Origin of the sequence: Frondihabitans sucicola (genome assembly GCF_030296615.1) — a bacterium.
Lineage (GTDB): Bacteria > Actinomycetota > Actinomycetes > Actinomycetales > Microbacteriaceae > Frondihabitans > Frondihabitans sucicola.
In genome coordinates, this window is sequence record NZ_AP027732.1 from 3,630,272 (window position 1) to 3,687,942 (window position 57,671).

At 68.9% G+C, this 57,671-nt stretch carries 46 protein-coding genes, 1 tRNA gene, 1 other RNA gene and 5 pseudogenes (1 of these 53 cut by a window edge); 14 read left to right on the forward strand and 39 right to left on the reverse strand.

Annotated elements, in window-relative coordinates:
- Nucleotides 1-140 precede the first annotated feature (140 nt).
- From QUE79_RS18635 to QUE79_RS18660, 6 genes and pseudogenes are all read right to left on the reverse strand, one after another.
- Nucleotides 141-1,195, reverse strand: a pseudogene (locus tag QUE79_RS18635) (aspartate-semialdehyde dehydrogenase).
- Nucleotides 1,196-1,246: 51 nt separating this feature from the next.
- Nucleotides 1,247-2,511: pseudogene (locus QUE79_RS18640) on the reverse strand (aspartate kinase).
- A gap of 155 nt (nucleotides 2,512-2,666) precedes the next feature.
- On the reverse strand, nucleotides 2,667-2,978 hold the full coding sequence (locus QUE79_RS18645) for a hypothetical protein (protein ID WP_286344368.1): 312 nt from the start codon (nucleotides 2,976-2,978) through the stop codon (nucleotides 2,667-2,669).
- Between the two features lie 8 nt (nucleotides 2,979-2,986).
- Entirely contained in the window at nucleotides 2,987-3,631 is a 645-nt protein-coding gene (locus tag QUE79_RS18650; protein ID WP_286344369.1) for a hypothetical protein, read from the reverse strand.
- Nucleotides 3,632-3,778: 147 nt separating this feature from the next.
- Nucleotides 3,779-4,377, reverse strand: a pseudogene (gene recR / locus QUE79_RS18655) (recombination mediator RecR).
- A 2-nt stretch (nucleotides 4,378-4,379) separates the two neighbouring features.
- Nucleotides 4,380-6,854, reverse strand: a complete 2,475-nt coding sequence (locus QUE79_RS18660; protein ID WP_286344370.1) for a DNA polymerase III subunit gamma and tau — start codon at nucleotides 6,852-6,854, stop codon at nucleotides 4,380-4,382.
- Between the two features lie 200 nt (nucleotides 6,855-7,054).
- Here QUE79_RS18660 and QUE79_RS18665 point away from each other — a divergent pair, with 200 nt between their 5' ends.
- Entirely contained in the window at nucleotides 7,055-7,711 is a 657-nt protein-coding gene (locus QUE79_RS18665; protein WP_286344371.1) for a SipW-dependent-type signal peptide-containing protein, read from the forward strand.
- Nucleotides 7,712-7,883: 172 nt separating this feature from the next.
- On the opposite strand, the gene QUE79_RS18670 is transcribed toward QUE79_RS18665, so the two are convergent.
- Entirely contained in the window at nucleotides 7,884-8,312 is a 429-nt protein-coding gene (locus tag QUE79_RS18670; protein WP_286344372.1) for a hypothetical protein, read from the reverse strand.
- 372 nt (nucleotides 8,313-8,684) lie between these two features.
- On the opposite strand from QUE79_RS18670, the gene QUE79_RS18675 reads away from it, so the two are divergent.
- Nucleotides 8,685-9,125, forward strand: coding sequence for a hypothetical protein (locus QUE79_RS18675; protein WP_286344373.1), 441 nt, complete (start codon nucleotides 8,685-8,687; stop codon nucleotides 9,123-9,125).
- A 532-nt stretch (nucleotides 9,126-9,657) separates the two neighbouring features.
- Here the strand turns inward: QUE79_RS18675 and QUE79_RS18680 are convergent.
- From QUE79_RS18680 to ffs, 5 genes are all read right to left on the reverse strand, one after another.
- Nucleotides 9,658-11,439 (reverse strand): hypothetical protein, encoded by a 1,782-nt coding sequence (locus QUE79_RS18680; RefSeq protein WP_286344374.1) that lies wholly within the window; start codon nucleotides 11,437-11,439, stop codon nucleotides 9,658-9,660.
- Entirely contained in the window at nucleotides 11,436-15,020 is a 3,585-nt protein-coding gene (locus tag QUE79_RS18685) for a beta strand repeat-containing protein (RefSeq protein ID WP_286346770.1), read from the reverse strand. Before QUE79_RS18685 ends, QUE79_RS18680 begins: the two co-directional genes overlap by 4 nt.
- Before the next feature lie 1,652 nt (nucleotides 15,021-16,672).
- A complete protein-coding gene (locus QUE79_RS18690; protein ID WP_286344375.1) occupies nucleotides 16,673-18,679 on the reverse strand; it encodes a choice-of-anchor G family protein in 2,007 nt (668 codons plus the stop codon).
- 217 nt (nucleotides 18,680-18,896) lie between these two features.
- Nucleotides 18,897-19,046 (reverse strand): hypothetical protein, encoded by a 150-nt coding sequence (locus tag QUE79_RS18695; RefSeq protein ID WP_286344376.1) that lies wholly within the window; start codon nucleotides 19,044-19,046, stop codon nucleotides 18,897-18,899.
- A 626-nt stretch (nucleotides 19,047-19,672) separates the two neighbouring features.
- An RNA gene (ffs, locus tag QUE79_RS18700) (signal recognition particle sRNA small type) lies at nucleotides 19,673-19,769 on the reverse strand.
- Nucleotides 19,770-19,843: 74 nt separating this feature from the next.
- Between ffs and QUE79_RS18705 the strand changes: the two genes are divergently transcribed.
- The gene (locus tag QUE79_RS18705; protein ID WP_286344377.1) at nucleotides 19,844-20,521 is read left to right on the forward strand and encodes an SDR family oxidoreductase; all 678 of its coding nucleotides are present in this window, start codon (nucleotides 19,844-19,846) and stop codon (nucleotides 20,519-20,521) included.
- 251 nt (nucleotides 20,522-20,772) lie between these two features.
- On the opposite strand, the gene QUE79_RS18710 is transcribed toward QUE79_RS18705, so the two are convergent.
- On the reverse strand, nucleotides 20,773-21,966 hold the full coding sequence (locus QUE79_RS18710) for an acetate/propionate family kinase (protein ID WP_286344378.1): 1,194 nt from the start codon (nucleotides 21,964-21,966) through the stop codon (nucleotides 20,773-20,775).
- On the reverse strand, nucleotides 21,963-24,137 hold the full coding sequence (gene pta / locus QUE79_RS18715) for a phosphate acetyltransferase (protein ID WP_286344379.1): 2,175 nt from the start codon (nucleotides 24,135-24,137) through the stop codon (nucleotides 21,963-21,965). Before pta ends, QUE79_RS18710 begins: the two co-directional genes overlap by 4 nt.
- Nucleotides 24,138-24,264: 127 nt before the next feature.
- On the opposite strand from pta, the gene QUE79_RS18720 reads away from it, so the two are divergent.
- The 4 genes from QUE79_RS18720 (at nucleotide 24,265) to QUE79_RS18735 (ending at nucleotide 25,993) form a co-directional block, all read left to right on the forward strand.
- Nucleotides 24,265-24,349 (forward strand) — tRNA-Ser (locus tag QUE79_RS18720).
- 425 nt (nucleotides 24,350-24,774) lie between these two features.
- Nucleotides 24,775-25,167 carry an RNA-binding S4 domain-containing protein gene (locus tag QUE79_RS18725; protein WP_286344380.1) on the forward strand — a complete coding sequence of 131 codons (393 nt, stop codon included), beginning with the start codon at nucleotides 24,775-24,777 and terminating at the stop codon, nucleotides 25,165-25,167.
- 242 nt (nucleotides 25,168-25,409) lie between these two features.
- Complete coding sequence (locus QUE79_RS18730; RefSeq protein ID WP_286344381.1) at nucleotides 25,410-25,718, forward strand: hypothetical protein; 309 nt, start codon at nucleotides 25,410-25,412, stop codon at nucleotides 25,716-25,718.
- On the forward strand, nucleotides 25,643-25,993 hold the full coding sequence (locus QUE79_RS18735) for a hypothetical protein (RefSeq protein ID WP_286344382.1): 351 nt from the start codon (nucleotides 25,643-25,645) through the stop codon (nucleotides 25,991-25,993). The genes QUE79_RS18730 and QUE79_RS18735 overlap by 76 nt, the downstream gene beginning before the upstream one ends.
- Before the next feature lie 22 nt (nucleotides 25,994-26,015).
- Here QUE79_RS18735 and QUE79_RS18740 read toward each other — a convergent pair whose 3' ends face one another.
- The 3 genes from QUE79_RS18740 to QUE79_RS18750 are packed head-to-tail and all read right to left on the reverse strand — an operon-like array spanning nucleotide 26,016 to nucleotide 29,948.
- The gene (locus QUE79_RS18740; protein WP_286344383.1) at nucleotides 26,016-27,980 is read right to left on the reverse strand and encodes a helicase HerA-like domain-containing protein; all 1,965 of its coding nucleotides are present in this window, start codon (nucleotides 27,978-27,980) and stop codon (nucleotides 26,016-26,018) included.
- Nucleotides 27,981-27,989: 9 nt separating this feature from the next.
- The gene (locus QUE79_RS18745) at nucleotides 27,990-28,679 is read right to left on the reverse strand and encodes a phosphatase PAP2 family protein (protein WP_286344384.1); all 690 of its coding nucleotides are present in this window, start codon (nucleotides 28,677-28,679) and stop codon (nucleotides 27,990-27,992) included.
- A 39-nt stretch (nucleotides 28,680-28,718) separates the two neighbouring features.
- The gene (locus tag QUE79_RS18750) at nucleotides 28,719-29,948 is read right to left on the reverse strand and encodes a multidrug effflux MFS transporter (RefSeq protein WP_286344385.1); all 1,230 of its coding nucleotides are present in this window, start codon (nucleotides 29,946-29,948) and stop codon (nucleotides 28,719-28,721) included.
- 240 nt (nucleotides 29,949-30,188) lie between these two features.
- On the opposite strand from QUE79_RS18750, the gene QUE79_RS18755 reads away from it, so the two are divergent.
- Nucleotides 30,189-30,755 (forward strand): TetR/AcrR family transcriptional regulator, encoded by a 567-nt coding sequence (locus QUE79_RS18755; RefSeq protein ID WP_286344386.1) that lies wholly within the window; start codon nucleotides 30,189-30,191, stop codon nucleotides 30,753-30,755.
- A gap of 45 nt (nucleotides 30,756-30,800) precedes the next feature.
- Here the strand turns inward: QUE79_RS18755 and QUE79_RS26355 are convergent, their stop codons facing one another.
- The 8 genes from QUE79_RS26355 to QUE79_RS18795 form a co-directional block, all read right to left on the reverse strand.
- Entirely contained in the window at nucleotides 30,801-31,331 is a 531-nt protein-coding gene (locus QUE79_RS26355; protein ID WP_491018482.1) for an LCP family protein, read from the reverse strand.
- Entirely contained in the window at nucleotides 31,295-31,831 is a 537-nt protein-coding gene (locus QUE79_RS26360; RefSeq protein WP_286344388.1) for an LCP family protein, read from the reverse strand. The genes QUE79_RS26355 and QUE79_RS26360 overlap by 37 nt, the downstream gene beginning before the upstream one ends.
- Nucleotides 31,831-32,493, reverse strand: coding sequence for a sugar transferase (locus QUE79_RS18770; protein WP_286344389.1), 663 nt, complete (start codon nucleotides 32,491-32,493; stop codon nucleotides 31,831-31,833). The genes QUE79_RS26360 and QUE79_RS18770 overlap by 1 nt, the downstream gene beginning before the upstream one ends.
- 145 nt (nucleotides 32,494-32,638) lie before the next feature.
- Nucleotides 32,639-33,796, reverse strand: coding sequence for a cystathionine gamma-synthase (locus tag QUE79_RS18775; RefSeq protein WP_286344390.1), 1,158 nt, complete (start codon nucleotides 33,794-33,796; stop codon nucleotides 32,639-32,641).
- A gap of 28 nt (nucleotides 33,797-33,824) precedes the next feature.
- Nucleotides 33,825-35,189, reverse strand: coding sequence for a cystathionine beta-synthase (locus QUE79_RS18780; protein WP_286344391.1), 1,365 nt, complete (start codon nucleotides 35,187-35,189; stop codon nucleotides 33,825-33,827).
- Nucleotides 35,190-35,220: 31 nt separating this feature from the next.
- On the reverse strand, nucleotides 35,221-36,672 hold the full coding sequence (locus tag QUE79_RS18785; RefSeq protein WP_286344392.1) for a mechanosensitive ion channel domain-containing protein: 1,452 nt from the start codon (nucleotides 36,670-36,672) through the stop codon (nucleotides 35,221-35,223).
- Nucleotides 36,669-38,837 carry an adenylate/guanylate cyclase domain-containing protein gene (locus QUE79_RS18790; protein WP_286344393.1) on the reverse strand — a complete coding sequence of 723 codons (2,169 nt, stop codon included), beginning with the start codon at nucleotides 38,835-38,837 and terminating at the stop codon, nucleotides 36,669-36,671. Before QUE79_RS18790 ends, QUE79_RS18785 begins: the two co-directional genes overlap by 4 nt.
- Before the next feature lie 126 nt (nucleotides 38,838-38,963).
- Nucleotides 38,964-40,838, reverse strand: a complete 1,875-nt coding sequence (locus QUE79_RS18795) for an ABC transporter ATP-binding protein (RefSeq protein ID WP_286346771.1) — start codon at nucleotides 40,836-40,838, stop codon at nucleotides 38,964-38,966.
- A 244-nt stretch (nucleotides 40,839-41,082) separates the two neighbouring features.
- Between QUE79_RS18795 and QUE79_RS18800 the strand changes: the two genes are divergently transcribed.
- Nucleotides 41,083-41,715: a hypothetical protein gene (locus tag QUE79_RS18800; RefSeq protein ID WP_286344394.1), complete on the forward strand. Its 633-nt coding sequence runs from the start codon at nucleotides 41,083-41,085 to the stop codon at nucleotides 41,713-41,715.
- Nucleotides 41,716-42,347: 632 nt separating this feature from the next.
- Complete coding sequence (locus QUE79_RS18805; RefSeq protein WP_286346772.1) at nucleotides 42,348-42,587, forward strand: helix-turn-helix domain-containing protein; 240 nt, start codon at nucleotides 42,348-42,350, stop codon at nucleotides 42,585-42,587.
- 77 nt (nucleotides 42,588-42,664) lie between these two features.
- On the opposite strand, the gene rplL is transcribed toward QUE79_RS18805, so the two are convergent.
- From rplL to QUE79_RS18825, 4 genes are all read right to left on the reverse strand, one after another.
- Nucleotides 42,665-43,048, reverse strand: coding sequence for a 50S ribosomal protein L7/L12 (gene rplL / locus QUE79_RS18810; protein WP_286344395.1), 384 nt, complete (start codon nucleotides 43,046-43,048; stop codon nucleotides 42,665-42,667).
- A gap of 58 nt (nucleotides 43,049-43,106) precedes the next feature.
- Entirely contained in the window at nucleotides 43,107-43,622 is a 516-nt protein-coding gene (gene rplJ / locus QUE79_RS18815) for a 50S ribosomal protein L10 (protein ID WP_286344396.1), read from the reverse strand.
- Between the two features lie 319 nt (nucleotides 43,623-43,941).
- Complete coding sequence (locus QUE79_RS18820; RefSeq protein ID WP_286344397.1) at nucleotides 43,942-45,501, reverse strand: sensor histidine kinase; 1,560 nt, start codon at nucleotides 45,499-45,501, stop codon at nucleotides 43,942-43,944.
- The gene (locus QUE79_RS18825) at nucleotides 45,498-46,259 is read right to left on the reverse strand and encodes a response regulator transcription factor (protein ID WP_286346773.1); all 762 of its coding nucleotides are present in this window, start codon (nucleotides 46,257-46,259) and stop codon (nucleotides 45,498-45,500) included. Before QUE79_RS18825 ends, QUE79_RS18820 begins: the two co-directional genes overlap by 4 nt.
- Nucleotides 46,260-46,443: 184 nt before the next feature.
- On the opposite strand from QUE79_RS18825, the gene QUE79_RS18830 reads away from it, so the two are divergent.
- The 3 genes and pseudogenes from QUE79_RS18830 to QUE79_RS25865 all read left to right on the forward strand — a co-directional run bounded on the left by QUE79_RS18830 (nucleotide 46,444) and on the right by QUE79_RS25865 (nucleotide 48,686).
- Nucleotides 46,444-47,979 carry an ABC transporter permease gene (locus tag QUE79_RS18830; RefSeq protein WP_286344398.1) on the forward strand — a complete coding sequence of 512 codons (1,536 nt, stop codon included), beginning with the start codon at nucleotides 46,444-46,446 and terminating at the stop codon, nucleotides 47,977-47,979.
- Nucleotides 47,980-48,114: 135 nt separating this feature from the next.
- Nucleotides 48,115-48,464: pseudogene (locus QUE79_RS25860) on the forward strand (ABC transporter ATP-binding protein); the annotation flags it as partial.
- A 93-nt stretch (nucleotides 48,465-48,557) separates the two neighbouring features.
- Nucleotides 48,558-48,686, forward strand: a complete 129-nt coding sequence (locus tag QUE79_RS25865) for a hypothetical protein (protein WP_350271750.1) — start codon at nucleotides 48,558-48,560, stop codon at nucleotides 48,684-48,686.
- Nucleotides 48,687-48,752: 66 nt separating this feature from the next.
- On the opposite strand, the gene QUE79_RS18840 is transcribed toward QUE79_RS25865, so the two are convergent.
- From QUE79_RS18840 to QUE79_RS18885, 10 genes and pseudogenes are all read right to left on the reverse strand, one after another.
- Entirely contained in the window at nucleotides 48,753-49,244 is a 492-nt protein-coding gene (locus QUE79_RS18840; RefSeq protein ID WP_286344399.1) for a TolB family protein, read from the reverse strand.
- Nucleotides 49,245-49,255: 11 nt separating this feature from the next.
- The gene (locus QUE79_RS18845) at nucleotides 49,256-49,660 is read right to left on the reverse strand and encodes a TolB-like translocation protein (RefSeq protein ID WP_286344400.1); all 405 of its coding nucleotides are present in this window, start codon (nucleotides 49,658-49,660) and stop codon (nucleotides 49,256-49,258) included.
- Nucleotides 49,661-49,662: 2 nt separating this feature from the next.
- The gene (locus QUE79_RS18850; RefSeq protein WP_286344401.1) at nucleotides 49,663-50,454 is read right to left on the reverse strand and encodes a substrate-binding domain-containing protein; all 792 of its coding nucleotides are present in this window, start codon (nucleotides 50,452-50,454) and stop codon (nucleotides 49,663-49,665) included.
- A complete protein-coding gene (locus QUE79_RS25870; RefSeq protein ID WP_350271588.1) occupies nucleotides 50,403-50,705 on the reverse strand; it encodes a LacI family DNA-binding transcriptional regulator in 303 nt (100 codons plus the stop codon). Before QUE79_RS25870 ends, QUE79_RS18850 begins: the two co-directional genes overlap by 52 nt.
- 51 nt (nucleotides 50,706-50,756) lie before the next feature.
- Nucleotides 50,757-51,854: a Gfo/Idh/MocA family protein gene (locus QUE79_RS18855; RefSeq protein ID WP_286344402.1), complete on the reverse strand. Its 1,098-nt coding sequence runs from the start codon at nucleotides 51,852-51,854 to the stop codon at nucleotides 50,757-50,759.
- Nucleotides 51,839-52,550 (reverse strand): annotated as a pseudogene (locus tag QUE79_RS18860) (ThuA domain-containing protein). The gene QUE79_RS18855 and the pseudogene QUE79_RS18860 overlap by 16 nt, the downstream one beginning before the upstream one ends.
- Nucleotides 52,537-53,433 carry a carbohydrate ABC transporter permease gene (locus tag QUE79_RS18865; RefSeq protein WP_286344403.1) on the reverse strand — a complete coding sequence of 299 codons (897 nt, stop codon included), beginning with the start codon at nucleotides 53,431-53,433 and terminating at the stop codon, nucleotides 52,537-52,539. Before QUE79_RS18865 ends, QUE79_RS18860 begins: the two are co-directional and overlap by 14 nt.
- The gene (locus tag QUE79_RS18870) at nucleotides 53,430-54,398 is read right to left on the reverse strand and encodes a carbohydrate ABC transporter permease (protein ID WP_286344404.1); all 969 of its coding nucleotides are present in this window, start codon (nucleotides 54,396-54,398) and stop codon (nucleotides 53,430-53,432) included. Before QUE79_RS18870 ends, QUE79_RS18865 begins: the two co-directional genes overlap by 4 nt.
- A 703-nt stretch (nucleotides 54,399-55,101) precedes the next feature.
- Entirely contained in the window at nucleotides 55,102-55,761 is a 660-nt protein-coding gene (locus QUE79_RS18880) for an ABC transporter substrate-binding protein (RefSeq protein WP_286344405.1), read from the reverse strand.
- Nucleotides 55,762-56,063: 302 nt separating this feature from the next.
- Nucleotides 56,064-56,816, reverse strand: a complete 753-nt coding sequence (locus QUE79_RS18885) for a sugar phosphate isomerase/epimerase family protein (RefSeq protein WP_286344406.1) — start codon at nucleotides 56,814-56,816, stop codon at nucleotides 56,064-56,066.
- A gap of 162 nt (nucleotides 56,817-56,978) precedes the next feature.
- Between QUE79_RS18885 and QUE79_RS18890 the strand changes: the two genes are divergently transcribed.
- Nucleotides 56,979-57,671, forward strand: partial view of an ROK family transcriptional regulator gene (locus tag QUE79_RS18890; RefSeq protein WP_286344407.1) — the 5' portion only. 498 nt of this gene lie beyond the right edge of the window; 693 of the gene's 1,191 nt are visible here — the first part of the coding sequence; the start codon lies at nucleotides 56,979-56,981; the stop codon falls past the right edge of the window.

The following is a 57,671-nucleotide window of genomic DNA, read 5'->3' on the forward strand; positions in this document are numbered from 1 at the left end:
CGACGATTCTATGCCGCGCGCGTCATTCCTTTCGCAGGATCGCTCGACGCCGAGCGTCGTGAGGACGGCTCACCTGGGTGCGCGTCGGTGCGCGGCCCACGCGGCCGCAGCCCTCGGCGCGCGGGTCGACGCGCGCGACGTCAGACGGTGGCGAGGCGCTTCTGCGCGACGATCTCGGCGATCTGCACGGCGTTCAGGGCAGCACCCTTGCGGAGGTTGTCGTTCGAGATGAACAGGGCGATACCGCGGTTGCCGGGAACCCCTCGTCTTGGCGGATGCGGCCCACGTAGCTCGGGTCGTTGCCGGCAGCCTTGAGCGGAGTCGGAACCTCGGTCAGGACGACGCCGGGAGCGTCGGCGAGCAGCTCCGCGGCTCGCGCGGCGGTCAGCTCGGACGAGAACTCGGCGTTGATCGACAGCGAGTGCCCGGTGAAGACCGGAACCCGAACACAGGTGCCGCTGACGAGGAGCCCGGGGCGTTCGAGGATCTTACGGCTCTCGTTGCGGAGCTTCTTCTCCTCGTCGGTCTCGCCCCACCCGTCGTCGACGAGGTTGCCGGCGAACGGGATGACGTCGAAGGCGATCGGCGCGACGTAGTTGACCGGGTCGGGGAAGGTGACGCTTGCTCCGTCGTGGACCAGTCCGAGGAGATCCTGCGACGCAGCAGCGACCGCCTGCGAGCGGAGCTCTTCTGCACCGGACAGACCGCTCCCCGAAACGGCCTGGTAGGTGCTGACGATGAGGCGCTCGAGCCCGGCTTCCGTGTCGAGCACCTTCAGCACGGGCATGGCGGCCATGGTGGTGCAGTTCGGGTTGGCGATGATGCCCTTGACGGCCTGGTCGATGGCGTGGGGGTTGACCTCGCTCACGACGAGCGGGACCTCGGGATCCATTCGCCAGGCGCTGGAGTTGTCGATCACGAGGACGCCGGCGGCGGCGAACGTCGGTGCGAGAGCGCGTGAACCGGTCGCCCCGGCGGAGAAGAGGGCGATGTCGAGACCGGCAGGATCAGCGGTCTCGCTGTTCTCGACGACGACCTCCTCCCCGCGGAAGGACAGCGTGGTGCCGGCCGAGCGGGCGGTCGCGAAGAAGCGGATCTCGGAGATCGGGAAGTCGCGTTCTTCGAGGAGACGGCGCATGACGGCACCGACCTGGCCCGTCGCGCCCACGACGCCTACGCGGAGTCCTTCAGCCATTTCGTGATCCTGCCTGTTCGTGTTCGTGTTCGAGTCGCGTGGGGGCCGCGGTCAGCGGCCGGTGCCGCCGTGGACGACGGCCAGCTGGTCGGCGTCGAGGCCGAACGCCGAGTGGACGACGCGCATCGCGTCGTTGAGGATGTCGGCGCGGGTGACGACGCTGATGCGGATCTCGCTGGTGGAGATCATCTCGATGTTGATGCCCGCCTCGAACAGCGCTGTGAAGAGCTTCGCCGTGACGCCCGCGTTGGTGCGCATGCCGGCACCGACCAGGGCCAGCTTGCCGATCTGGTCGTCGTAGAGCAGCTCGGAGAACTCGATCTCGTCACGCTCGGACTGCAGGGCCTGCATGACGACCCCGCCCTCGGACTTCGGCAGGGTGAACGAGATGTCGGTCAGGCTCGTAGCCGCCGCTGACACGTTCTGCACGATCATGTCGATGTTGGCACCGGTCTTGGCGACCGTGCGGAAGATCAGGGCGGCCTTGCCCGGCTTGTCGGGCACGCCGACGACCGTGATCTTGCCCTCGCTCAGATCGCCGGCGATGCCCGCGATGATCGGCTCTTCCACGTGTTCTCCTCTTTCGGGTTGACGACCAGTGTGCCCTCGTTGTTGTTGAACGAGGAGCGGACGTGCAGCGTGACGCCGTGGCGTCTGGCGTACTCGACGGCCCGGATGTACAGCACCTTCGACCCGGCCGCCGCGAGCTCGAGCATCTCTTCGCTCGTGATGCGGTCGAGCTTCTTCGCTCTGGGGACAACGCGCGGGTCGGCCGTGAAGATTCCGTCGACGTCGGTGTAGATCTCACAGACGTCGGCGCTGAGCGCCGCGGCGAGCGCGACGGCCGTCGTGTCGGAACCGCCGCGGCCGAGCGTGGTGATGTCGCCCGTGCTGCGGTTGAAGCCCTGGAAGCCCGCGACGATGGCGACGGCACCCTGGTCGAGCGCCTCGCGGACTCGGCCGGGCGTGACATCGACGATGCGCGCCTTGCCGTGCTGGGCGTCGGTGATCATGCCGGCCTGGCTGCCCGTGTACGAGCGCGCCTCGACGCCGAGGCCGCGGATCGCCATCGACAGGAGCGCCATGCTGATGCGCTCGCCCGCCGTGAGGAGCATGTCGAGCTCGCGTCCGCCCGGCATGGGGGTGACCTTGGCGGCGAGATCGAGGAGTTCGTCGGTCGTGTCGCCCATGGCGGAGACGGCGACGACGACCTCGTTGCCGGCTTTGCGCGTCTCGACGATGCGCTTGGCCACCCGCTTGATGCTTTCGGGGTCGGCAACGGATGATCCGCCGAATTTCTGCACGATCAAGGCCACGCGCGTTGCTCCCGGGGGTAGGGGCGGACTCGTCTCCGCCGTGCGGGCAATTCTATTGGACGTTTCCGGCGCGTTACGTGCCCCTCCTCGCCCGCAAACCGACTCGTATCGGTCGACGTCTCAGCGCCGCGTCGCGTTCCTTCGGCCGATGCGGCTCACTTTCTCGCCGCCGCTCGGAGAATCGACTCCAGCCGCCCCGTCTGCGCCAGATCGGACCACATCCACCGGGCGAAACCACGGACGTCGCGGTGCGCGCGCAGCCGATCCTCTCGTCGCCGTTCGTCGACGGCGGCTTCCCCGGGCGTGCGGCCGCGCACCATCTCGCCGCGCGAATACGGGACGTAGCCGTCGAACTCTCCCACGAGCCCGAACTCCGGCCACCAGAAGTCCACTTCGCCGATCGTGACGCCGTTCTCGAAGAAGGCTTGCTGGAGAACCGGCCGCGGCCAGCCGAGTTCGAGGAACATGACGCGGCTCAGCGACTCACCCGGTGAGCCGGAGCATCCGTCGGCGAACTCCCGAGCGCGCGCGACCTGTCGATGAGCCCGGACCGGCGAGCGTCGCTCGAGGGCCTCGTCGAATTCGTCGAGCTGCAGGACTGTCTTGGCCCGTGCACCGGAGTGCCCCTGCGCGGCACCGCAAGAGCGCTGTCGAGCGCCACGACGGCGTCGCGGAACGGCAGCGCCGAAGCAAGATCGACGGCGGTCCGGCCGGCACGCGTCACGGGCAGCCCGGCCACGTGGGCCGTGTCGTCGTCGGAGAGAGCGAACGCGTGCACCCGCGCCGTCGCGCCTCGGCGGCTGCGCAGAACGGAGGGATCCGTCACGTCGACGAGGTCGGACCCCGGAGACAGGCTCGCCCACCCGTGGAGGGCTGCCGCGGTCGAGTGCGAGAACGCGGCGGCGAGCCCCAGACGCGGAGCGGCCGCCCTCGCGCGGAGGAGGTGCCGCTCGCGCGCTTCGGCGCCACGCCAGACCTCGCTCGGGACGACGACGCCGGGCCGCGGGCCGGCGAGGTCGCCGCGCTCCGCCCGAGGTCGACGTGCCCGGTCGTGTCGACCCGCGCGCACCGAGTCGGACGCCCGGAGGAGGTGATCAGGGCCGGTCTCGAAAGGTTCCATGCCGACAGCGTGCCGATCGCGCGCCGGTCGCAGGGGGCCCCGACGCAATCTGTGGACAACGCATCAGCAAACCGACGACTACCGGACGACGTCACAGCGCCGCGACGCGTTGCTCTTGCCGAAACGCGTCAGGTCACCCGAGGCGGCCTACTCGCTGACGACGCGACGGCCCTCGAAGGCGCGGCCGAGGGTGACTTCGTCGGCGTATTCGAGGTCACCGCCGACGGGGAGACCGGAGGCGAGGCGCGTGACGCGGAGTCCGAACGGCGAGAGCATGCGCGAGAGGTAGGTCGCGGTGGCCTCGCCCTCGAGGTTGGGGTCGGTGGCGATGATGACCTCTTTGACGGTGTCGTCGGCGAGGCGCGTGACGAGCTGTCGAATGCGGAGGTCGTCGGGACCGATGCCGTCGATCGGGCTGATCGCGCCGCCGAGCACGTGGTACAGCCCCGGAACTCACGCGTGCGTTCGATCGCCTGCACGTCTTTGGCCTCTTCTACGACGCAGATGGTGGCCGGAGAGCGGCGCGGGTCGCGACAGATCGAGCACGTCTCCTCCTCGGTGACGTTTCCGCAGATGTCGCAGAACCGAACCTTCGTCTTGACGTCGATGAGGAGCTCGGCGAGACGGCTGGTGTCGAAGTTCTCGGACTGCAGGATGTGGAACGCGATGCGCTGGGCGGACTTCGGCCCGATGCCGGGGAGCCTGCCGAATTCGTCGATCAGATCTTGGACGATGCCTTCGTACACGGTCAGTCACTTCCGGTCGTCGGTGGGCCGGACTGCGGCGTGACCCGCGGCGCGATGGTCTCCTCGTGCATGAACTGTGCGTTGAGGATCTCGCGCACGACCGCCTCACCGTAGCGGGAGTTCTGCGGCACACTGCCACCGGCACGGGGTGGCGTGCGAGGCGCTGCCCGAGGCGCGACGGGCGTCGCCGCGGTCGTGGCTGCGGCCTCGGCGGTACCGGTCCCGACATCGGTGCCCGCCGGGGCGACCGGGGCCTTACCAGGAAGAGCGGAGGGCGCAGGATCGAGGTCGGCCTCGGGTACGCCGTCGGGCGGCTCTTCGGTGATGTACTCGGGCTCGTCGGGCTCGGGCGGTGCCGACTGGGGAATCGGCGCGACGTCCCAGCCGGTCGTGGGCGCGGCCGGCGCCGTCGAGCGAGCGGTCGTCGGGGACGACTGCTGGGCGGGCGGCCGGTCTGCCTGGCTCGGGGCCGCGGCAGGTGCGGCAGGTGCGGGCGAAGCCGCAGACACGGGCGAAGCGGCAGACGCCGGTGTGGGCGCCGGAGAGGCAGCGGGCGCGGGCGCGACGGCCGGAGACGCGGCAGCCTCGGTCGCGGAGTCGCGCGGAACCTCGGGGGTCGGCGAAGCCTCGGCGGAGGGTGACGGCGTGGGGCGGGTCGCGGCGGGAGCAGGCGCCGTCTCGGCCGATGGCGTCGGCGCGGTCGAGGTTGCCGAAGGCCCGGGGGCCGCACCGCCCTCTTCGGGACGCTCGACGCGCGCGATGTACTTCACGCGAATGCCGAGCAGCTGCTGGATCGCGCGTCGGAGGTGCTCGCTGACCCCCTCGCCGGAGCCGACCGGGCGCTTGAATGTTTCGACGTCGTTGTGGCTCGGAAAGCTGAGGGTCAGGACGTCGTCGTCGAAGGTGCGCACCGTGGCGGTCATGACGACCATCCAGGCCGAGAGCTTGTCGCGCTCGAGCACCTCGAGGATCTCGGGCCACGTGTCGCGCATCTGCTGAAGCGAGACGGGGCCTGCCGGCGCGGCCGGAGTGATTGTGTCGGGCGTCTGGGCCCACGCCGTGGAGTGCGCGGCGGCGGGCGGAGCGGGCTCCGGCGAACCGGCGGAAGCCGGTGCGCCGGCCGGTGCCGACGCGGAAGTCGCCGCGGGGGCGGCAGCGGCGGCAGCAGGCGCCTGAGCCGCCCAGGCGTCGGCGGCGGCGGCGGGCGAGGACGACGACGGAGGCACGGCGGGTTCTCTGGTGGCGGGCTGGTGCCGGGCGGCGGTGGAGTCAACCGAAGCGGCGACAGAAGCACTCGAGGCACCGGTGTCGCCCGCGACGCCGACACGACGCTCGAGGCGCTCGACGCGCGCCAAGGCCCCACGGCCCGACTCGTCGCTTTCGGGAACGAGCACCCGCGCGATCATGAGCTCGAGGTGGAGCCGAGGCGACGTCGCCCCGGTCATGTCGGTGAGGGCGCGGTTGACGACGTCGGCGGAGCGCGACAGCTCTGCCGCACCGAAGGCGTGCGCCTGGCGGACCAGGTGCTCGAGCTCTTCGGGGGTGATGCCGCGGAGAACGGCCGCGGCCCCCTCCGTCGTGGCGCCCACGACGATGAGGTCGCGCAGGCGCTCGAGAAGGTCTTCGACGAATCGGCGCGGATCTTGACCCGTTTGGATGACGCGATCGACCGCCGCGAAGGCCTCCGCGCCGTCGTGGTCGCCGAGAGCGTCGACGACCGCGTCGAGGAGCGAGGCGTGCGTGTAGCCGAGGAGCGCCACGGCTCGCTCGTACTCGATCTCACCGCCCTCGGACCCGGCCATCAACTGGTCGAGAAGCGAGAGCGTGTCGCGCACGGAACCGCCGCCGGCCCGGACGACGAGGGGCAGGACGCCCGGAGCCGCCCGGACGCCTTCCGTCTCGCAGAGCTGGCCGACGTAGTCGAGCATCTGGGCCGGCGGAACGAGGCGGAACGGGTAGTGGTGCGTGCGCGAGCGGATCGTGCCGATGACCTTGTCGGGCTCGGTCGTCGCGAAGATGAACTTGACGTGCTCCGGTGGCTCTTCGACGATCTTGAGCAGGGCGTTGAACCCCTGCGGCGTGACCATGTGAGCCTCGTCGAGGATGAAGATCTTGTAGCGATCGCGAGCGGGCGCGAAGATCGCGCGATCGCGGAGGTCTCGGGCGTCGTCGACGCCGTTGTGGCTGGCGGCGTCGATCTCGATGACGTCGAGCGACCCGGAACCGTCGCGCGAGAGCTCGACGCAGCTCGGGCAGACGCCGCACGGAGTGTCGGTCGGACCCTCGGCGCAGTTGAGGCAGCGAGCGAGAATTCGTGCGGAGGTCGTCTTACCGCAGCCCCGCGGGCCGCTGAAAAGGTAGGCGTGGTTGACGCGATTGGTGCGGAGGGCCGTGCGCAGCGGATCGGTCACCTGAGTCTGCCCGATGAGCTCGGCGAAGTTTTCGGGCCGGTAACGGCGATACAGAGCAGTGACCACATCCAAAGAGTAGTCGGAGCCGCCGACACTCCCGTTCTCCGAGGAGCCGACCGGTGGTCGATCCCGGCGCCGGATCCCCTTTACCGATCCGAACCGCTCGGAGTACTCTCAGGGCACACACCGGACGCGGCCAACCACCGTGCGGGCTCTCACCAGGCCCGCTCCCCCACCGGGCGTCCGGCCAAGGATCAGGAGAAGCGATGACCGCACCCTCGGCGTCCCACGACGCCACTGCAGCAACCTCGACGACACAGCCGCACGGAAGCTCCGGCCCTCGCCGGCCGAGACAGTCCCGATCGGGCAAGGTCCGCGCCGTCCTCGCCCTGGGCGCCGTCGTCGGTCTCGGCACCGTCGCCACGCTCGCCGCGTGGTCGGACACCGGGGCGGTGACCGGCAATTTCAGCACCGGCACGATCGACCTCAAGCTGAACGGCCAAGACGGCACCGCCGCACTGACGTCGCTGTCGATGGCCAACGCCACGCCCGGCACGACGATCTACGCGAACCTTCCCGTCCTCAACAACGGCACCGTGGCCTTCACCTACGGCTTCACGACCGCGTCGACGAACGGGAGCGACAGCCCGGCACTGAACGCGAACCTCACCTGGTCGATCGTGTCGCTGGGAACCGCGACGACCTGCAACGCGACCACGTTCGCGGCCGCGGCAGCCGTTCCCGCCACCAACATCTCCCCGACCGCGACGTTGAGCGCCGCCCCTGCGATCACCGGGCGCGCCCTGGCGGCCGGCGCCACCGAGAACCTCTGCTTCCAGGTCACGCTCCCCTCGAGCGCGCCGACCGGGGTCCAGGGCAAATCGACGGTCGCGACCGTCTCCTTCACGGCAACGTCCTCCTGAACCTTCGGCCTTCTTCCGGCCACTGCGGTCCCGGCCACGCCGGGACTAGCGGGTGGCGGCCCGACAGACTCCATTCGGGTGGAGCCTGCGACCGCCGCCCGCCTCTTCCCCGTCCGAGGTGGTGAACGATCGTGAGTCCGCGAACATCCGAAGCCGGACGAGCCAGCCGCGGCTATCGCGCCGCGGTCGTGATCCGCGAGATCGTGCTCTGGCTGGGTTCGGCCGTCGGCGTCACCTGCCTCGTCGTGGCGGCCGCAGCTCTCTTCTTCGGCGTCACGCCGCTCGTGTTCCGCTCCGGGTCGATGTCGCCCCAGATCCCGACCGGAGCCCTGGCGCTGGCCCGCACCACACCGGCCGCCGACCTCCACTCCGGCGACATCGTGAGTGTGATCCGCGCCGACGGCCAGCGTGTCACGCACCGGCTGGTCTCCGAGAAGCCCGCGGGCGACGGCCGGTTCTCCCTGATCGTCAAGGGCGACGCCAACGCCGAGGCCGACCCGGTTCCGGTCGTCACGCGCAGCGTCGATCGTGTCTTCTGGTCGACGGCGCGGCTCGGCTTCGTGCTGCAGGCGGCGTCGAAGCCGCAGGTGGTCCTTCCCATCGGCGCCCTCTTCGGGGTCCTGGCCGTGGTCGGGTTTCGCCCGCCACTCGACAAGCGACTGCTCCGCGACCGCCCCGACTCGACCCCGAAGACCCACGACGGCGGTGCCGATCACCCCGACCCGACCGATCACAGTGGGGACAACGGGCAGGATCACGCCGGCACGCGTCGCGAGAACGGTTCTCCGTCCGAGGGCGGTCCTCGTGCGACTGCTCGCCACCGCGCTACGGAGACCCCTCCTGGACCGCCGGCGCACTCACCTCGGCGTACGACGCCCGTCGTCTGGCGGCCGCTGCAGTCGGCCTCGACGCCGGTGCCGCGCCCGGGCCGTCCGGGCCGTCGGGGCCGTCAGCCCTCCCGCGTCCGTCGAGTGTGCGGGCCCGTGGCGGCGCCCTCGGCCTCGTCGCCCTGCTCCTCGTCGCCGAGTCCGCGACGGGCCTGCACACCACCGGCACCCTCGCCGCGTTCACCGACCCGGGCGGTGCCACCGGGACGTTCACGGCCGGTTCCGTGCCCCCTCCCGACACCTTCACCTGCTCGATCGTCAACGGGCAGATCCGTTTCGCCTGGACCGTTCCCGCCTCGACCTGGGCTCCGACGTCGTTCGTCATCACGAATACGAGCAACGGCACCACGACGGCGATCCCGTCAGGAGCGACGCGCACGGTCGACGTCGCTCCCCCACTGGTGTCTCTCGGGGGTCTGACGACCTTCGTCTACACGATCCGGTCGAATCTCGGTTCGACGTCGACGACGGCGAAGCAGACCCGCACGGTCACTGCCCTCCTCGGCATGCTGCCGACCTGCAGCTAGCGACGCTCGCCTGCGCCCTCCCGGAGAGACGAGGTCATGGCCGATCGGACGATCGACGCCGGCGTCGACGACGCAGCACCCGGATCAGTCCACCCGCAGCCAGACCGAGGCCGACCGCCGTCGGCACGGCGACCCGCGACCCCGTCGAGGCGAGCAACCCCGTGCTCGCCGCTGTGGTCCCGGCTCCGACGGCACCACCGCGCGATCCTGCGCCCCGGCCTCCGTCGCACCGCCGCCCACCCACGGCCCCGCCGTGCCGTCCGGGTCGAGCGACCCCTGCTCGATGCCGAAGGACGACGAGGTCAGCGGGCCGCCGCCCGGGCCCTCGAGCGCGAGGTGGGAATGATCCGTCCACGTGGCGGAGGTGCGAAGCAGCACGCCGGTCACGGCGACCGTGCCGGCGGCGAGAGGTGTCAGGCGAATCCGCCCTCGCGACCGTGCCCGCGTGCGTGTCTTCCGATCACCCTCTGGAAGTACTGGAGAACGGAGCGGCCCCTTCACACCCGAAAGGAAGGGACCGCTCCTGGTGGCGCTAGCGTTTCCCCGCCCTGATCCTGCTCAGACCCCGGGATGCACCCAACATCCCGAGTCCCAGTGCGAAGAGGCCTGCGCCCACGACCATCCAGGGAAGGACGGTCGAGCCTGTGAAGGCGAGCACTCCGCCGACGACCGAGGTCGGCGTCGTCGTGCTGCCCGTGCCTGCGGGGACGGCGATTCCCGTTCCGGTGCCGGTACCCGTGCCTGCGCCGGTACCCGTTCCGGTGCCGGTTCCCGTGCCTGCGCCGGTACCCGTTCCAGGTCCGGTGCCGGGGCCGGTTCCGCCGCCGTCACCGGGGTCGCCGGGGCCGGTTCCGCCGCCGCCCGGCGTGGTGGGGCCCTGGACGACGACGAAAGCCGTCGCGGCCGGACCCGAAGTGAATCCACTCACGGTCTCGGTGCCCACGAAGCTGTGGGTGCCGGGAACGAGTCCGGTGAACGTCAGCGTCCAATCGCCGTCGGCGTCGGCCGTGACCGTCTTGCTCGTGCCGCCGTCGAGTGTGATCGTCACGATCGCTCCCGGCTGGGCCGTCCCGGAGATCGGCACGCTGGAGCGGCCGTCGACCCCTGCGGTGAACGACGCCCCCGGGAGCGGCGAGACGACGGTGAGGGGTGCGACGTCCTGGATCGAGAAGGCGTTCTCCGGGGCGCTCGTGGTGACGCCGGCCACGGTCTGCGACGCGATGAAGGAATGCTCGCCCGCTGCGAGCGCCAGGTAGCGCACGCTCCAGGTCCCGTCGGGCAGCACGGTCGTCGTCAGGATTCGGACTCCGTCGAGATCGACCGAGATCAGGGCTCCCGGAGTTCCCACACCGGTGACGGTGACGTTCTCGGTTCCATCGCTGTTGACGTCGATGATCAACGCGCCCTCGGTGGGCGACGTGACGACGACCCCTCCGCCGGCCGGGACCGCCACGACCGCGAAGACGGTCGACACCGGCGCCGAGGTGGCCGTCCCGACGGTCTCCGTGGCACGCAGGGTGTGCGTGCCCTTCACGACCCCGTCGAGCAGGATGGTCCAGCTGCCGTCCGCCGCAGCGGTGGCGGTCTTGACGGCGCCCCCGTCGACCGACAGCTTCACCGCGGAGCCGGGCTCGGCCGTGCCGGTGACGATGACGTTCGTGACTCCGGCGACGCCACCGCCGAAGACCTGACCCGCTGTGGGCGACGTGATGACGACCGGGTCGGCCCGTGAACCGGTGATCTGGACCGCCGCCGAACCTGTGGTGGTCCCGCCCGTGGTCTGCGTCACCACGACCGTGCGCGGACCGTCGGGGACGGAGGTCACCGTCGTCGACCACGTGCCGTCGGTCGCGACGGTCGTCGTCCGCGAGATGCCCGCGCCGAGGTCGACCGTGATGGTGGATCCGGGCTGACCAGTTCCGGTGACCGGGACGTCGAAGGTGCCGTCACCGTCGACGTCGCGGATACTCTGCCCGGAAGCGGGGCTCGTGATGGTGAGCTGCGCCGCGGGATCGGCGGTCGTGGCCACCGTGAAGTCGGCACTCGTCGCCGGCTGCTTCGTGGTGCCCACCGTCTGGACGGCGGTCACCGTGTGGTCGCCAGCGCCGACGGCGGCGAACGTGATGGTCCAGGATCCCTGCGCGCTCACGGTCGCCGTCGTGGCGCCCGACCCGTCGAGAGTCACCGAGACCCGCGCACCGGGCTCACCGGTACCGCTCACGACGACCGGTGTGCTCGCACCGGAGGCGACCTGGTACTGCTGGCCCGCCTGGGGCGAGGTGATCACCGCGGAGGACGCGACGCGGACCGTCACGCCGGATTCGACGGGTGCGGTCGCACCGTCGGCGAGTGTCTGCGAGGCGGCGATCGTGTGATCCCCGGGGTGACTCCCGCGAAGCTGGTCGACCAGGTGCCGTCGCTGTCGGTGGTGACCTGCTTCGGCGTCCCGCCGTCGAGCACGATCGACACGACCGCTCCCGGCTGAGCGGAGCCGCTCACGGGAATCGTGGTCGTCGAGGTCGACGTCGGGACGGTGACCGTCGCGCCGTCGGCCGGCCTGGTCACGACCACCGGCTGGGCGACGACGATGCGGAGCGGCTGCGTGACGGCCGGTAGGATCGCGCCGTTCGAGGTCTCGACCACGGAGATCGTCCGGTCACCGGCCGGAACGTCGTCGGCCGTGACCGACCAGGTTCCGTCGGTGCCGACCGTGGCCGTGGCCGTGAGGCCGACGCCGAGGCTGACCGTGATGGCGGCGCCCTTCTGCCCCGTGCCCGACACCGTGACGTCTGCTGTCGCCGTCGAGTCGGAGACCGCGATCGGCGTGCCCGGCGTCGGTGCGGTGATGGTGGCGGGAGTGACGGTCGCCGCGGTGACCTGCACGGAGTCGGACCCGGTGACGTCGCCACCGGTGGTCTGCGTGACCACGATGGTCACGGACCCGACCGGGACGTCGCCCACCGTGGTCGACCACGTGCCGTCCTCACCGACGGTCGTCGTGCTGGAGGAGTCGGGGCCGGCGCTGACCGTGATGGTGGACTGCGGCTCGCCGGTTCCCGAAACCGGGATGTCGACGAGACCGTCCCCGTCGACGTCGGGGACGACCGCGCCGGCCGTGGGACTGCCGACGACCACCGGGTCGACCGGATTCGCCGTCTGGACGACCGAGAAGTCGACGGACACCGGAGCCTGGAGCACACCGTTCACCGACTGCGTGGCGACGAGCGCGTGACCGCCGGCCACGAGGCCGCTGAAGCTCGGCGTCGACCACGAGCCGTCGGCAGCGACGACGGCCGTGACAGTGCCGGCGGTGTCGCCGTCGAGGACCACCGAGACGGACGCTCCCGGGCTGCCCGTTCCCGAGACGGGAACGGACGCGGTCTGACCGGTGGCGACCTGCACGACCTGGCCGCTCTGCGGAGTCGTGATCGCTGCCGCCGGAGCGACCGCGACGACGAAGTCGGACTCGACGGCCGGCGTCAGGACGTCCGCCAGGAGCTCTCTGGCCGAGATGGTGTGGGAGCCGACCTCGACCCCCGCGAAGGCGGGAGTCGTCCAGGCGCCGGCCGCCGTCGACGTCACGACGACGGGCGTTCCGCCGTCGAGCGACACTCGCACCTCGGTGTTCGGCTCGGCAGAGCCGGAGGTGACCGAACGGGTTCCCGTCGGCAGGGCCACGGCCAGCTCCGAACCGTCGGCCGGGACGGCGATGGCGACGGGGGCGGCCACGCGCACCACGAGATCCTGCGTCACCGGCGACGTCGGGTGACCGTCCACGAGTTGCGTCACCGAGATCGTGTGATCGCCGACCGGCACGTTCTCGACGACCGTCGACCAGGCGCCGTCTTGGCCTGCCGTGGCGGCGGCCGTGAGATCGCCGCCGAGATCGACGGAGACGGAGGCGCCCGGCTGGGCGGTGCCCGCGATGGGGACGTCGGCGGTGCTGCCGGCGGTGGAGACGCCGACCGGGACTCCCGCGACGGGAGCCGAGAGGACGATCGGGTCTGCGGCCTTCACGACCACGTCCACCGCGACGGCGGTCGGCGAGGTCGTCCCGTTGACGGTCTCTTTCACGGAGATGGTCTGCGGACCGGTCGGGACGCTCTCGAGCGTCAGGCTGTAGTTGCCGTCCGCATCGGCGGTTCCGCTGGCGGCGATGCCGCCGCCGAGCTGGCCGGTGACCGTCGCGCCGGGCTCTGCCGTGCCGGTGACCGTGACGGAGGTCGTCGACGTGTCTCGAGCGACGACGTAGGTGGCGCCGGTGGACGGGGAGTCGATGGTCACGGCGTCGGCGAGGACGACGTTGAAAGATCTGGCCACGGGAACGGAGGTCGTGGCGTCCACGGTCTGCGTGGCACGCAGCACGTACGAACCCGGCCCGACGTCCGTGAGAGTCGTCGACCAGTTGCCGCTGGCATCCGCCGTAGTGGTGCCGGCCGCTGCGCCGTTCAGGGTCAGGGTGAGTTCGGCACCCGGTTGCGACGTGCCCGAAGCCGGGATGTCGGTTCGCGACGTCGTGTCGGCGACAGGCACGTTCTCGTTCGCGGCGGGCGCCGCGATGGTCACGGGCGCTCCGGGAGCCACTTTGACGGCTGCCGTGACCGGCAGCGACGTCGTGGCCCCGACCGTCTGGACGACCGAGACCGTCTGGTCTCCGACCGGCACGCCTGCCACCGTCGTCGACCAGGTGCCGTCGGCCAGAACCGTCGCCGGAGCGGTCCGGCCCCCGACGGAGACCACGATGTCGGCCCCGGGCTGCCCGTTTCCGGACACGGGCAGGGTCGCGAGCGCGTCGCCGTCGGCGACCGTCACGCGGCTGCCGTCGACGGGGGCGACGATGACCACGGGAGCACCGGCCACGATCGAGAAGGCCGACGTGACGGGAGCGGACGTGGTGCCGTCGACGGTCTGGGTGGCGGCGATCGTGTACGTCCCGACCGGGAGGCCGGTCAGAGGGATCGACCAGGCTCCCGCCCCGGTCGCGGTGGCCGTGCCGGTGTGCCCGTCGCCGAGGTCGATGGCGATGTCCGCTCCGGCTGCGGCATGGCCGCTGACGGTCACGTCGGAGGTGGCCGCCGGACCGGCCACGACGGTCGTCGAGTCGTCCGCCGGAGCCGTGATGGTGACCGGATCGGCCGCGCTGATCGTGATGGTGCGGTCGATCGGGCCCGCGGTCGACCCGTTGAGCGTCTCGGTGGACCTGATCGTGTGCGAGCCCACTCCGATCGCGGGGAAGGAGGTCGACCAGGTCCCATTGAGGGCGACCTGGACCGTCTTCGTCGCGGTGCCGAGGGTCACCTGGACCGTTGCGAAGGGCTCGCCTTCGCCGCTCACGGGAATCGACTGCGTGCCCGAGGCGTCTGCGACGAGGATCGTCGATCCGTCGATCGGGGCCTGGACGGCGAAACCGGTGCCGGCGGCCGCGACGACGAAGGAGCGGGTGGCGGGGGCCGAGGTGCTGCCGCCGAACGTCTGCGTCACCGAGGCGGTGTACGTGTCGGGCAGAAGGTCGGTGGCCGTGACCGACCAGGTGCCGTCGGATCCTGCCACGGCGGTCTTCGTCCCCGCGGCGCCGAGGTCGACTGTCACCGTCGCACCGGGCTGAGCAGAGCCGGAGATGCCGACGGAGACGGGAGACGTGTCGCTCGCCACCGTGACGGTGGTGCCGACCGCGGGCGCCGTGACGACGACCGGGTCGCCGGCCTTGATGCTGAAGGTCGTGGGCGTTGCGGCCTCGGACCCGGTCCCGGCAACGGTCTGCGTGGCGTCGACCGTGTACGTCGCCGTGGGCAGATTCAGGAAGTCGACGTGCCAGGTGCCGTCGGCGGCCGCCGCCGTGGTCTCGGTGAGTCCGTCACCGAGGTCGACCAGGACGGATGCGCCGCCTGTCGCCATTCCCGAGATGGTCGTCGTCTGCCGCGTGGCTCCGTCGTCGGCGACGAGGTAGGACGTGCCGTCGGCCGGGGCCTGGATGACGATTGCTCCGCCGGACACCACGGTGAACGGCTGGGTGACCGGATCGGACGTGCCGCCGTTGACGGTCTGGCTCGCGCTCAGCGAGTGGGGGCCGACTCCGACACCGGGAATGCTGACCGCCCACGCACCCGTGGCGGACGCCCTGGTCGTCGCATCGAGGCCGAGGCCCAGGGACACGGTGACCGAGGCACCGGGCTGAGCGGTCCCCGAGACGGCGACGGTCGCGGTGCCGTCGTCGCCGAAGACGGTGACCGTGGCATTGGTGGCGGGGCTCTGGATGACGAGCGGGAGCGCGGCGGACACCGTGACCTGCTGCGTGACCGGTGGCGACACGGTCCCGCCGACGGTCTCGGTGACGTTGATGTCACGGGTGCCGACCGGAACGTCCGTGACCGGGACCGACCAGGCACCGGTGTCGTCGGCGGTCGTCGTCGCGGCGAGGCCGTCGCCCAGATCGACCGCGATGTCCGCGTTGGGTTGGGACGTTCCCGACACGGTGACCGTGGCCGAGGCGTTCTCATCCGCTGCGACCACGTCGACGCCCGGAGTCGGCGCCGTGACGACGACCGGCGCACCCGCGACGATCGAGTACGGCCGCGACACGGGAACGGACGTCGTTCCGCCGACGGTCTGCGCGGCCGTGATCGTGAAGTCGCCGACGGGGATCCCGGCGAACGTGTGCGACCAGCCGCCGGTGACGGCGTCGGCTTCGGCTTCGGCTTGGTGGCTTCCGTCGAGAGAGACGGCCACCGAGGCGCCGGGTTCAGCCGTTCCGGTCACCGTCACGGGGGTCACCGACGTGGGGTCGGCCACGGTGCGCGTCGCGCCGGCCCCCGGCGCCGTGATCACGACGTCGGCGCCTGCGACGACGGAGAACGCCCGGGTCTGAGTCGGCGATGACGTGCCGGCGACCGTCTGGGTCGCGCTGGCCGTATAGCCGGCCACACCGACGTTGGCGAAGGTCGCGTTCCAGGCACCGGAGTCGGCGTCGGCCGTGACGGTCTTCGAGACGCCGGGGGCGAGCTGCACGGTGACCGTCGCTCCGCGCTCGGCCGTACCGGACACGGTCACCGGCGTGGTCGCCAAGGGACCGGCCACTCGGATCCGGGCTCCGGCCGCCGGAGCCTGGATGACCAGCGGGGCCGAGGCCGCAACGGTCAGCGACCGGGTGATCGCGGTCGACGTGGTGCCGCCGACGCTCTGGGTGACGGAGACGGTGTAGTCGCCGACTGCCACGCCGGCCACCGGGATGCTGTAGCTGCCGTCACCGGCGGCCGTCGCCGTGCCGTTCAGACCCGAACCGAGATCGGCGGTGACCCCGGCGCCCGGCTGGGCGGTGCCGGTGACGGTGACCGTCGTCGTCGAGTCGTCACCGGGTACGACGACCCGGGTGCCGTCGGTCGGAGTGATCACCGTGAGCGGAGCTCCGGCCACCACCGAGAAGGGTCGTGCAACGGCCGCCGAGACGACTCCGCCGGACGTCTGAGTGGCGCTCACCGTGTAGCTGCCGACTCCGACGCCGACGACCTGGGTGGTCCAGTTTCCGGAGGAGTCGGCCGTGGCGGAACCGGTCAGGTCGGACCCCAGGTCGAGCGCGATGGCAGCCCCGGGGGTCGCGGTCCCGGCGATGGTGATGGGAGTGGTCGACGACGAGGACACGACCGTGAAGGTGCGTCCCGCGGTGGGCGACGTGATCGTGAGGGGCTGCTGTGCCACGACGCTGAACGGCCGGGTGACCGCCGCCGAGGTGACCCCGCCGAACCTCTGGGTGGCGGTCGCGGTGACGGAGCCCACCCCGACTCCGGCGATCGTCGTGGCCCAGTTCCCGTCCGTTCCGACCGTCGCCGTACCGGTGCGGCCCGAACCGAGGTCGACCGCGACGGCGGCGCCGGGCTCCCCGAGCCGGTGACGGTGACGGACCTGGTGGAGGACGACGTGGCGACGGTGAACTGCTGATTCGCCGTGGGCGTCGCGATCACGAGCGGAGCAACCGTCGTCGCGTTGACGGTCGACGTGGCCAGGTTCACTGTCGCCGCATCGAGCAGCGGGAGGATGCTGAGCTGAAGGGCATGGACGGACTTCGAGCCGGCGTCCGTGCCGCGCGCGTCCTGGAATCCTGCCGAATCCTGCGCGTTGACGGTCACGGACACGAGCTGGTTCAGGATGCCGGTCAGGGCGCCGAGCGTGGCATTCACCGGCGTCGTGACCGCCGCGAGGGTGGCCGTGACGCCGTTGACGGTCGGCGAGAACACTCCGGCGAGGAGCGGGGCGAGGGTGTTGTCGATGACGGGCTGCAGAAGCGGGTTGAGGATGGCGCTGCTGACGCTCAGACCACCGAGGAAGAGCGGGGTGATGGTTGCGGAGATGGTCAGAGGCGCGCGACCGGTCGGCTTCAGGAGATTGCCGAGCGTCGTCGCGATGTCGACCTTGAGGGTGGCGACGTTGCCGCCGAGGAGCGAGACCTTGGCGGTCAGGGTGGCGTTGATCGTCGCGGCGCCGATCGCGGCGACCACGGCCGTGTTGAGAGCGGCGGGGAGCTGTGTGACGAGAATGTCCTGGATCGCGCCGGTGACGATGCTCTGAAGCGCTGCGGTCGACAGCAGCTTCGTGTTGGCGGGTTGCCCGTTGAGTGCCTGGAGGGTGTTGAGATCGATGACGATCTTGCCCGTGGAGGGGTTGATCGTCACGGGCCCCGACGTGTAGGTCTGCGCCAGGATCGGCGCGGTGACGGCCGACAGGTTCAGCCCGCTGATGCTCGCGGTCAGGCTCGTTCCGTTGAGGCTCAGGACCCCGAGACCGAGGGTGTTGATGGCGCTGGTGAGACCACCGGTGGTGCCGGTCACGACACCGTTCAGGGCACCCGTGTTCGACGTCAGGTTGTTGAGATCGGAGCCGACCTGATTCACCGTGGTCTGCAGGGACGTGTTGAGGGCGCCGACGGCAGGGCTCGTGACGGTGAAGTCAGCGCTGGCGATTCCGTAGGAGGACGTCGTCGACACGGTGGCACCGCGCGTGGCGGTGATCTGGGATGCGAGGGCGCCGATGTCGAGCTGTGCAGCGCTGGCGACTGCTGCGGTGGCGCCGACGCGGCTGAGCAGCGGCGTCAGGTTGAGGGACGAGGCATTGCCGGGAGTGCCCGAGCCGACGGCGATGCTGCCGTCGGAGCCGACGACACCCGCGGAGGCCGTGGACTTCGTGGCAGAGCTGTTCGCGTACTGGCCGGCGACGCCGAGGGTCAGGAGACCGTTGTTGCCGAGCAACCGCACACCGTTGCCGAGGTTGACGCCCAGAGCGTTCACCGCGGTGAGATCAAGAGGATTCGCGACGACACCCATGCTGCCGCCGGCGGTGGAAGCCGAGTACGCACTGCCGAGTTGAGCGACGGTGTCGAGGTCGACGATGCCCGAACCCGAGAGCAGCGATCCCTCTGCCTCGCTCACGTCGCCGGTCGCGGCCTGCGCGGGCACGATGGCCGAAGCGGCGATGACCGCGCCCACGACGGTGGCGGCGCCGAACTTCAGCAGCAGGTGGCGCCCGAGAAACGAAGCGGTTGTGGTCCTGATCCTCTGGCGGTGCATGAGGTGCCTCTTTCTGACGGGCGGTGCCCGTCACTGATCCGAAAGAACCTCCGGTGGTGGGTCGGAGGGTGACGCTCGGCCGAGCTGGTGAGGCTCGGCCGGGAGGTGCGAAATGCAGGGTGCTCGCAGCTCGGCCCGGCTGGTGAGGCCGGCGGCTGAGGCTTGCGTGCCGAGCTGGTGAGACTCGACGGCGGTGCGTGGTGCGGGGAGGGTGCAGCTACGCGACTGGCGCGTCGTGCGGATGCTCCCCGCGGCCGTCGGTCGTGGGCGACGACGGGAGTGCGGGACGCGCGGTGGTGAGGCGCGCATCCCGCAGGTCTTGCGGGGTCGTGTTGGTCGGCGCCTGATCCGCCGATCGCTGAGGCACGACCTCTAGGGTCTGTGCGGCGCGCCTCGGGCCGAGCGGCGCGCACGAGTGCGCTGCGAAGAGATGAGCCTGATCCTGATCTGCGACGTCACGGTCGCGTTCCTTTCCCGAGGGGAAGACCGACACCGTGGTGAGGGGCGCCGGTTCGTACTGCCGTCATCATAGGCAGAAACCGGGCCCGCGTATCCAGTGTTATTCCGTGTTTGTACCCCCAATACGAGTGCCGTCCTCCTTGTGGAGGACTCGCCGCTCTCTGCTCGCACGCCCCGCTCTCGCGCCTGTGCTGCGCCGCCGCTGCCGGCCCTCCCTCGCCCCGCCGATCGCGCAGCTTCCCGCCCCGCCGATCCCGCAGCTTCCCGCCCCGCCGATCGCGAAGCGATCCGGCCACAGACACGGCGAAGCCGGGCCGACGCGGTCGTCCGCCCCCGCAGACGACAAAGACCCCCACGCACCCGCCCCGCCGATCGCGCAGCGATCCGGCCACAGACACGGCGAAGCCGGGCCGACGCGGTCGTCCGCCCCTGCAGACGACAAAGACCCCTCACGCACCCGCCCCGCCGATCGCGAAGCGATCCGGCCACAGACACGGCGAAGCCGGGCCGACGCGGTCGTCCGCCCCCGCAGACGACAAAGACCCCCCACGCACCCGCCAGAGCCCGGTTACCCTTGCTGCATTTCTGCCCTGGGGGAGTTGGCCTGGGTGGCGCCACGTGGGGAGCCGTCGTCTACTTTAGCCGGTTTTCCGTGGTGGTTTCGACACCCATGACGCGTGCAGGACGACGCGATTGGATGTGTCCATGAGAATCGTCATCGCCGGTGGCCACGGCCAGATCGCCCTGCTCCTCGAACGCCTTCTGTCGGATGCCGGCCACGACCCGGTCGGCATCGTCCGGAATCCCGATCAGGTGAGAGATCTTGAGCAGGTGGGCGCGCGCGCCCTGGTTCTCGACCTCGAGCACACCGATGTCGCTGCTCTTGCCGGTCATCTCGACGGAGCTGACGCCGTGGTGTTCGCTGCGGGTGGCGGGGGCTCGAGCGGGGCGGAACGGAAGCTCACGATCGACCGTGACGGCGCGATCCTGCTGGCGGATGCTGCCGAGCGGGCGGGTGTTTCGCGTTATGTGATGGTCTCGGCGATGCACACCGATGAGTTCGACGCGGCACGGGCCGAGCTTCCGGCGGCTGACGATGATGTCTTCCAGGTCTATCTTCGGGCGAAGAGCGAGGCGGACGCCGACGTGCGGGCGAGGGATGCTCTCGACTGGACCATCGTCCGGCCGGGTGCCCTGACCGATGACGCGCCGACGGGCCTGGTCGCTGTTGGTGCGCGGCTCGAGGGCGGCAGCATCCCGCGCGCCGATGTCGCTGCGATCGTCGCCACTGCCCTCACCGAGGGTGTCGCTGTGAAGACGCAGTTCGAGGTGGTCTCGGGTGAGCTGGAGATCAGCGACGCTTTGACGGCCATCCGCTACTAGCCCCGCCCCGCCCCGCCAGAAATCGAAGGGGATTTTCGCGCTGCGCAGCTGCTCATGCGGATCGGAGGGCCGTCGCGTGAAAATCCCCTTCGATTTCGGGACGGCGGGCAGGCGACGGGACGGCGGGCAGGCGACGGGAGGGCGGGCGGGCAGGCGGGCAGGCGAGGGGACGGCGGGCAGGCGAGCAGCCGGGCAGGCGTGCGAGCCGGAGAACGGGCAGGAGACGCGAGGCGGCGAGAAGGGCCCGGCAGTCAGACCAGCGCGGCGGCCTGGCGCGCGATCTCGAGCTCTTCGTCGGTCGGGACGACCAGGACCGCTACCGGCGCGCCGTCGCGCGAGATGTAGCGCGCCTCGCGGGAGGCGAGTTCGTTGCGGTCGTCGTCGATGGTGATGCCCAGGAACTCGAGCCCGAGCAGCGTGCGTCTGCGAAGCAGGGCGTTGTTCTCCCCCACGCCGGCCGTGAAGACGACCGCGTCGAGGCCGCCGAGCTGCGCGACGTACGCGCCGACGTAGTGCCGGATCCGGTGCCGATAGACCGCGAGCGCCGCTTCGGCGACCTCGTCGCCCTTGGATGCGGCATCCTGCACGTCGCGCATGTCGCCGTTGCCGGTGAGGCCGAGAAGGCCGCTGTTCTTGTTGAGCATCGTCTCGAGCTCGTCGAACGAGAGCCCGGCCTCGCGGTGGAGATGGAAGACGACAGCAGGATCGACGTCGCCCGACCTCGTCCCCATCACGAGGCCTTCGAGTGGCGTGAGGCCCATCGAGGTCTCGATGCTGCGGCCGCCTTCGATCGCGGTGGCGGAGGCGCCGTTGCCGATGTGCAGCACGATCATCTTGAGTTCGGCGAGCGGCTTGCCCAGGAAGTCGGCGGCCGCTGAGGAGACGTACTTGTGCGACGTGCCGTGGAACCCGTACCGGCGCACCTGGTGCTTCTTCGCCAGGTCGTCGTCGATGGCGTAGGTGTAGGCCGCCGGGGCCAGGGTCTGGTGGAAGGCCGTGTCGAAGACGGCGACCTGCGGGGCGTCCGGGAAGGCCTTGCGTGCGGCCCTGATGCCCTGGAGGTTCGCCGGGTTGTGCAGCGGCGCCAGGGCCGACAGCTTGTCGATGGCGCGCTCGACGGCGTCGGTCACGACGGTCGCGCGGTCGAATTCCGAGCCGCCGTGGACCACCCTGTGACCCACCGCGATCAGCGGGTGCTCGTCGAACGAGGGCCCGTGCTCGTCGAACGCCGTGAGCATCGCCGCGAACCCGGCCGCGTGATCCGGAATCGGTGTGGAATCGTTCGAGGTCTCGTCGCCGGTGAGCGCGTTCTTGTGCTTCGTCGATCCTGTCTCCTCGCCGATGCGCTCCACGAGTCCGGACGCGAGCGTCTTCTCGCCCTCCAGCTCGATCAGCTGGTACTTGAACGACGACGAACCGGAATTGACGACGAGGACTGCGCTCACAGGGATGCTCCTTCGGAGGGGGTGCCCGTCTCCGGGGTGACGGCCGCGGGCGAGCCGGTTGCGTCGGTCGCGGGCTCGATCCCGGCCTGGATGGCTGTGATCGCAACGGTGTTGACGATGTCGCTGACGAGGGCGCCGCGCGAAAGGTCGTTGATGGGCTTGCGAAGACCCTGCAGGATCGGCCCGATCGCGACGGCTCCGGCACTCCGTTGAACGGCTTTGTAGGTGTTGTTGCCCGTGTTGAGGTCGGGGAAGATGAAGACGGTGGCTCGACCGGCCACCTCGGAGTCGGGCATCTTGGCGGCGGCCACGGTGGGGTCGGCGGCGGCGTCGTACTGGATCGGCCCCTCGACGAGGAGGTCGGGGCGGCGCTCTCGGACCAGGGCGGTTGCCTCGCGGACCTTCTCGACGTCGGCGCCGGAGCCGGAGGTTCCCGTCGAGTAGCTGAGCATCGCGATCCTGGGCTCGATTCCGAACTGCTGAGCCGTCTGGGCCGACGAGATCGCGATGTCGGCCAGCTGCTCGGCCGTCGGGTCGGGGATCACGGCGCAGTCGCCGTAGACGAGCACGCGGTCGGCGAGCGCCATCAGGAACACGCTCGAGACGACACCGACGCCCGGCGACGTCTTGATGACCTCGAACGAGGGCCGGATCGTGTGCGCCGTCGTGTGCTTCGCACCGGAGACCATGCCGTCGGCCAGACCGAGCTTGACCATCATGGTGCCGAAGTACGACACGTCGGTGACGGTGTCCATCGCCATCTCGATGGTGGTGCCCTTGTGGGCGCGGAGCTTCGCGTACTCCGTCGCGAACCGCACCTGGAGATCGTGGTCGTTCGGGTCGAGGACGGCTGCGTCGCTCAGATCGAGCCCCAGCTCGGCGCCCCGGCCGCGAACGCTCGCCTCGTTGCCGAGCAGCGTCAAGCGAGCGACACCCCGCTGCAACAGCGACGAGGCGGCGCGCAGGATCCTGTCGTCGTCGCCCTCGGGCAGCACGATGTGCTTCTGGATGCTTCGAGCCCGATCGAGCAGCTGGTACTCGAACATCAGCGGGGTCACCACCGACGACGGGCTCACCTGCAGCAGTCGCAGGAGCTCCGAGCCGTCGACCGACTTCTCGAACAGCGACAGGGCCAGGTCGTACTTGCGCGACGACTCGGCCGCGAGGCGGCCCCGGGTCTGCGTGATCGTGAGCGCCGTGTCGTACGTGCCGAGTTCGGACCACAGGATCGGCAGGGCGCTCCCGAGTCCACCGATCAAACGGACCACCTGGGGCGCGAGATCGAATCCGCCGTTCAGGACGATGCCCGACAACGAGGGGAAGGTGTCGGAGGCGTGGGCGAGGACCGTGGCGACCAGGACGTCGGAGCGATCGCCCGGGACGACCACCACCGCACCCTCCGTGAGGCGAGGAAGGACATTCTCCATCGACATGGCCGCGACGACGACGCCGACGGCCTCGCGATCGAGCAGAGCCTCGTCGCCGCGCAGCAACTTCGCGTGGGTGGCCTCCATCACCGCGCGGAGCGTCGGCGAGACGAGCACGCGGTCTTCGGGAATCGCCCACACCGGGACACGGCCGCCGACGGACGCATCGAGCGCCTCGCCGATGCCGGAGACGACCTCGCCGAGGAGCTCGGGCTCGACACGGTTGGCCACGACCGCCACGAGACCCGCGTGCTCGGTGCGCAGCTCGGTGGTCGTGAGCTCGGCGACCTGCCGCATGTCGGCTCCGGTACGCGGTCGGGCACCGTCAGCCGTGCGGCCGCCGAGGACCAGCAGGACCGGCGCGCCGAGATTGGCTGCGATCCGCGCATTGAACGACAGCTCCGTCGGGCTGCCCACGTCGGTGTAGTCGGACCCGACGATGACGACGGCGTCGCATTGGCGCTCGACCGCGGCGAACCGACCGACGATCGTGGCGAGAGCGGCATCCGGATCGGCGTGCACGTCGTCGTACGTGACGCCGATGCAGTCGTCGTAGGCCAGGTCGACACCGTCGTGAGCAAGCAGGAGCTGCAGCACGTAATCGGGTTCGCTCGTCGAGCGCGCAACCGGACGGAAGACACCGACACGGCCGAGCTCATGACTGAGCGTGTCGAGCACCCCGAGAGCGATCGTGGACTTCCCGGTGTGGCCCTCGGCGGACGTGATGTAGATGCGTGTCGACACGCTGACAACTGTATGACCGCAAGCTCCGAGACGCCTGCGGTTGTCCTTACATGCTCGGTTCGTCATGCGGGCCGCGACCCGCTAGAGTTCTCTAGGTCGAACGCCGCCCCTCGGGGAGACGATCACTGGAGAATTCGCCTAGTGGCCTATGGCGCACGCTTGGAAAGCGTGTTGGGTTTACGCCCTCGGGGGTTCGAATCCCCCATTCTCCGCTCGACATGGGTTGGCCCTGTTCGGTTGCTGACGCAACCGAGCAGGGCCATTTCTCGCCGTGCCTGTTCGGGTCGCTTCGCTCCGTGGCAGGAGGTCGACGACAGGGGCTTGGCACGCCGCGATTCGGCGACGACGGGGTGGGGCGGCGCTTCGCGCGCCCTGGGACGCCGGACGGACGGACGGGCGGCGCTTCGCGCGCCCTGGGACGCCGGCGGGGTGGGGCGGCGCTTCGCGCGCCCTAGGAGGGACGGACGGGCGGCGCTTCGCGCGCCCAGGGAGGGACCAACGGGCGGCGCTTCGCGCGCCCAGGGAGGGACGGACGGGCGGCGCTTCGCGCGCCCGGGGACAGGACAGGACAGGACAGGACAGGACAGGACAGGACAGGACAGGACAGGGCGGGGAAGGGGCCGCGTAGGCTCGTGGCATGGCTGAGCTGACGTCCGCACGCGTCGACGCGTGGCTCTGGGCCGTACGCCTCTACAAGACGCGCTCGGCAGCGACGGCCGCGTGCCGCGCCGGCCACGTCCGGGTCAACGGAGAGCGGGTCAAGGCCGCGCAAACGGTGCGAGAAGGCGACGAGATCCGCGCGCGCGAAGGCGGCTTCGACCGGATCGTCGTCGTCCGCAAGCTGCTCGTGAAACGCGTCGGAGCCCCGATCGCGGCGACCGCGCTGACCGACCTCACTCCCCCGCCGCCGCCGCGCGAGGAGATCGCCTTCGTGCCCGTCCGCGACCGCGGCTCCGGCCGACCGACGAAACGCGATCGCCGCGAGATCGATCGACTCCGCGACGAGATCTTCGGCAACTCTGACGGCTGACCATCGGCGTGTTACGCCCCGTGTCGGCTCTCCGAAGCCGCGGACATCGCTCGGCGACCGAAAACATACCCGAGAGTCGGATACCACCCGAACGGGGCTGTCTGCTCCCCCGCGCGAACCAGTACAGTGATGCCCAGCACAGGTGCCTCCCCAGGGGTGGAGGAGGCGACGTGCTCCTGCCATGTTCTAGGGGGAACCGAGCGATGCCGAGCGGAACGAGCCGCACCGAAACCGAGACGCACGTGACGCCGATCCAAGCGCTCGGGCGCACGGCCCTTCTCTCCGGCGCGTTCAGCCTTCTGCCGGTCTTCGCCGTCGTCACCTATCTGACGCACCGGTCGAGCGCCGAGCCGCTGGTCATCGCGATCGAGGCTCTCGTCACCATCGCCTTCTTCGTCGTCTACGTCCGCTTCCGGCGCGTGTTCACGGCCGTGACCCGCACCCACTTCGTGAAGCGCAGGATGCTTCTCCCCGGGTGTCCGTCGAGAGGTCGCGCCTCGACCGCGTCTTCCTCAACCGCGTCTACCGCACGGGCTCCACGGAGGCCCTGACCCAGCTGCTCGGAGTCGACGCGATGGGACGCCGAGTGCTCGGCATGAACGCCCTGTTCTGGACCGACGAAGACATTCAGCTCATCGCCGACGCGCTCGAGGTGCAGACGACGGTCGACCCGACTCCGCTGTCTCGCCGCGAGTACTACCGGGCGTTCCCGACAGCCCGCGGCTGGTACCTCAGCCGGCCCCTCGTCGTGGTGGCGACCCTCAGCGTCGCGATCCTGCTGGTGCTCGTCGTCCTCACGCTGGAGCGCGTCGTCGGCACCGCCTGACCCGGCTCGCGCCTCGGCGGTCTCAGCGCCGGCGCAAAAGCGTTCCGAAGATCCCCTTCGCGACGTCCGCGACGATCTTCTGGCTCGACTTCGATCCCAGGATGTCCTCGATCATCGACCCGCTCGCGCCGGACGCCCTCGAGCCAGAGCGCGCCGTCGTGCGCGGCTTGGCGCGCGCGGCGGCAGCGCGCTGCGCCTTCTCGGCCCGTTCGAATTCGCGCTGCTGCTTCTCGTACTCGGCCTGGATCTTGGCGCGCTCCTTGGCTGCTTGCGCGTCGGCTGTCCGAGCGGCCTTCTCGAGGGCCGCGGCCGCCTTCTGCTTGGCCGCAGCTTCCTTCTCGGCGAGCGCCGCAGCGTCGTCGCGTGCCTTGGCGTCGGCCTTCTCTCGTTCGACCGCCGCCGCACCCTCCAGCTTGGCCGTCAGGATCTCGCGAGCCGACTCCCGATCGATCGCCGTGCCGTACCTGGCCAGCAGCGGGCTGGCTGCCACGGCGGCATCCATGTCCGGCTGCGGAGTGGGCGACATCGACCCGCGCGGAGCCCGCAGACGCGTCCACGCGACGGGGCTCGGCGCACCCTTCTCGTTCATGACGGTGACGATCGCCTCACCGGTGGCCAGCGACTGCAGCACCTGACCGAGGTCGTAACCGCTCGACGGGTACGTCGACACGGTCGCCTTCAGCGCCTTGGCGTCGTCGGGCGTGAACGCGCGCAGCTGGTGCTGCACGCGCGAGCCGAGCTGCGCGAGCACCTCGCTCGGGACGTCCTTCGGCGTCTGCGTGACGAAGACGATGCCGACGCCTTTCGACCGGATCAGCCGGACCGTCTGCGTGATCGACGCCAGGAAGTCTTTCGAAGCGTCGCGGAAGAGCAGGTGGGCCTCGTCGAAGAAGAACACCAGCTTGGGCTTGTCGAGGTCGCCGACCTCGGGCAGGTCGTTGTACAGGTCGGCGAGCATCCACATCAGGAAGGTCGAGAAGAGCGCGGGCTGCGTCGCGACCCCGGGCAGCTCGAGCAGGCTGACGATGCCGCGCCCGTCCGGGGCGGTCCGTAAGAACTCCGCCGTGTCGATCTCCGGCTCCCCGAAGAATTCGTCGGCTCCCTGGTCGGCGAAGGTGATCAGCTCGCGCAGGATCACTCCCACCGTCTGCGAGCTGAGCCCGCCCAGGTCGGTGAGCTCGCCCTTTCCGCCATCGCTGATGAGGTACGTCAGAACGCTGCGGAGATCGCTGAGGTCGAGCAGCGGAAGCCCGGCCTTCTCGGCGTAGTGGAAGACGAGACCGAGGCTCGACTCCTGCGTGTCGTTCAGGCCGAGCACTTTGCTGAGCAGGAGTGGACCGAACCCCGACACGGTGGCCCGCACGGGAATACCGGTGCCCTTGCCGCCGAGAGCGAAGTACTCCGTCGGAGCGGCCTGCGGCGACCAGTCCTGGCCGATGCCTCGGGTGCGCTCGAGCAGCTTGTCGTTCGGCTCTCCGGGCGTCGCGATGCCTGACAGGTCGCCTTTGACGTCGGCCGCGAACACCGGGACCCCGGCCGCCGACAGCTGCTCCGCGAGCACCTGGAGCGTCTTCGTCTTGCCGGTTCCGGTGGCGCCCGCGACCAGGCCGTGGCGGTTGAGCATCGCCAGCGGAATCCGCACCGGAACGTCGGCGAGGGCTTCTCCGTTCACGAGCCCGCCCATCTCGAGAGCAGCACCCGAGAACGCGTAGCCGGCGCGAATGGCAGCGACGTCGTCGACTCCGAGCGGTCCGTCCGTCGCGGCGCGCGCCGACGAGGCGGCTGGAGCCGGTGGGGCGGCTGGAGCCGTCGGCTCGTCGGCAGCGGCGGCGCTCGCCTGCTCGGCCGCGGCTTCGGCGGCAACGGCTGCCTCTGCAGCCAGTTGCTGGGCGTGTGCCAGAGCTGCTTCTGCGTCTTCCTGCGCCTTCTTCGCGGCGGCGACCGCCGCTTCGGCATCGGCCCTGGCTTTGTCGACTGCGTCGCTCATGTCTTCACCCTAGGAGTCGCGCGCCGCCTGCGTGAGATTTTCTCGCTGATGTCGTTCGGCCAGGAGGCGCAGGGCGAACGGAGCCCACAGCACGACCGCCACCCCCGCTCCGACGAGGACGCCGCCGAGCGTGTCGGTCAGCCAATGCGCACCGAGGTACGTGCGGCTGGCGATCATGAGCAGGGTGTACACGACTCCGGCGGCCCACACCCACGAACGGCGCAGGATCACGCCCAGCGCCACCGCGATGGTCGCCGCGTTCGCCACGTGTCCCGACGGGAACGACCCGTAGTCGCTGACCACCAGGATGTCCTCCGGCCGGGCCCGCCCGAAGAGCTGCTTCAGCAGTTGCACCACTCCCGCGCTCGCGACGGACGCCGCGACGAAGTACAGCGTCGCCCACGGCTTCCGGGCCAGCAGCAGCGCGACGCCGATCCCGACGGGTACGGCGAACACCCCGAACCAGCCCCCGCCGACGAAGTTCATGACCAGGGCCGGCACCTGCCAGAACGGAGCGCGGTGCTCGACGAGCTCGGCCATCCACTCCGTGTCGATCGACAGGCGGCCGCCTCGGCCGGCGATGACGGCACCGAGCAGCAGAGCGAGGCCGAGAGCGCCGACCGCGCTCACGAGAGGCCAGCGCCGCTGCACCCGTCCGGCGAGCCGACGTTCATCGGAGCCGAGTGGGCGTGGCGTCATTCGCCCACGGTACCGGCAGCGAGCATCCTGCGACCGGAGTCAGTGCCCGAGCGCGGGAACGCTCTTCGGCCGGACCAGGAGCCACAGGCTCAGGATCGCGACGGCGGTCGTGCAGATCATCACCGCCCCCATCGGAGCGGCCGTGCTCACCCCGATGAAGCCCACCACCGGCGAGATGAGCCCGGCGAGGCCGAAGTTGAGCGCGCCCAGCAGCGACGCCGCCGTCCCCGCCTCCTTCCCGTGGTTGGCGAGGGCCAGAACCTGCACCTGCGGGAACGAGAAGCCGCAGGAAGCGATGAAGAACCACAGCGGCACCAGCACGCCGACCAGCCCGAGCTGCAGTGTGTCGAGCAGCACGATCACCGCCGCAGCGCAGATCATGACGCTGGTCGATCCGGCCAGGATCCACTGCGGGCCGTAGCGCTGCGCGAGTCGCGACGACACCTGGACCCCGATCACGATGCCGAGCGAGTTGACGGCGAAGAGGAGCCCGTACTGCTGCGCGCTCATTCCGTAGACCTGCTGGAAGAGGAACGACGACGACGAGAGGTAGGCGAAGAGCCCCGAGAAGACCATCGCCCCGATCACGGCGACGCCGACGAAGATGCGGTCGCCGAACAGCACCCGATAGCGCTGGCCGAGGGTCGAGTGGCCCGATGCGGCTCGACGCTCCCTCGGAAGGGTCTCGACGATGAAGAAGACGGCGGCGAGCACCACGAAGATGCCGTAGGCCGCCAGGAACACGAAGATGCCGCGCCAGCTGGTGAAGCGGAGGAGCTGTGATCCGATGACGGGAGCCAGGATCGGCGCGAGGCCGTTCACCAGGGCCAGTCGCGACAGCATCTTCACGAGGGGCTTGCCGCCGAAGAGGTCGCGTACCAGGGCCATCGCCACGACACCCCCGGCCGCGGCCCCCATGCCCTGCAAGACGCGGAAGAGTCCGAGGATCTCGATGCTCGGCGCGGTCGCCGCGCCGACGCTGGCGCAGACATGGACGGTGCTGGCCACGATCAACGGCACCCGGCGGCCGACCTTGTCGCTCCAGGGACCGACCAGGAGCTGCCCGAGCGCGAATCCGATCGTCGTCGCCGTCAGCGTGAGCTGGATCACTCCGGTGCTCACGCCGAAATCGCCTTCGAGCGAGGGGAAGGCGGGCAGGTAGAGGTCGATGGTCGCCGGACCGAGAGCGGTCAGCGCTCCGAGGACGACGACGTAGACGAGGCGTTGGCGCCGGGTGAGAGAGTCACCCGGGTGCACGACGATGGTCACGGAATTCCTTTGCTGAGGACCCGCCTGCGCGGGCGTGCGGCGCGGCGCACGAGAAGGACCCCCTGCTCGTGATCGGAGCAGGTGGGAGGGGAAAGAGGGATTCGCGACAACTCGACGGTCGTCGCATAACCAGCCTAGTGTCGGCGCCGGGGGCCTCCGCAAGGGGCCATCCCGCAGCTGCGCCGTGAGACGACTCGGGCGGTCTAGGCTCGGGGGACGAATCAGGCAACAGGAGGAAGTATGGTCGACGCACGCATCGTCCAGACGACGAAGGCGCTTCACACGGCGATCGTCGAGCTGGCTTCGACTTCGCCCGTGTCGTCGATCACGGTCGCCGACGTCACGCGCGCCGCCGGAATCAACCGCGCGACGTTCTACAGCCACGCCACGTCGCCCGGGGCACTGCTCACCGACGTCCTCACTCCGGAGCTCGACAGCATCCGGGCCGATGATTTCGCTGCTCGAGACGCGGGGGCCGCGTCTCCGGCCGAGGTGACTCGCAAGGGCATGGAGCGAGTCGTCGATCACATCGTGAAGTACCGCGACATCTACCGGTTGGCCCTGCCCGATCCGCTGGACGCCTCGACGCACCGCGTGCTCGCCCGGCACTTCGAGGAGTCGTCGCGCACGCACTTCGAGCTGTACGCGACGAGTGATCTCCCCGAGGGTCTGTCGAAGCCCCTCGCGGCGGGCTTCGTCGCCCACGGGCTCGTGGGTGTCATCGAGAACTGGCTCACCGGAAAGCGGGCGAGCCGGAAGACCCTGGTCGACAACATCCTGCTGCTGCTCCCGGCCTGGTGGGACTAGGGAGTGTCTCTCACTTCGCCGGAGGCCACGTGGGAGACACAAACCCTAGGGCAGGGTCTTCTCGAAGGCGGCGAGCCGGTCGGTCGTGAGTGCGGTGCGCAGCCTGTCCGTGGCGGACGGATCGAGCTTCACGATCGATTGACCATCGATGGTCGCAGTGCCGCCTGTCGGCATCGTGAAGAACGAGATGTTCGACAGGTCGACGCCCCGCAGGCTGTAAGCGAGCGACGCCATCGCCGTTGACGTGAGCTTCGAGTCGACGGTGAGGTTCTTCGACGTCGCGGACGAGAAGTCGGCCAGCGCGCGAGGATCGGCGAGGACGTCGCGGCTGAGGAGGCGACTGAGGATGCCCTTGAGAAGGAGTTGCTGGTTGGCGACGCGCTGGTAGTCGCCCGTGGGGAAGGCGTAGCGCTCACGGACGAAGGTGAGGGCTCGTTCTCCCTCGAGAGTGATGGACCCGGCCGGAAAGAAGCGGTCGCTGCCGCGCGAGGCCGTGAACGCCTGCGGGTTGTCGACGGTGACGCCGCCGAGCATCGTGGTCATGTCTGACAGCCCTGCGAAGTCGATGATTGCCACGTGATCGATCCGGGCGCCGAGGAGGTCTTCGAGGGTCTGGATCGCCAAGGGGTGCCGCCCCAAGCGAGTGACGAGTTGATCTTGGCCGTGCCGTGACCGGGCACGGGCACGTACAGGTCGCGCATGACCGACATGACCGAGACGTGACTGCGATCGGCGGCGACGTGCACCAGCATCATCGTGTCGGCCCGCTGCGACCCGGCACTCTCGAGGTCGTGGTCGGCGGTCTTCTGACGGGAGTCGGAGCCGAGCAGAAGGATGTTCTTCGCGCCGGTGGATGGAGCCGGTCGGCCCTTCTCAGCAGGGAAGACGTCGGCGGCCGGAAGCGTCGTGAGATTGCGCCCGACGATGTTGTGCAGCAGGAGGGCGCCGCCCCCGACGATTCCGCCGATGAGCAGCACCACCACGCCGAGAGCGATGCCCGCGGCCCGGAATCGCCGACCTCGACGGCGACGCTGCCGGGAAGCAGTGCGCCGTTCTCCCGTGATCGCGGAGCGCATCAGTAGGCCCCGATCGGAGTGATGACAGCGCGCACGGTCTTGACCAGAAGGACGGCGTCGTAGCGGAGGCTCCAGTGCTGGACGTAGTGCAGGTCGAGGTCGAGGCCGGCCTGCCAGCCCAGGGTGCTGCGACCGCCGACCTGCCAGGCGCCCGTCATACCCGGGGTCGCCTCGAGTCGCCGGAGCGCACGCGGGCAGTATTCGTCGACCTCGCACGGCAGTGCAGGGCGCGGACCCACGAGGCTCATGTCGCCCCGCAGGACGTTCCAGAGCTGAGGCAGCTCATCGATGGAGAAGCGCCGCAGAATGCGCCCGACGGGCGTGATCCGCGGATCGTCGACCAACTTGAACAGCGGCCCGTCACGCTCAGCTCCTTCTTTGAGGCGGGCCAGGTGATCTTCGGAGTCGGAGCGCATCGTGCGGAACTTGACCATCGAGAACGTCTGGCCGTCGAGACCGACGCGGGTCTGTCGGTACAGCGCACCTCCCCGGCTCGTCACGGCGACGAGGAGGGCGACGACGACCAGAAGAGGAAGGAGCAGGATCAGCCCGAGGCCGGAGCCCAGCAGATCGATGGCGCGTTTGACCCCGGAGGTAGCTGAATCGCCGCTGCGAAAGGTGGGGTGAGCCGTGGTGACGTCGGGTCGCGTGAGGACGCTCATGAACTTCTCCTGCAATGTAAAATATGACACTGCAAGAATAGCTCAGAACTACCAGGGCTTCAATACCCGATATTTCTCACACGGTACTCGTTAGGCCTGGAAAATCAACCCACTTCGAGCGCGAGATGATCCGATGTTCCGGATATCACGCCCCGTGCACGCGATCCAAGGCCTGAACGACGTCCGCGAGCAGGTCGTCGATCGACTCGATGCCGACGGACAGGCGCACGATCGTGTCGGGAACCTCGAGTTCCGTGCCTCGAACGGAGGCGTGGGTCATCTCGGAGGGGTAGCCGATCAGCGACTCGACACCGCCGAGCGATTCGGCGAGTTGGAAGACCTCGGTCGACTCGGCGAACAGGCGCGCCGCGGCACCGCCTCCTCGAACCGCGACGGAGAGCATCCCGCCGAAGCGCCTCATCTGCCGAGCAGCCAGCTCGTGCCCCGGATGGCTCGGCAGACCCGGGTAGTAGACGTCTTCGACGGCCGGATGCGAGACGACGGCCTCCGCGATCGCCTGGGCGTTCTCGGAGTGTCGATCGATCCGGACTCCCAGGGTCTTGATGCCTCGCACGGTGAGCCAGGCCTCCATGGGCGCCGACACGGCTCCGACTCCGAACTGCACGAAGCCGACCTTCTCGGCCAGGGCGTCATCGTTCACGACGAGCGCGCCCCCGAGGGTGTCGGAGTGGCCGCCGAGGTACTTGGTGGTCGAGTGCACGACGACGTCTGCCCCCAGGGCGATCGGCTGCTGCACGTACGGCGACGCGAAGGTGTTGTCGACCACGACGAGCGCCCCTGCCGCGTGGCCGATTTCGGCCAGCGCAGCGATGTCACTGATCTTCATGAGGGGATTCGACGGAGTCTCGACCCAGAGGACGGTGGTCTCGCCAGGGCGAGCCGCAGCCCGGACGGCGTCGAGGTCGCTCATGTCGACGGTCTCGAGGGCCACTCCCCACGGGCCCCAGACGCGGCTGACCAGGCGGTGGGTGCCGCCGTAGACGTCGTTGCCCATGATCACGCGCGATCCGGGAGTCAGGACCGCCCGGAGGAGGGCGTCTTCGGCCGCGAGCCCGGACGCGAAGCTGAAGGCCGCGGAGCCGCCCTCGAGGCTGGCCAGCACGGTCTGGAGGGAGTCGCGCGTCGGGTTGGCCGAGCGGCCGTACTCGTAGCCGCCACGGAAACCGCCGATGCCGTCTTGCACGAAGGTCGACGTCTGGTAGATCGGCGGGACGACCGCGCCGGTGGTGGGATCGAACGCTTGTCCGTCGTGGATGGCGCGGGTCTCGAAGTTGTGGGTCACGTGAAGCTCAATTCAGGGGAGGAGGCGATCATTCCGACAGGAACGCGAGGAGATCGTGCCGAGTCAGGACGGCGGCGGGCTTTCCGTCGGAGGTCACGAGCAGGGCGTCGTTCTTCTCGAGGGAGCGGCGCGCCTGTGAGACCGATTCGTTGAGCCCGATCAGATCGAGCGGAGCCCCGGTGAACTTCTCGATCGCGTCGGTCATCAGGGCGGCCCCGGAGAACACCTGCTCGAGGAGGGTCTTCTCCTCGACGGCACCGACGACCTCGCCCATGACGACGGGAGGCTCGGCCGACAGCACCGGCATCTGGGAGACGCCGTACCTGGCCATGATCTGCACGACGTCGCGCACCGTGTCGGACGGGTGCGCGTGCACGAGATCGGGCAGCGAACCGTTCTTGGAGGCGATCAGGTCGGACACCGTCTGCTCGTCGCCGACCTCGCTGAAACCGTACGAGCGCATCCAGCGGTCGTTGAAGATCTTGCCGAGATAGCCGCGGCCGCTGTCGGGGAGCAGGACCACGACCACGTCGTCGGGACCGAGTTCACGGGCGACGTCGAGGGCTGCCGCGACGGCCATGCCGCTCGAACCTCCGACGAGCAGGCCCTCCTCGCGGGCGAGGCGCCTGGTCAGCTCGAACGAGCGGGCGTCGGACACCGCGATGATCCGGTCGACGACGCTGCCGTCGTAGGCTCCGGGCCAGAAGTCTTCACCCACTCCCTCGACGAGATACGGGCGGCCGCTGCCACCGGAGTAGACGCTGCCCTCCGGGTCGGCTCCGATGTTCTGCACGCGCCCCTCGGAGACCTCTTTGAGATAGCGCCCGGTGCCGCTGATCGTGCCGCCGGTGCCGACCCCGGCGACGAAGTGCGTGATCCGCCCCTCCGTGTCGCGCCAGATCTCGGGCCCCGTGGTCTCGTAGTGGCTCAGGGGACCGTTCGGGTTCTCGTACTGGTTGGGCTTGAAGGCACCAGGGATCTCGCGGACGAGGCGGTCGGAGACGCTGTAGTACGACTCCGGGCTCTCGGGAGCGACAGCCGTCGGCGTGACGACGATCTCGGCGCCGTAGGCGGTGAGGACGTTCCGTTTGTCTTCGCCGACCTTGTCGGGCAGGACGAACACGCAGCGGTAGCCCCGTTGCTGGGCGACGAGCGCGAGCCCGACACCGGTGTTGCCACTGGTCGGCTCGACGATGGTGCCCCCGGGTTTCAGGAGGCCCTCGCGTTCTGCCGCGTCGATGATCCGGGTGGCGATGCGGTCTTTGCTCGACCCTCCGGGGTTCAGGTACTCGACCTTCACCAGGACGGTCGCGCTGATGCCCTCGGTGACGCGATTGAGTTTGACGAGTGGGGTGTTGCCGACGAGATCGACGACAGAGCCTGCGTACTTCACCCCGCGAGTGTATCGACCGCCCCTGACGGTGCTACGGGGTCAGGCCGGGGAGGACCGTCGTGGCCGCGAGCTCCGGGGCCGCCGCGACCGTCTCGCTGACCTGCTGACGCCGTCGCTCGATCACCTCGCCGAACTCCCGGGCGAGGCGGGGTCGTGCGCGCACCAGACCGTCGAGGCTCTCGACCGGAACCCTCAGGACGGCGACTTCCGTCAGGGCGATCGACGACGTGATCAGAGCTTCGCGGGTGAGGGCCGTCTGGCCGAGGTAGTCGCCGGCCTCGACCCGCGCCACCGGCAGCAGCCCTCCGTCGGCCAAGGGGATGGCGAGATTCACGACGCCGCGGAGAACGAACAGGATGGAGGTCGGGACGACTCCGACGTCGAGGATGGTCTCCCCCGCTGCGAACCGCTGCAGTCGCACGACGGGCTCCAGGGCGGCCGCGTCGTCGCCGGCCAGGTGCAGCAGCGGAGCGATCTCGCGGACGGCGTCGGCGGTGCGCTCCGGGGTCACGAACGCGTCGGTGGTGTCGCCGTCGAGCCCGAGGTTCGCGCGCCGCGCGGCGTACCAGAGCCGACCGCGGAAGACCGCGAGGGCGTCGCCTTCCGCTGCCGGACCGCGCACCTCGAAGGACAGCTCGAAGTCGGCGCCGCCCACGGGAACGGCGACCGGCTGCGTGTTCGGCAGGATCCCGGGGAGCCCGCGCGCCACGCCGACCAAGAGGGCGACGACCTCGGCCGGTGGATCGTCGGTGGTGAAGCCGACCTTCGTCGTGACCGTGTAGCCGCCGTCTCCGCGGCTGAGATTCGTGAACGAGGATCCTGCCAGGGACGCGTTCGGGATGATCTGAACGCCGTTGCCGGTGTCGATGTGGACCGCGCGCCAGTTGACCTCGATGACTCGGCCGCGGGTGCCGCCCGCCTCGAGGAAGTCGCCGAGGCGGAACGGCTGCTCGAAGAGCAGCAGCAGACCGGACACCACGCTGCCGATGGCACCCTGAAGCGCGAGCCCCAGCACGATCGACGTGACGCCGAGCGCGGTGAACAAGCCACCCACGTCGGTGCCCCAGACGACCTGGAACAGGATGGCGAGTCCGATGGCGATCATGATGATTCGCGCGATGTCGACGAAGATCGACGGGAGGCGCTCGCGCCAGGATCCGGACTCGGCGTTCGTGAACAGGGCCAGATTGAAGGCGTTCAGGATGAACAGGATGGCCAAGAACCCGAACAACGTCGTGAACAGCTTCGCCCAGGTGAAGTCGGCGGATCCGACCGACTTGGTGACCTCGGCGAGCAGGACTGCGACGGCCGCGCTCGGCACGACGAAGTTTCGGGCGAGACGCACGAGCTTGTACCCGGGGTTGCCGCGGCGCTCGAGATTCGACCCGACCTCGGTCAGGACGATCAGGATCACCGGCAGACCGACGACCACCGCCACGGCGGGCCAGAACCAGGGCTGCTGCCAGAGGGTCAGCACGCTCACTCACCGCCGATCAGGAACACCTGCTGCGAACCGGACTGCGTGTCGACCGAACCGGCCTCCGTGAAGGGGACCGTGTCGCCGAGCTTGTCGACGACACGCTGCGTCGCGTAGATGCCGGGCACGCGCCCGGTGCCCTGCACCCGGTAGGCGAGGCTGACGGCGTCGCCCCACATGTCGTAGACCATGCTGCTCCGGCCGATCAGGCCGCTGGTCACGACACCGGAGTCGATGCCGGCCCGGAGCGACAGTTTGGTGCCGTTCACGCCGTTGAAGCGCTCGACGATCGCCTGCTGCTCGAGAGTGAAGTCGACGATCCGGCGAGCGTTGTCGACCCGGGGCACCGTCATGCCGCAGCTCGCGAGATACCCCCGCTGCGTCGACCGCACCTTCTCGACGCCGAGCCGCGCCGCGGCGTCGTCGAACGACTTCCAGAGGCCGTTCAGCAGGAGCAGCGACTCACCCGACGCCTTCGTCCTGGCGAACTCGTCGAATCCGACCACGTCGGCGAACGAGACCGAGACGTCGGTGTGGTCCTCGGCGATCGTCTCCTCGCCCTCCTTGTAGCGACGCGCCACCTCGGCCGGCATCAGGGTGAGCAGCAGACGGTCGTTCTCCGCCTTCTGCTCGTCGAGGAGATCCTGCTTCAGCTTGAGGCTTCGGTTCATGTCGTTGAACGAGTTGCCGAGGTCGCCGAACTCGTCACCCGAACGGGTCTCGACCTCCACCCCGATCTCGCCGGCACTGACCCGGTTGACGGCCGTCTGCAGTTTTCGCACCGGTCTCACGAAGACTTGGGCGAGCAGGAGCGACAGGAGGGTGACCACGACGATGATCGCCGCCATCGACAGGAAGAGATTGCGCGTGAAGACGTCCACCGGCGCGAAGGCCTCGGAGGCGTCGACCTTGGCGACCACCACGTAGTTGAGACCGTTGAGGCCGAGTGGCGCGTACGCGACAAGGGCCTGATGCCCGAGGTAGTCGGTGTCGACGGCTGTCCCCTTCTGTCCCTTCAACCCGCGATCGACCGCCGTCGTGTTGACCGTCTGCAGCAGGATGCTGCTCTTCGTCGCGACCTCGCGTTTCGCTGTGGCCGTCGACGTCCCGGCCGCGACGGCGTCCTTCTCGAACTGCTTGGGATGCTGGATCAGCTCGCGGGACGTCGACCGCATGAGCTTGTCGGGGCCGGCGATGTACGACTCGCCCGTGTCTCCGAGTCCGTCGCCCTTCCAGCCCTGGTTGCCCGTCATGACGTCGTCGATCGTCGCGCTCGGAATCTGGACGGCCAGGACGCCGAGAACGCTCGACCCGGAGCCGACGGGCGACGCGACCCACGCCGTCGGGGCATCGAGCGAGGGCTGGTAGGCCGCGTAATCGGCCACCTGCGCGGAATCGACCGAGTTGGAGCGCAGCGACTCGTTGTAGACGGTCGCCAGATTCGACTTCGAGTAGGGGCCGGTGGTGACGTTGGTGCCGAGGTCGACGCCCGAGTAGGCCGAGTAGACGACGTTGCCCTTGGTGTCGAGCAGCAGGACGTCCTCGTAGCCCAGCTGGTACACGAGCTCCCGGTAGTAGTCGTGGAACTTCGCGTGGGCGGCCGACCAGGCGCTTCCGTCACCGGCATCGTCGGTCTTGATCGCCTCGTCGTAGTCGCCGTTGTACGGCACCGTGTAGTGGGTCTGCAGGTAGGCCTGCGGGTTGGTCGTCGGTTCGAAGAGCTTCGGGTCGGTCGTCTCGCCGCTCTGCTTCTCGAGCGCGGGAGCGAACGAGTCGGAGTAGTACTTCGACAGCGCCGTCGTCTCGTCGGCCGACACCGGCGTGCCCTGGAGGGCGTCGAACCCCTTCGTGAAGGCCGCGGTCGATTCGATGGCGCTCTGGTTCCGGCTGTCGAGGACCACGGCCTGCTCGATGCCCTGAAGCGTGCGCTTGAGTTCGGAGGTGCGCGACTCCCGGAGGTTCGTGACCTGCTGGAACGCGGCGTCCTGCAGGGAATTACGACCGTTCACGTAGCCGATGGCGCCGATCACCAGCGTGGCGAGGATGCTCACGGCGAGGAGCATGACGAGGAGCTTCGACTGGATGTCGAGGCTGCCTCGACCGAGGAACGCCCGCCACCGAAATCTTCGCTTCGGGACCGAGGTGACGACGTCGGAGGATTCCTGGCTCACGCGCGTGCTCCCGCGGGACGCTGTCAGTGAGGGGAACTCACCGTCCCAGAGTCAACAATTACCACACGGGTCACTCGTGCACCAGGGGTCGAAAATCGGACAGCAGCACGTACCCCGAGAGGCGCCTCAGCTCGCTACGGCGGCCTGCTGCTCGTAGAGCTCCGTGTAGAGGCCACCCAGGGCGACGAGCTCGTCGTGGGTGCCGCGTTCGACGATCCTGCCCGCCTTGACGACGAAGATCACGTCGGCGCCGCGCACGGTCGAGAGCCGGTGCGCGATCGAGATCGTGGTGCGGCCGCGGGCAGCCGTGTCGAGGGCGGTCTGGACGATGCGCTCGGAGACGGAGTCGAGCGCGCTCGTGGCCTCGTCGAGCACGAGGACGGCCGGATCTTTCAGCAGCACGCGAGCGATGGCGATCCGCTGCTTCTCACCACCGGAGAGACGATAGCCGCGCTCGCCCACCACGGTGTCGTACCCCAGAGGGAACGAGGCGATCGTCTCGTGGATGTTGGCCTGCCGAGCGGCGTCCTCGATCTGCGCCTGCGTGGCGTCGGGCCGGGCATACCGCAGGTTGTCACCGATCGTGGCGTGGAAGAGGTAGGTCTCTTGACTCACGATCCCGATGTTGGCGACGAGATCCTCCTGGCCGATCTTCCGCACGTCGACGCCTGCGAAACGAACGCTCCCGCCCGACACCTCGTAGAACCGCGGGATGAGGTACGACACGGTCGTCTTCCCGGCCCCGGACGGACCGACGAAAGCGGCGAACTGCCCCGGTTCGATGTCGAAGGTGAGCCCGTCGAGAGTCTTCGCCCCGGGCTCGGCGTCCGGGTAGGCGAACGAGACGTCGTCGAACTCGACGCGGCCGAGGGCACTGTGGTTCATCGTCTGAGGCTCCTTCGGGTCGCGGATCGCCGGGTGCAGGTCGAGGTACTCGAAGATGCGGGCGAACAGCGCGCCCGACGTCTGGATGTCGAGCGCGACGCGCAGGAGCGCCATCAGGGGGAACGTGAGCCGGGCCTGGACTGTCGTGAAGGCGACGATCGTTCCGGCCGTGATCGGGATCCCGCCCTGGATCAGGTACGCCGCCACGACGTAGATGGCGGCCGGGATGATCGACAGGAAGATCTGCACCGTGGCGAAGAACCACTGGCCGCTCATCTGCTGACGCACCTGCAGGCCGATCTGGGTGCGGTTCTCGGACGCGTACCGCTCGATCTCCGTGCGCTGCTGGTTGAAGCTCTTCGCGAGCAGGATCCCCGACACGCTCAGCGTCTCCTGCGTGATCGCGGTCATGTCGCTCAGCGACTCCTGCGTCAGGGTCGCGATGCGGGCTCGGACCTGACCGACCTTGCGCTGCGCGATCACGAGGATCGGAAGCAGGATCACGGCGACCACTGTCATCTGCCAGCTCAGCAGCAGCATGGCCACGAAGGCGGCGATCACCGTGACGGTGTTGCCGAGCACGCTCGAGATGGTGTTGCTGAGGACGCTGGCGACACCTCCGACGTCGTTCTGCAGGCGCGACTGGATCACGCCCGTCTTGGTGCGGGTGAAGAACGAGAGCTCCATGCGCTGCAGGTGGCCGAAGAGTCTGATGCGGAGCGCACCCATCACCTTGTTGCCGACCGTCGCGGTCAGGTAGGTCTGCCAGACGCCGATCGCGGCCGACAGGATCCAGAGACCCACCATCGCACCGACGAGCCGGTAGAGGACGGGAACGTTCGGGCCGCCCTTCGGGAACAGCCCTTTGTCGAAGGCCTGCTGGGTGAGCAGAGGCGGCAGGACGCTGATGGCCGCACCCACGAGCACGAGGATCACGGTGATGACGAGCGCGGTCTTGTGCGGGGAGAACAGGCTCTTGATGCGGTCGACCAGATCGGGGATCTTCGGGGCGTTCGCGTTGGCGGCCTTCTGGGCTCGGGCATCGGCTGCCGACACCCGCCCGCCGCGACCACCGCCGCCACCTCGCATGCCCCCGCCGGAGGCCACCTGATCCATCCTGCTCACGGCTTCACTGTAGGCCCGCGAGCGTGCCCCCAGTTGTGGTCGACTTCGGAAAAGGCGGGATGAAGAAGAAATCTCAGTTTATGATGTGGTGGTCCGCATTCCCCGTCCCGACCGGGGAACTACCCGATGCGGCAGAGGTAAAAGCGTGAAATCCCGAAATGACACGACTGTCGACCCCGAAAACTCGACGGCACTAGAACTCGACCATCGTTCGCTTCTCGACACCATCGAGACCATGTGGCCGCAGATCGCACCCATCCAGGGTGCGCGGCTTCGCGACGCCGTCCGCAGCGTTCCGGAATCGGAATGGAGCCACCGGCCGCGGATCCTGCTGGCCGTGGCGGCCAGCCACCGGTCGATCGGATCGACGAGCCGCAGCGCAGCCCTGCCGTGGCTCCGGGCCGTCGACAAGAGCATCCGAGCCGACCCCCAGACGCCGCTCGACATCCGCGCCGGCTATCTGATCCAGCTCGCGACGACGCTCAGGACGCTCGGCGACCAGGTGAAGGCGCGCGAGCACCTCGAGGCGGTTCGCAGCCTCCTCGAGCAGGACCTCTCCGACGACGTCGGCGGCAGGATCGACCTCAGCGCGTCGTTCTCGCTGCAGCTCGGGCTCGTCCGCATCCACCTCGGCGAGTTCGACCAGGCCCTCTTCGCCCTGTCGCTCGCCGAGGGGCTCGCCGACGAACACCTCTCCCCGCCGAGCGCGTCGAGTGCCACTCAGCGCTCGCCTACGTGTCACTCCAACTCGGCGACTTCGCCGGGGCCGAACGCCAGGTCGACCTCGCCGTCCAGCACGCCGAGGGCACCGACCTCCTCCGGTCCACCTTCGCGGCGCTCACGCAGATCACGCGCTACCTCCTCCTGATCGAGCGGGAGAGCGGCGGGGCGGACGTCGACACGACGCTCCGGGACGTCCGGATCGCGACCCGGAACAGCGACTGGGAGGCGCACGCCCTCTACTCCGAGGCCCTGGGCAAGCATGCGACCGGGGCCTGGATCGAAGCGCTCGACCTGCTCGGGCGCGTCACGCGTCTGCTCGCGGGCTTCAGCGGGCAGCTCGTCCTCGATCGGGAGACCCGGATCCTGCGCGCCGAGTCGATGAGGAACCTCGGCGAGGTCGAGCAGTCCCGCCGCGCGATCCTGGCCATCGACCCCGGGCAGCACCATGCCCCCTGCCCGAGTCGCATCCTGGCTCTGGCCTCGTTCACGCTCGGCGACCCGCAGGCGGCCCTGGACGCCCTGGCCGAGTGCCTCGACCTCGCCGACCTGCACTCGACGCGGTCGATGGCGCAGATCTACGCCGTCGAGGCAGCAGCGCACCAGGATCTCGGCGATCTGGTCGCCTCGTCGATCGCCTTCGACCGAGCGCTCCTCGTCGCGGCGATCAACGGGGTGAGCTGGCCGTTCAGGATGCTGCCGACCGAGGTCCTGGAGCGGTTGCTGGCGCGCGCGGCGGACCGCACGCAGCCCGCCGTCGTCGCGGCCCTCATCGAGCGCATGCACGTGACGCCGCGCACCGAGACGCACCCGCTGGCCGACCCGCTCAGCGAGCGGGAGCTCGTGATCGTGCGGCACCTGGCCACCGGAGCGACCCTCAGCCAGATCGGCGGTGAGCTGTTCATCTCCGTCAACACGGTCAAGAGCCACGTGCGCAGCATCTACCGCAAGCTGTCGGCGACGAATCGGCGCGAGGCGATCGCGCGAGCGGCGCAGTTGGGGTTGGCCGACGAGGACTGAGCGGCAGAGAGCTCCCGCGTGGAACAGAAGAAGCCCCCGACCAGACGGCCGGGGGCTTCTTCGTGGTGTGGCTTGGACTACTTGAGGGTCACCGTGGCGCCGGCGGCCTCGAGCTGAGCCTTGGCCTTCTCGGCGGCTTCCTTGTTCGCACCCTCGATGACGACGCCGGGGGCGCCGTCGACGACGGCCTTGGCCTCGCCGAGACCGAGGCTCGTGAGCGCGCGGACCTCCTTGATGACCTGGATCTTCTTGTCACCGGCGGCCTCGAGGACGACGTCGAACGAGTCCTTCTCCTCGACCTCTTCGGCCGGAGCGGCGGGGCCGGCGGCACCGGCAGCGGCGACGGGGGCCGCAGCGGTGACCTCGAAGACCTCTTCGAACTTCTTGACGAAGTCGCTGAGCTCGATGAGCGTGAGCTCCTTGAAAGCCTCGATCAGGTCGTCCTGGCTGAGCTTTGCCATGTTGTTTCTCCTTGTTGTCTAGCTGAAAAAATGGTGGTGATGCGAATACTGCAGCTACTTACGCTGCGGATTCCTGCTTCTCGCGCAGTGCCTCGACCGTGCGAACGGTCTTGGACAGCGGCGCCTGGAAGAGGTAAGCCGCACCGAACAGCGAGGCCTTGAAGGCGCCGGCCAGCTTGCCCAGCAGCACCTCCCGCGACTCGAGATCGGCGAGCTGGTTGACCTCGGACGCGGTCAGGGGGTTACCGTCGAAGTAACCGCCCTTCACCACGAGCTGAGGGTTCGCCTTGGCGAAGTCACGCAGGCTCTTGGCAACGGCGACAGGGTCTCCGTGGACGAAAGCGATAGCGGAAGGGCCAACGAGCTCGGCATCGAAGGAGCTGATGCCGGCGTTGTTCGCCGCGATCTTGGTGAGCGTGTTCTTCACGACGGCGTAGGTGGCGTGCTCCTTGATACCGGTGCGCAGCTGCTTGAGCTGTGCAACGGTGAGCCCGCGGTACTCGGTGAGCAGGACGGCGGTCGAGTCGCGGAACGAGTCCGTGAGCTCGGCGACCGAAGCTTCCTTGTTCGCCATGTCGCTCCTAACGTGTGTGGTGCCGGTAGCCCCCGGGACCTCTGCACGAAAAAGCTCCGCGCGGATGCACGGAGCTTGTCTTTGCAGAACTGGCTTCACACACCTGCGCGGGACGTCTCTCGGAAGAGAACCTTCGGCCGGTGTGATGCTCTTGCGAGCGCACGCCGACAACCAGCGGTCTTGGGCTTCGATCAGTGTAGGCGACGAGCCCCTGCCCCGCAACTCGGCGGTCGCCGCCGGCGTGGGCGGGCTGCCGCAGGTGCGGGCGCGCCGCCGCAGGCGCGCCCTTGCCTGCCGCAGCCCGCCGACACCGGCCCGGCTACTGCGCGGGGACGGGCTCGGGGGCCGGGAGCGGGACCGGCTGGCCCTGGGGTGCACGCTCGAGCGGCAGCCGCACGGTGAAGATCGCGCCGGGGTCGCCGTTCGACGCGGTCACCGTGCCGCCGTGGGAGTTCACGACCGCCTGCACGATCGCGAGGCCGAGGCCGGTGGATCCGGCCTTGCGAGACCGGGAGCTGTCGGCCCGCGCAAAGCGTTCGAACAGGACGGGCATGACCGCAGGATCGATCCCTGGCCCGTTGTCGGACACCGTCACCACCGCCTCGTGAGACTCGTCGTCGCGTTCGAGGGTGACCCAGACCTCGGTGCCGTCGGGCGTGTGCGTGCGAGTGTTGCCCAGCAGGTTCGCGACGACCTGGTGCAGGCGCATCGGGTCGCCGAGCAGCGTGATGGGTTTTTCGGGCACGGAGACCTCGAACTGATGGGTCGAGTCCTGCACCCCCGTGTCGTGCACCGCGTCGAGGACGATCCGCGTCAGGTCGACCTCCTTCTTGATGAGGTCGGTTCCTTCGTCGAGCCGCGCGAGCAGAAGCAGCTCTTCGACGAGGGAGGTCATTCGAACCGACTCCGACTCGATCCTGCCCATGGCGTAGACGACGTCTTCGGGAAGGTCTTTGCCCATGCGTCGGGTGAGTTCGGCGTAGCCGCGCACGGAGGCGAGCGGTGTACGGAGCTCGTGCGAGGCGTCGGCGACGAACTGCCGCACCTTGTTCTCGGACTGCTGGCGGGCCGTGAGCGCGTGGGAGACGTGACCGAGCATGCGGTTCATGGCCGCGCCGACGCGGCCGACCTCGGTGCGGGTGTCGATGTCTTCTTCGGGCACGCGAGCGTCGAGCGCCACCTCGCCGCGATCGAGCGGCATCTCGGCGACACGCGACGCGGTCTCGGCCATGCGCTGCAGAGGGCGCAGCGCGTACTGGACGGTCAGGAGCGCGAAGAAGATCGAGACCGCGATACCGGCGGCGGCGATGATCGCGATGCTGGCGATGAGCTTGGCGACGGGGCCGGTGACGCTCGTGCGCGGGAGAGCGACGACGACGTGGATGGTGGCGACGCCGGTGCCGGTGTTGATGCTCAGCGTGCTGGCCTTCGCGCGATAGCTGCCCAGCGATCCGCCGAGGTTGATGGTCGTGGGTGTGCCGTCGACACCGGTCGCCGGAATGGTCAGGAGTCGATCGCCGATGGACTTGGCGATCCTGACCTCCGGACCGTCTTCGCTCACGCGAAGCTGGATCTGCTGGCTGCCCGTCGCCGCCACCTCGATCGTGTTCGTGAGCTGGCCCCGGCCACCGTCGTTGCCGAGACTCATTCCGCTGGGCACGAGCTGGTTCGTGAAGCGTCCGAGGCTCGACTGGACCTGGTTGTCGAGCTGCTGCTCGAGGACCCGCTGCAGGACGAGCACGCTGAGAGCACCGATCACGATCGCGAGCAGGGCCGCGAGCGCGACGATGCTGAGGACCAGTCGGCGACGGAGGGTCAGAGGACCGCTCCAGGTGCGTGCCCAGCCCCGAACTGCGGCGGCCGGGTGGTGCTGGCTCATGCGACGGGCTTGATCACGTATCCCACGCCGCGGACGGTGTGGATCATGGGTTCTTCACCGGCGTCGATCTTCTTGCGCAGGTAGGAGATGTAGATCTCGACGACGCTGGATTTGCCACCGAAGTCGTAGCTCCAGACGCGGTCGAGGATCTGCGCCTTCGAGAGGACGCGGCGGGGGTTGCGCATGAGGAAGCGCAGCAGCTCGAACTCGGTCGCGGTCAGCTCGATCTCGCGGCCGTTGCGGTTGACCTCGTAGCTCTCCTCGTCGAGGACCAGGTCGCCGACCGTGATTCGCGAGTCGCCGCCTTCCGAGACCAGGGCGGCGGAGCGGCGGATGAGGCCGCGGAGGCGTGCGACGACCTCTTCGAGGCTGAACGGCTTCGTGACGTAGTCGTCGCCGCCGGCCGTGAGACCCGTGACGCGGTCTTCGACGGCGTCCTTGGCGGTGAGGAACAGGATCGGCGTGTCGTCGCCACCGGAGCGCAGGCGGCCGAGCACCTGGAGCCCGTCGATGTCGGGGAGCATCACGTCGAGCACGATGGCGTCGGGCTTGAACTCACGCGCCTGGGTGAGAGCCGACTGGCCGTCGGCGGCCGCCTTGACGTCCCATCCCTCGTAGCGGAGGGCCATGGAGAGGAGATCGGTGAGGCTGTTCTCGTCGTCGACGACGAGAACGCGAAGAGGCGAGCCGTCGGCGCGGGTGAGCCGCGGCGCGGCGGGAGCGGTGATGGGAGCTGAAGTGGTCACCTTTCCAAGTATCTGCCGTTTTCTATGAGCCCCCTGTGACGACCTGATGAGGAAACCCGGGAAATGCCTCATAGGGGATTGAGAACGTCGCGAGAGCACGGGCATAGCCGTCATTTCTAGGGTTCAGCACTGTCGGGCCGTCGGCGCCCGTCCCCCTTCGCCCCTTTCCCGTTCACGCACCCACTAGAGGAGACCCATGTTCTTGACCTATCTGTTCCGCGAGCTCAGCAATCGGCGCAAACAGACGGCCATCATCGCGACAGGCATGGCCCTGGCCATCGCGCTCGTCATCATCGTCAACTCGGTCGCCGGCGGTGTGAAGGCAGCGCAGTCGACCGTACTCGAGTCGGTCTACGGCGTCGGCACCGACATCACGATCAGCCAGACGCAGAGCGCGACGACGAACGGCGGCCGCCCGACGTTCACGTTCGGCTCCGGCGGCGGATCGACGAGCGGCAACAGCACCGCCCTCTCGCAGAGCAGCTTGACGGCGGCGCGCGGGACCGCCACGTTCGCGGCCAGTCAACTCGACACGGTGAAGAAGACGACCGGGGTGAAATCGGCGGCCGCGACGCTCTCCTTGCAGCTCAACGACTTCTCGGGGACGACGAGCCGCACGCAGACGCCATCCGGCACGGGCACCGGCACCGGCACCGGGGGCACGGGCACGGGCGGCTCCGGTTCGGCCGAGGCTCCCGCCGGCGGCCAGGGCGGCGGCTTCGGCGGTGGCTCGTTCAGCTTCGACTCGACCACGGTCACCGGCGTCGGTGTCACGGCCGACGCGGTCGGTCCGCTGACCAGCGTCTCGCTCAGCTCAGGCCGCACCTTCACGGCGGCCGACGCCGGCAAGAACGTGCTGATCGTCGACAAGGCCTACGCGAAGACCAACAGCCTGAAGGTGGGCGGCACGAAGAAGATCGGCAGCACGACCTTCTCCATCATCGGCATCGTCGCCTCGACCTCGTCCTCGTCGACGACCGCGTCGAACCTGTACATGCCCCTCGACACGGCGCAGAAGGCGTCGAGCCTGACCGGCAAGATCAGCACCGTCTACGTCAGCGCCGACTCCGCGAACGACGTGGCGAGTGTCAAGACCGCCCTCGAGAAGGCCCTTCCGAAGGCGACCGTCTCCACCGAGGCCGACCTGGCCTCGAGCGTCTCCGGATCGCTGTCGACGGCCTCGAGCCTCGTCTCGAACCTGGGCACCTGGCTGTCGCTGATCGTCCTCGCAGCGGCCTTCCTCATCGCGATCCTGTTCACCGTCTCCGGTGTCACGCGGCGCACGCGCGAGTTCGGAACGCTCAAGGCCATCGGCTGGTCGAACGGACGCATCGTCCGTCAGGTGGCCGGCGAGTCGTTCGTCCAGGGGCTGATCGGCGGTGTCGCCGGCGTGGTCGTCGGTCTCATCGGGATCGTCGTGATCAACCTGATCGCACCGACCCTGTCCGGTGGAGCGGCCACCACCACGGCGGGTGCGGGCGCTCCCGCCGGTGCCGCTCCGGGAGGCGCAGGGGGCGGCACCGCTCCCGAAGGCGGCGCGGAGTCCGCGGCGCGCTTCGGCGCTCGGGTCGCGTCCACCGCGACCGAGGTCAGCCTGCACGCCCCCGTCGCCGTCACCATCATCGTGATCGCGGTGGCCCTCGCCGTCCTCGGCGGGCTGCTCGCCGGAGCGATCGGCGGCTGGCGCGCCTCCCGCCTCCGACCCGCCGAGGCCCTCCGCAGCGTGGCGTAGCCGCGCTCCCCACCCACCCGCCACGAACGAACGGATCCCATGTACACGCTCGACGACGTCACCAAGACCTACGTCCAGAAGAAACGCACCGTCACCGCCCTCAACAAGGTGAGTCTCGAGATCCCGACCGGTCAGATGGTCGCGATCCAGGGTCCCACCGGCGGCGGGAAGTCGACCCTCCTCCAGATGCTCGGCGCCCTCGACAAGCCCACCTCGGGCTCCGTGGTGCTCGGCGGCAAGCAGGTCTCCTCGCTCGGGGATTCGAAGCTGGCCGACATCCGCGCCCAGGAGATCGGCTTCGTCTTCCAGAGCTTCAACCTCATCCCCACCCTCACCGCCCTGGAGAACGTGGAGACGGCGTTCGCCCGCTCGCCGCTCCCCGAGACGACCAGAAAAGCAAGGCGGCGGCGGCACTCGAATCGGTCGGGCTCGGCGAGCGCGGCGACCACCTGCCGGCCGAGCTCTCCGGCGGCCAGCAACAGCGCGTCGCCATCGCCCGGGCCCTCGTCAAGGAGCCGCAGGTGCTCCTGGCCGACGAACCCACCGGCAGCCTCGACGAGACCACCCGCGACGAGATCATGGAGCTGCTGGAGGGTCAGTGGCGCGACCGCGGCCTGACCTTCATTCTGGTCACCCACGACTCGTCGGTGGCCCGTCGCGCCGAGCGGCGCCTCTACCTCAAGGGCGGCGCCGTCAAAGAGGCGTGATGCGCGCGGTGGTGCGCGGATCGGGAGCCGTCACGAAAGGCACCCGCGATCCGCGCATCGCCGGCATCAGGCCAGGGGGTAGTCGACGCAGGCGAAGCGGCGCGAGTCGGGGGCCCATCCCGCCACGTTCAGCGTGCCCTGCCCGCCGAAGAGCCGCAGCAGGTCGCGTGCGCTCGACGGGTCGGGGTCTCCGTCGTCGAGGCGCAGGATCCGGAGAGCGACGTCGCGGTTCTCCGGGTGGCCCAGCGTGCCCGCCGAGTAGGCGAGGTAGACGAGCGCCGCTCCGTCGGGCGACGGGTGCGGGAACCAGTCGACGGTGTCGCTGTCGACGACGCGCGCCAGGTCCCGTCCGTCGGGCCTCACCCGAGCGAGCTGGGCGTGACCCGGCGCCGACGTGAACCGCTCGGTGGTGAACCAGAGCCACTCGTCGTCGAAGGAGAACTCGGCTCCGTCGTCGGCGTGCTCGTCGGAGGTGACGAACGTCGTCGCTCCGTCGAGGACGGAGACGAGGGCCACGTCGGTCCGCCACTCGGCGGGGCTCGAGGTGCTGGTGGGCACCGATCCGACGATCACGGCGAGCGTGCTGCCGTCGGACGAGACACCGTGGAGGTAGTGCTTGTAGGGCCGATCCGGATGGTCTCTCGTGATCCTGCGCACCTCGCCGCCGGCCAGGGGACCTCGTACAGGTGTCCGTCTCTCCCGCTCACGTAGGCGAACCCGCCCGACGGGGCGAGGACGTGGTCGTTGTTGATCTCCGGCACGCCCGGCATCGGCACAGGAGTGAGCCGGCCGCCCGACACCGGCAGCCGCCAGAGCAGGCCGTCGGCGTTGACGACGAGCTCCCGGCCGTCCGGGGTCCAGTTCGGGGCCTCGACGAGCACCGTGGCGCTCTCGAAGACGACCTCGGTCGACCCGGTCGAGGCATCGACCAGCAGGATCCGCGACGACTGTCTCGGCAGGAGGTTCCGCGCCACCGCTACGAACCCGCGACCTTCGCGGTGCTGCCTCGCACGATCAGGCTCGTGGCGAGTTCCAGCCGCGTCGACTTCAGCTGGGGCTCGGCGCGAAGACGCAGAACGAGGCGCGTGGCCTCCTCCGCCATCTCGGTGAGCGGCTGCCGGACGGTGGTCAGCGGCGGGCCGGTCCACTTCGCCACCTGGAGGTCGTCGTAGCCGACGACGGAGAGGTCGTCGGGGATCGCCAGGCCCAGCGTGCGCGCAGCCTCGTAAGCGCCGAGAGCCTGCATGTCGCTCGCCGCGAAGATGGCCGTCGGCCGGTCGTCGCGCCCGAGCAGACGGGTCGCCTCGGCCGCTCCCGACTCGTGGCTGAAGTCGCCGTGCGGCGAGTATCCGGGCGTCTCGGCGATGCCGGCACCGGCGAGAGCGGCCCGGTAGCCGGACAGGCGCGCGGTGGCGGCGAGGAAGTCGAAGGGGCCGGCCAGCGTCGCGATCCTGCGGTGACCGAGTTCGATGAGGTGACGGGTCGCCAGAAAGCCGCCCATCCAGTTGGCCGAGCCGATGGCCGGCACGTCGGGTGCCGGATCGCCCTCCGGATCGACGATGACGAACGGGATGTTGTGGCTGCGCAGCTGGTGCTGGTTGAGCTTGGAGATGTCGGCGATCACCAGGATCACGCCGGCCGGTTTCCGCTGCAGCACGCCCTCGATCCAGCTCGGGTCGCGCTCACGGCGATCTTTCATGCCGGTGACGACGAGGCTCATTCCGTTCTCACGGGCCACGCGGTCGATGCCGATGACGACCTCGACCATCCACGGGCTGTCGACCGCCTCGCAGACGAGCTCGAGCAGTCGCGCCGGGCTCTGCGTCGTGTTCCGACGGTTGTAGCGTTCCTCGCGCAGGATCCCCGAGACACGATTGCGCGTGTCGAGGGAGACCCCTCGCGACCGTTGAGAACCTTCGAGACGGTCGCGATCGACACCCCGGCCCGCGCTGCCACGTCGGAGAGCTTGGCGCGCGATTCCGCTCCCTGATTTCGCGACCCGTCCGACACAGTCGTCATGTTAGTGGTCACCCCTCCGCCGCTTCGTCGCGCCGATCGGTGTCGCTCGGCCTACCAGGTTTCGGGGTTCGCCCCGTGCGGCACGGGGTCGGGCCGCTCGACGGTACTGGTCAGTTCCACCACGCGCTTCTCGTCGCTGGAACGCAGGATCGCGTCCATCGCCTCGAGGACGTGGAAGGCGAGCCGGCCGGAGGCCCGGTGCGGGCGGTCGGTCTCGATGGCTCGCGCCATGTCGGCGAGTCCGTAGCCGCGACCGGCATCGTCGTAGCCGGCCGAGACCGGCACTTCGGTGAACTCGGGCGCGTCGCTGGTCGAGATCTCGACGGGGTCCGAGAAGCGGTTCGGGTCGGGAACCGCCAGCGTGCCCTTCGTGCCGTAGACCTCGAACAGCGGCGACCGGGTCGCCCACACCTCGAAGCTCACGGTGACGGTCGAGGTGACGCCCGAGGCGTGCTCGAGCAGGGCACTGACGTGCGTGTCGACGTCGACCGGGATCGCCGTCCCTTCGAGAGGCCCGGTCTCGACCTTGCGCTCCCGGGTCGACCTCGTCGCGAGCCCCGAGACGCGCGCGATCGGACCGAACAGCGTCACCAGGCTGGTCAGGTAGTAGGGCGCCATGTCGAAGAGAGGCCCGCCTCCCGGCTGGTAGTAGAACAGCGGCGACGGGTGCCAGCGCTCGTGACCCGGGGCCGACCAGTGGACCTGAGCCGCGACGGGATCGCCGATGGCCCCGCTGTCGAGCACCTGGCGCGCGGTCTGGATGCCGGTGCCGAGCACGGTGTCGGGTGCGCTTCCGACGCGGAGCCCCTTCTCGTCGGCGAGTTCGAGCATCGGCAGAGCCTCCTCGGGCGAGAGGCCGAGCGGCTTCTCGGCGAAGACGTGCTTGCCGGCCTTCAGGGCCCGCGTGCCGACCTCGACGTGCGCCGCCGGGATGGTGAGGTTCACGATCGCATCGATGGCAGGATCCGCGAGCAGTTCGTCGACGGTGAGCGCCGCGACGCCCTGCTCGTCGGCGACCTGCTTCGTGCGGGCAGCGTCGATGTCGGCCACCGCCGTCAGGTGGAGCCCGGGCAGCTTCGGGAAGCTCGCGAAGTACTGCTCGGAGATCTTGCCGACTCCGATGATGCCGACTTTCAGCGGGACGCCCACAGCAGCCCCTTTCGATGATGGTGCGGACGTTGGTGTCTTCGAGGATGTCGACGTGGTGCCCGGGCGTCGAGACGAAGATCCGCCCCGCACCCCACTGCCTGGTCCAGATCGCGGGCGAGGTGACTTCGCGGTTCCAGGGTCCCACGGCCGCACCGCCTGCGTCGTCGTGGCCAGCACGTCGATGTAGTCGTCGTGAAGCACCCAGTACTGCTCGGTGGTCAGCTCGAAGTCGCCGATGCCCTCCGTGATCGGATGCGTCGCCGCCGCGTCCGTCATATGCACCGTGTAGGGCACGTAGTTGTCGGACTGCTCGCCGATCCGCTCCTCGGGAGCTTTTCCCGGGTGCGTCGCGAACTGGCCGCCGATCATGTGCAGGTAGTCGGAGTTGTTGCGATAGGAGTCGGCGATTCCGCCGTGCCAGCCACCGAGGCCGGTGCCGTTCTCGACGGCCAGGCGGAGTCCTTCGAACTCCTCCTTCTCGATGGTGGACATCGTCACCGACTGGACGATGAGGTCGACGGTGTCGAGGTAGTCGCCGTCGGTGTAGATCGCCGGGGACTCCTCGATCCTGACCTCGTAACCGTTCTCCTTCAGGAACGGGACGAACAGGTCGGTGGCTTCGACAGGCTGGTGTCCGTCCCAGCCGCCGCGGACCACGAGGGCCCTCTTGGTCGGGGTGAGATCAACGTCCGGCAAGCGAGCCGCCGATTCCGCCGACCGAGAAGTACCGGTTCAGGAACGAGAACAGGATGATCGGGGGCAGCATCATCACGACCGCGACGGCCATGACGAGACCCCAGTTCGTCGCGTTCTGCTGGAAGAACGTCTCGAGCCCGACCGGCAGCGTGTAATTCGGGTCGGAACGCAAGAACACCAAAGCGATCAAGTAATCATTCCACGCGAGCAGGAACGCGAAGATCGCCGTCGACAAAATACCCGGGAGAGAGTTGCGCAGCACGATACGGGTGAAGGACCCGAACAAGGAAGCACCATCCATCCAGGCCGCCTCCTCGAGAGCGATCGGGATCGAGTCGTAATACGCCGCCATCATCCAGATCGCGACCGACATCGTCGAACCGACATAGATGATCGTGACACCGACGAGGTTGTCGACGAGATTGAACTTCGCGAACAGGATGAACAACGGAATCACCGCGGACACGACCGGCAACGACTGGACCACGAACAACACCAGCGAATACCCCGACACGAGCTTGTTCCGTGCCCGCGACAACACATACCCGGCCGGAGCGGCGACAGCGACCGCGATGACGACCGTGACCACCGTGACCGTGAGACTGTTCGTCAACCAGGTCACCACCGCGGTCTGCGTGAAGATCGACGAGTAATTCTCCAGCGTGAAGTTCCCCTTCACCGTCGACCCCAGCGAGGGCTGGAACGACAACCCCACGACGGCGATGATCGGAACCAACACCAACGCCGTGATGACGACGATCAGCGCGAAACGCCACCACCCGCCGCGCTTGCGCTGCTCGGTCTGAGTACGGCGACGAGTCGCCGTGACCGAACCAGCGGCCTGGTCTTTGACGCGAGCGCGTCGGACACTGAGCGTGCTCATTCGACGTTCACCTTTCGGATCTGGCGGTACAAAACCACCGAGATGATGACCAACACGAGCGTCATGACGAACGCGATCGCGATGCCAGGGCCGGTCTGGAAGTTCTGGAACACGGTCAGATACGCCAACACGACCAACGACTGAGTCGCGTTCACCGGACCACCACCGGTCAGCAAGAAGATCGTCGGGAAATCATTCACGCAGAAAATCGTCATCAAGATCCACGACACGAACGTGGTCCGGGCGATCATCGGCATCGTGATGAACCGGAAACCCTGCCAATTACTGGCACCATCGACCTTCGCCGCCTCGTACACATTGGTATCCACCGACGCCAACGCCGACGACATCATCATCATCATGAACGGGAACGAGATCCACACCTTGAAAACGCACACGACGATCTTCGCCAGCGTCGGATCCGCGAGGAACAACACGTTCCCGAAACCGAGATGCGCGAACAGGATCGGCAACGGCGACTGCGGCGTCGCGACCAACCAGTTCCACGACGTCGCCGACACCACCACCGGAACGATCCACGGCAACAACAACAACACCTTGAACAAACCATTCGCCGGAATATGCGTGCGCAACAACAACGACAACGCCAGGCCCACGATCCACGACCCGAACACACCCACGATCGTGAAGACCAACGTGAACAACGCCGCGTTCCAGAACGACGCCTGAGTCAAAATGTCCGTGTAGTTCTTCAACCCCACGAACGGCCCCGAGTCCAACAAGGTCCCGTTATGCAGAGACTGAATGAACGCGTAGATCACCGGATACAAATTGATCAACAACAACAAGACCAACGACGGCAACGCGAACGCCAACAACGTCCACGTCCGCGGCGTGAACCGCTTCGACTTACGCACCGGACGAGGCGCGCCCGACCCAGAGCCGGAAACACCGACCCCACGCCGGGCACGCCTCAAATTCTCAGCGACGCTAGAGACCGACATGCTTCACTCCTTCGTGACGGACTGGGATGAACGGCCACGCCGCACGGGGATCAGGACGCCTTGATGGCGTTCTGCAGGGTGGTCAGCGCCTCTTTCGAGGTGACCTTGCCGCCGAGGATCGACTGCGTGAAGTTGGTCATCGCCGGCGTGCCGTCGACGGCCGTGACACCCTCGAACAGTGCGTCCCCGCCGGGAGCGGCCCAGGTCTTCGAGATGGGCTGCCAGTCGTTGATGACCTTGACGGCGTTGGCGTTGGCCTTGAAGCCGGCGGTGTCGGCGATCGACTTGAGGACGGGGAGACCGATGCCAGTGCTCTTGGTCCACAGCGGGGACATGTTCTTGTAGTAGTACGTCAGGAACGCCTCGCTGTCTTTCTGCGAGGGGGTGTTCTTGTACATCATGATGTTGTTCGGGAAGAAGAGCGCGCCCTTCTTGCCCGAGGGGCCCGTCAGCGGGTCGCCGACCAGGAGGTCGCCGATGGCCGAGCCGCCGACGTTCTGGTCGAGGGCCGCGCCGTCCCAGCCGAAGCCGAACTTCTTCGCCTTCCACTGAGCCTGGACGTTGGCGCTCGTGTACGTGGCGGACGCGGGGTCGGTGTAGCCCTTCTTCACCAGTTCGAGCATGAAGTCCATGGCCTCGATGTTGGCGCTCGTGACGCAGTTGGCCTTCTGGTTCTCGTCGAAGAGGCCGCCGCCGTTGTTGATCATGAAGCTGACCATGATGTGCGAGCCGGTGAAGTTGCCGGAGCCGGAGCCCTGACCCCAGCCGTAGACGCCGATCTTCTTGAGCGCGGCACAGACGTCGAGGTAGCTCTGCCAGTCGGTGGGGGCTGGACGCCCGCCTTCGCGAGGAGCGACTTCGAGTACCACGACACGCGCATGTCGAGGTTGTAGGGGACGGCCGCGTAGCCGTTCTTGGTCTTCATCGTGTCGACCAGACCGGGGAGGAAGTCGTCGTAGATCCCGTTCTTCTTCCAGCTGTCGAGAAGGTCGTCGGCGTAAGCGATCTTGCCCTGCGCCGCGTACTGGAAAGCCTGCGTACCACCGCCGGAGGAGACGGCGGGCCCGGTGTTCGAGGCGATCGCTGACGAGAAGGTCTGGGTGAAGTTGGCCCACTGGATGACCTGGTAGGTCGACTTGGGGAGGCCGCTGGCCGGCTTGTAGGCGACGGCGATCTGCTTGTCGAGCGTGTTGAAGGTCGTGTTGCCCCAGGGCATGTTCCAGAACTTCAGAGTCTTGGAGCTGGATCCCTTGCCGCCGCCGCCGGAGGTGCAGGCAGCCAGGAGGGCTACGGCCGAGACTCCCGCCGCGCCGCCGAGGAAAGCTCGGCGGGAGAAGGCGGAAGTCGTGATCTTGGTTGGCATGGTCGGTGTCCTTCCGGCCCCAGCAGCTTTGCTGACGCCTATTCCTCTTTGAATAAGAACTGTGTTGCAGTGAAACTTTCGGGCTTCGGGCGGCTTCTTTTGGCCGCCGACGGCCCCGTCAACCACTTGCTGGCATCATCTTCACCGAACGATCCGGCGAAGTCAACGACAATTTGCTGCGGTTATCCCATCGTTATTCGATGAGGTGGCACCAATCGAGCACGAAAGTTTCGTAAGTAGTCGATTGTGTTTCGCCATCCGAGGATGACGAAAGACGGATGCTCAGAGACGAGCCCGGTGGTTCAGGCGCGAATCTTCTCGAGGAAGGCGAGGCTCTCTTCGAGGGCGGTGAAGATGTCGCCCTCGTGGTCGTCGAGCTCGATGACGGGCAGCGCCTGTGGCGCGGCGCGGAGGATGTCGCGGATGGGCAGGACGCCTCGCCCGACTGCGACCTGCTCCTTGTCGTTCTTGGTCTTCGGGCCGTCCTTGACGTGGAGGAACTGGACACGATCGCCGAGGCGCGCGAGCAGCTCGGGCGCGTCGACGCCGCCCACCTCCGCCCAGTAGGTGTCGACCTCCAGGACGACTCCGGCCGGCAGGGCCCCGGCCAGGATCTCGAGAGCGGGCACGCCGTCGATGAGGTTCTCCAGCTCGAAGGCGTGGTTGTGGTAGCCGACGCTCAGATCATGCTCGGCCGCGCGGTCGGCGACGGACCCGAGGTCGCGAGCGATGCTCTCGACGTCTTCTCTCGTGATCCAGCGCGTCTCATCGATGTGGGGGTCGATGATCGTCGAGACCCCGAGCCGCTTGGCCGCGGCGAAGATCGGGTCGAGCTCGTCTTTCGCTGCGGCGGCGACGAGGCCCGCGTGAGCGCTGGGAGCCGAAAGACCGGAGGCGGGAAGCAGTTCGGCGTACTCGTCGACGCGCTCGACGAAACCCCATGGCTCGACCTTCGTGAAGCCGAGGGCTGCGAGCCGGGCGAGGGTACCCGGGAGATCGTCGGCGATGGCCGACCGGACCGTATAGAGCTGAACCGAAGGTGGGACGGTTGACACCTGTTTGTCTCCTCATCGAGCGACGTTTGCGGTGGCGACCCGAGGGGGTCGCCGTCGACCGACACTCACCCTATGGCCACTTCTGTCGAGGCGCAAGCAAAAGATGCAAGACGCTCGACAGCTTTCTCCTCCCGGGAGCTGAAGCTGTGGTTAACTCCTCTCATGTCAGACGCGATGCGCACGTCTGTCCTCGGCACGACGGGGGCGGGCGACCTCTTCCAGCTCCTGCGAGACGGACGACCGCGCACCCGAGCCGAGCTCGCCGCCCTGACCGGTCTCGCGCGATCCACCATCGGCCTCCGCCTCGACTCGCTCACCGACCTGGGCCTCATCGGGCCCGTGGCCGACGCCGTGTCGACCGGCGGCCGGCCGCCGTCCCGGGTCGCGCTTCGCCCGTCTTCGCGAGTCGTCCTGGCCGCCGACCTCGGCGCGAGCCACGCGCACGTCGCGATCAGCGATCTCATGGGCGCCGAGCTCCTGAGCCACCGCGAAGAGCTCGAGATCGGCCTCGGCCCCGAACACGTGCTGGGCTGGATGATCGAGCACGCCGACGCGCTGCTCGCCGAGCTCGGAAAGACCCGTCGCGACCTCATCGCCGCCGGCATCGGCCTGCCCGGGCCGGTCGAATTCTCCACCGGCCGCCCGGTCAACCCGCCGATCATGCCCGGCTGGGACGCCTTCGACGTGCCGGGCTGGGTGCAGCAGCACATCGACGTCCCCGTGTTCGTCGACAACGACGTCAACATCATGGCCCTGGGCGAGCGTCAGCACTCGTGGCCGGACGTCGATCACCTCTTCTTCCTCAAGGTCGCCACCGGAATCGGCTCCGGCATCATCTCGGGCGGGCAGCTCCAG

Excerpts from the sequence above, each read along its gene's own strand:
- QUE79_RS18645 (WP_286344368.1), bottom strand. The coding sequence starts at position 2,978 with ATGTTCCTCGAACTCGGCTGGCCGCGGCCGGTTCTCCAGCAAGCCTTC.
- QUE79_RS18650 (WP_286344369.1), bottom strand. The coding sequence starts at position 3,631 with ATGGAACCTTTCGAGACCGGCCCTGATCACCTCCTCCGGGCGTCCGAC.
- QUE79_RS18665 (WP_286344371.1), top strand. The coding sequence starts at position 7,055 with ATGACCGCACCCTCGGCGTCCCACGACGCCACTGCAGCAACCTCGACG.
- QUE79_RS18670 (WP_286344372.1), bottom strand. The coding sequence starts at position 8,312 with ATGGGAAGGACCACCTGCGGCTTCGACGCCGCCTGCAGCACGAAGCCG.
- QUE79_RS18685 (WP_286346770.1), bottom strand. The coding sequence starts at position 15,020 with ATGGCGACAGGCGGCGCATCCGTCCTGGTCGACCTCGGTGACGGACTC.
- QUE79_RS18690 (WP_286344375.1), bottom strand. The coding sequence starts at position 18,679 with ATGCACCGCCAGAGGATCAGGACCACAACCGCTTCGTTTCTCGGGCGC.
- QUE79_RS18705 (WP_286344377.1), top strand. The coding sequence starts at position 19,844 with ATGAGAATCGTCATCGCCGGTGGCCACGGCCAGATCGCCCTGCTCCTC.
- QUE79_RS18725 (WP_286344380.1), top strand. The coding sequence starts at position 24,775 with ATGGCTGAGCTGACGTCCGCACGCGTCGACGCGTGGCTCTGGGCCGTA.
- QUE79_RS18740 (WP_286344383.1), bottom strand. The coding sequence starts at position 27,980 with ATGAGCGACGCAGTCGACAAAGCCAGGGCCGATGCCGAAGCGGCGGTC.
- QUE79_RS18745 (WP_286344384.1), bottom strand. The coding sequence starts at position 28,679 with ATGACGCCACGCCCACTCGGCTCCGATGAACGTCGGCTCGCCGGACGG.
- QUE79_RS18755 (WP_286344386.1), top strand. The coding sequence starts at position 30,189 with ATGGTCGACGCACGCATCGTCCAGACGACGAAGGCGCTTCACACGGCG.
- QUE79_RS26360 (WP_286344388.1), bottom strand. The coding sequence starts at position 31,831 with ATGCGCTCCGCGATCACGGGAGAACGGCGCACTGCTTCCCGGCAGCGT.
- QUE79_RS18770 (WP_286344389.1), bottom strand. The coding sequence starts at position 32,493 with ATGAGCGTCCTCACGCGACCCGACGTCACCACGGCTCACCCCACCTTT.
- QUE79_RS18795 (WP_286346771.1), bottom strand. The coding sequence starts at position 40,838 with ATGGATCAGGTGGCCTCCGGCGGGGGCATGCGAGGTGGCGGCGGTGGT.
- QUE79_RS18800 (WP_286344394.1), top strand. The coding sequence starts at position 41,083 with ATGTGGCCGCAGATCGCACCCATCCAGGGTGCGCGGCTTCGCGACGCC.
- QUE79_RS18805 (WP_286346772.1), top strand. The coding sequence starts at position 42,348 with ATGCACGTGACGCCGCGCACCGAGACGCACCCGCTGGCCGACCCGCTC.
- rplL (WP_286344395.1), bottom strand. The coding sequence starts at position 43,048 with ATGGCAAAGCTCAGCCAGGACGACCTGATCGAGGCTTTCAAGGAGCTC.
- rplJ (WP_286344396.1), bottom strand. The coding sequence starts at position 43,622 with ATGGCGAACAAGGAAGCTTCGGTCGCCGAGCTCACGGACTCGTTCCGC.
- QUE79_RS18820 (WP_286344397.1), bottom strand. The coding sequence starts at position 45,501 with ATGAGCCAGCACCACCCGGCCGCCGCAGTTCGGGGCTGGGCACGCACC.
- QUE79_RS18830 (WP_286344398.1), top strand. The coding sequence starts at position 46,444 with ATGTTCTTGACCTATCTGTTCCGCGAGCTCAGCAATCGGCGCAAACAG.
- QUE79_RS25865 (WP_350271750.1), top strand. The coding sequence starts at position 48,558 with ATGGAGCTGCTGGAGGGTCAGTGGCGCGACCGCGGCCTGACCTTCATT.
- QUE79_RS18850 (WP_286344401.1), bottom strand. The coding sequence starts at position 50,454 with ATGGTCGAGGTCGTCATCGGCATCGACCGCGTGGCCCGTGAGAACGGA.
- QUE79_RS25870 (WP_350271588.1), bottom strand. The coding sequence starts at position 50,705 with ATGACGACTGTGTCGGACGGGTCGCGAAATCAGGGAGCGGAATCGCGC.
- QUE79_RS18865 (WP_286344403.1), bottom strand. The coding sequence starts at position 53,433 with ATGAGCACGCTCAGTGTCCGACGCGCTCGCGTCAAAGACCAGGCCGCT.
- QUE79_RS18870 (WP_286344404.1), bottom strand. The coding sequence starts at position 54,398 with ATGTCGGTCTCTAGCGTCGCTGAGAATTTGAGGCGTGCCCGGCGTGGG.
- QUE79_RS18880 (WP_286344405.1), bottom strand. The coding sequence starts at position 55,761 with ATGCCAACCAAGATCACGACTTCCGCCTTCTCCCGCCGAGCTTTCCTC.